Origin of the sequence: Streptantibioticus parmotrematis, assembly GCF_019890615.1 — a bacterium.
GTDB classification, from domain to species: Bacteria; Actinomycetota; Actinomycetes; order Streptomycetales; family Streptomycetaceae; genus Streptantibioticus_D; species Streptantibioticus_D parmotrematis.
Map to the genome: position 1 here is coordinate 1 of NZ_JAINVZ010000008.1, position 56,950 is coordinate 56,950.

51 protein-coding genes, 1 pseudogene and 1 riboswitch are annotated in these 56,950 nt (G+C 72.5%); of the genes and pseudogenes, 33 read left to right on the top strand and 19 right to left on the bottom strand.

The features are described 5' to 3' along the window. The first annotated feature begins 157 nt into the window (after positions 1-157). From clsA to K7472_RS13880, 10 genes are all read left to right on the top strand, one after another. On the top strand, positions 158-766 hold the full coding sequence (gene clsA, locus K7472_RS13835) for a cardiolipin synthase ClsA (protein ID WP_222977675.1): 609 nt from the start codon (positions 158-160) through the stop codon (positions 764-766). A gap of 148 nt (positions 767-914) precedes the next feature. After that, positions 915-3,410, top strand: a complete 2,496-nt coding sequence (locus K7472_RS13840) for a mannose-1-phosphate guanyltransferase (protein ID WP_222977676.1) — start codon at positions 915-917, stop codon at positions 3,408-3,410. A 139-nt stretch (positions 3,411-3,549) separates the two neighbouring features. Then, positions 3,550-4,479: a DUF881 domain-containing protein gene (locus K7472_RS13845; RefSeq protein ID WP_222977678.1), complete on the top strand. Its 930-nt coding sequence runs from the start codon at positions 3,550-3,552 to the stop codon at positions 4,477-4,479. Next, complete coding sequence (locus K7472_RS13850) at positions 4,476-4,808, top strand: small basic family protein (RefSeq protein WP_222977679.1); 333 nt, start codon at positions 4,476-4,478, stop codon at positions 4,806-4,808. Before K7472_RS13845 ends, K7472_RS13850 begins: the two co-directional genes overlap by 4 nt. Positions 4,809-4,815: 7 nt before the next feature. Next, a complete protein-coding gene (locus K7472_RS13855) occupies positions 4,816-5,685 on the top strand; it encodes a DUF881 domain-containing protein (RefSeq protein ID WP_222977680.1) in 870 nt (289 codons plus the stop codon). A gap of 94 nt (positions 5,686-5,779) precedes the next feature. After that, positions 5,780-6,673 (top strand): double zinc ribbon and FHA domain-containing protein, encoded by an 894-nt coding sequence (locus tag K7472_RS32640; RefSeq protein ID WP_372457964.1) that lies wholly within the window; start codon positions 5,780-5,782, stop codon positions 6,671-6,673. 30 nt (positions 6,674-6,703) lie between these two features. Next, the gene (gene ftsR, locus K7472_RS13865) at positions 6,704-7,438 is read left to right on the top strand and encodes a transcriptional regulator FtsR (protein WP_222977683.1); all 735 of its coding nucleotides are present in this window, start codon (positions 6,704-6,706) and stop codon (positions 7,436-7,438) included. A gap of 113 nt (positions 7,439-7,551) precedes the next feature. Next, positions 7,552-8,025, top strand: a complete 474-nt coding sequence (locus K7472_RS13870) for a bifunctional nuclease family protein (RefSeq protein WP_109445602.1) — start codon at positions 7,552-7,554, stop codon at positions 8,023-8,025. 308 nt (positions 8,026-8,333) lie between these two features. Next, positions 8,334-8,882: a MerR family transcriptional regulator gene (locus K7472_RS13875; RefSeq protein WP_252395600.1), complete on the top strand. Its 549-nt coding sequence runs from the start codon at positions 8,334-8,336 to the stop codon at positions 8,880-8,882. 85 nt (positions 8,883-8,967) lie between these two features. Continuing rightward, the gene (locus K7472_RS13880; protein ID WP_222977687.1) at positions 8,968-10,398 is read left to right on the top strand and encodes a DNA polymerase IV; all 1,431 of its coding nucleotides are present in this window, start codon (positions 8,968-8,970) and stop codon (positions 10,396-10,398) included. A 28-nt stretch (positions 10,399-10,426) separates the two neighbouring features. Here K7472_RS13880 and K7472_RS13885 read toward each other — a convergent pair whose 3' ends face one another. Beyond that, entirely contained in the window at positions 10,427-10,822 is a 396-nt protein-coding gene (locus K7472_RS13885) for a PRC-barrel domain-containing protein (protein ID WP_222977690.1), read from the bottom strand. A 159-nt stretch (positions 10,823-10,981) separates the two neighbouring features. Next, positions 10,982-11,118, top strand: a riboswitch (glycine riboswitch). A 189-nt stretch (positions 11,119-11,307) separates the two neighbouring features. On the opposite strand from K7472_RS13885, the gene gcvP reads away from it, so the two are divergent. Continuing rightward, entirely contained in the window at positions 11,308-14,193 is a 2,886-nt protein-coding gene (gene gcvP / locus K7472_RS13890; protein WP_222977692.1) for an aminomethyl-transferring glycine dehydrogenase, read from the top strand. Between the two features lie 90 nt (positions 14,194-14,283). On the opposite strand, the gene K7472_RS13895 is transcribed toward gcvP, so the two are convergent. Next, on the bottom strand, positions 14,284-14,490 hold the full coding sequence (locus tag K7472_RS13895) for a DUF5999 family protein (RefSeq protein WP_222977694.1): 207 nt from the start codon (positions 14,488-14,490) through the stop codon (positions 14,284-14,286). A gap of 294 nt (positions 14,491-14,784) precedes the next feature. After that, positions 14,785-15,369 (bottom strand): hypothetical protein, encoded by a 585-nt coding sequence (locus tag K7472_RS13900; RefSeq protein ID WP_222977696.1) that lies wholly within the window; start codon positions 15,367-15,369, stop codon positions 14,785-14,787. 580 nt (positions 15,370-15,949) lie between these two features. On the opposite strand from K7472_RS13900, the gene K7472_RS13905 reads away from it, so the two are divergent. After that, on the top strand, positions 15,950-17,446 hold the full coding sequence (locus tag K7472_RS13905; protein ID WP_222977698.1) for a glutamate-cysteine ligase family protein: 1,497 nt from the start codon (positions 15,950-15,952) through the stop codon (positions 17,444-17,446). A gap of 202 nt (positions 17,447-17,648) precedes the next feature. Further along, positions 17,649-18,416, top strand: coding sequence for a CPBP family intramembrane glutamic endopeptidase (locus tag K7472_RS13910; protein WP_222977700.1), 768 nt, complete (start codon positions 17,649-17,651; stop codon positions 18,414-18,416). A gap of 30 nt (positions 18,417-18,446) precedes the next feature. On the opposite strand, the gene K7472_RS13915 is transcribed toward K7472_RS13910, so the two are convergent. Then, the gene (locus tag K7472_RS13915; RefSeq protein ID WP_222977701.1) at positions 18,447-19,298 is read right to left on the bottom strand and encodes a PhzF family phenazine biosynthesis protein; all 852 of its coding nucleotides are present in this window, start codon (positions 19,296-19,298) and stop codon (positions 18,447-18,449) included. A 252-nt stretch (positions 19,299-19,550) separates the two neighbouring features. Between K7472_RS13915 and K7472_RS13920 the strand changes: the two genes are divergently transcribed. The 4 genes from K7472_RS13920 (at position 19,551) to K7472_RS13935 (ending at position 23,416) form a co-directional block, all read left to right on the top strand. Then, a complete protein-coding gene (locus K7472_RS13920) occupies positions 19,551-20,201 on the top strand; it encodes a PadR family transcriptional regulator (RefSeq protein WP_222977702.1) in 651 nt (216 codons plus the stop codon). A gap of 181 nt (positions 20,202-20,382) precedes the next feature. Then, on the top strand, positions 20,383-21,072 hold the full coding sequence (locus K7472_RS13925) for a pyridoxine/pyridoxamine 5'-phosphate oxidase (protein WP_308013905.1): 690 nt from the start codon (positions 20,383-20,385) through the stop codon (positions 21,070-21,072). 124 nt (positions 21,073-21,196) lie between these two features. After that, positions 21,197-22,291 carry an EamA family transporter gene (locus tag K7472_RS13930; protein ID WP_222977703.1) on the top strand — a complete coding sequence of 365 codons (1,095 nt, stop codon included), beginning with the start codon at positions 21,197-21,199 and terminating at the stop codon, positions 22,289-22,291. Positions 22,292-22,459: 168 nt separating this feature from the next. Then, entirely contained in the window at positions 22,460-23,416 is a 957-nt protein-coding gene (locus K7472_RS13935; protein ID WP_308013906.1) for a DMT family transporter, read from the top strand. A 61-nt stretch (positions 23,417-23,477) separates the two neighbouring features. On the opposite strand, the gene K7472_RS13940 is transcribed toward K7472_RS13935, so the two are convergent. Continuing rightward, positions 23,478-24,125 (bottom strand): FMN-binding negative transcriptional regulator, encoded by a 648-nt coding sequence (locus K7472_RS13940; RefSeq protein ID WP_222977704.1) that lies wholly within the window; start codon positions 24,123-24,125, stop codon positions 23,478-23,480. 27 nt (positions 24,126-24,152) lie between these two features. After that, positions 24,153-24,842, bottom strand: a complete 690-nt coding sequence (locus K7472_RS13945; protein ID WP_222977710.1) for a pyridoxamine 5'-phosphate oxidase family protein — start codon at positions 24,840-24,842, stop codon at positions 24,153-24,155. A gap of 49 nt (positions 24,843-24,891) precedes the next feature. Between K7472_RS13945 and K7472_RS13950 the strand changes: the two genes are divergently transcribed. Further along, positions 24,892-26,223, top strand: a complete 1,332-nt coding sequence (locus tag K7472_RS13950) for an aminotransferase class I/II-fold pyridoxal phosphate-dependent enzyme (protein ID WP_222977712.1) — start codon at positions 24,892-24,894, stop codon at positions 26,221-26,223. An 18-nt stretch (positions 26,224-26,241) separates the two neighbouring features. Here the strand turns inward: K7472_RS13950 and K7472_RS13955 are convergent, their stop codons facing one another. Next, positions 26,242-27,300: a DMT family transporter gene (locus K7472_RS13955; RefSeq protein WP_222977715.1), complete on the bottom strand. Its 1,059-nt coding sequence runs from the start codon at positions 27,298-27,300 to the stop codon at positions 26,242-26,244. 73 nt (positions 27,301-27,373) lie between these two features. On the opposite strand from K7472_RS13955, the gene K7472_RS13960 reads away from it, so the two are divergent. Beyond that, entirely contained in the window at positions 27,374-28,288 is a 915-nt protein-coding gene (locus K7472_RS13960) for a LysR family transcriptional regulator (RefSeq protein ID WP_222977717.1), read from the top strand. Between the two features lie 64 nt (positions 28,289-28,352). Here the strand turns inward: K7472_RS13960 and K7472_RS13965 are convergent, their stop codons facing one another. Continuing rightward, on the bottom strand, positions 28,353-28,850 hold the full coding sequence (locus K7472_RS13965) for a Rieske (2Fe-2S) protein (protein WP_222977719.1): 498 nt from the start codon (positions 28,848-28,850) through the stop codon (positions 28,353-28,355). 189 nt (positions 28,851-29,039) lie between these two features. Here K7472_RS13965 and K7472_RS13970 point away from each other — a divergent pair, with 189 nt between their 5' ends. The 6 genes from K7472_RS13970 to K7472_RS13995 all read left to right on the top strand — a co-directional run bounded on the left by K7472_RS13970 (position 29,040) and on the right by K7472_RS13995 (position 33,531). After that, entirely contained in the window at positions 29,040-29,906 is an 867-nt protein-coding gene (locus K7472_RS13970; protein WP_222977721.1) for a HipA family kinase, read from the top strand. Continuing rightward, the gene (locus tag K7472_RS13975; RefSeq protein ID WP_222977726.1) at positions 29,903-30,286 is read left to right on the top strand and encodes a DUF3037 domain-containing protein; all 384 of its coding nucleotides are present in this window, start codon (positions 29,903-29,905) and stop codon (positions 30,284-30,286) included. Before K7472_RS13970 ends, K7472_RS13975 begins: the two co-directional genes overlap by 4 nt. Positions 30,287-30,402: 116 nt before the next feature. Further along, positions 30,403-31,179 (top strand): 3-oxoacyl-ACP reductase FabG, encoded by a 777-nt coding sequence (gene fabG / locus K7472_RS13980; protein WP_222977727.1) that lies wholly within the window; start codon positions 30,403-30,405, stop codon positions 31,177-31,179. 27 nt (positions 31,180-31,206) lie between these two features. Continuing rightward, positions 31,207-31,962 (top strand): SDR family oxidoreductase, encoded by a 756-nt coding sequence (locus K7472_RS13985; protein WP_222977728.1) that lies wholly within the window; start codon positions 31,207-31,209, stop codon positions 31,960-31,962. 145 nt (positions 31,963-32,107) lie between these two features. Continuing rightward, on the top strand, positions 32,108-32,779 hold the full coding sequence (locus K7472_RS13990; RefSeq protein ID WP_222978026.1) for a uracil-DNA glycosylase: 672 nt from the start codon (positions 32,108-32,110) through the stop codon (positions 32,777-32,779). A 218-nt stretch (positions 32,780-32,997) separates the two neighbouring features. Then, entirely contained in the window at positions 32,998-33,531 is a 534-nt protein-coding gene (locus K7472_RS13995) for a hypothetical protein (protein WP_222977729.1), read from the top strand. A gap of 23 nt (positions 33,532-33,554) precedes the next feature. Here the strand turns inward: K7472_RS13995 and K7472_RS14000 are convergent, their stop codons facing one another. Both K7472_RS14000 and K7472_RS14005 read right to left on the bottom strand, forming a co-directional pair. After that, positions 33,555-34,091 (bottom strand): hypothetical protein, encoded by a 537-nt coding sequence (locus K7472_RS14000; RefSeq protein ID WP_222977731.1) that lies wholly within the window; start codon positions 34,089-34,091, stop codon positions 33,555-33,557. A 102-nt stretch (positions 34,092-34,193) separates the two neighbouring features. Next, a complete protein-coding gene (locus K7472_RS14005; RefSeq protein WP_222977733.1) occupies positions 34,194-34,706 on the bottom strand; it encodes a DinB family protein in 513 nt (170 codons plus the stop codon). A gap of 175 nt (positions 34,707-34,881) precedes the next feature. Between K7472_RS14005 and K7472_RS14010 the strand changes: the two genes are divergently transcribed. After that, the gene (locus K7472_RS14010) at positions 34,882-35,781 is read left to right on the top strand and encodes a Gfo/Idh/MocA family protein (RefSeq protein ID WP_222978028.1); all 900 of its coding nucleotides are present in this window, start codon (positions 34,882-34,884) and stop codon (positions 35,779-35,781) included. Between the two features lie 25 nt (positions 35,782-35,806). Here K7472_RS14010 and lnt read toward each other — a convergent pair whose 3' ends face one another. The 6 genes from lnt to K7472_RS14040 form a co-directional block, all read right to left on the bottom strand. Further along, positions 35,807-37,351 carry an apolipoprotein N-acyltransferase gene (lnt, locus tag K7472_RS14015; RefSeq protein WP_222978027.1) on the bottom strand — a complete coding sequence of 515 codons (1,545 nt, stop codon included), beginning with the start codon at positions 37,349-37,351 and terminating at the stop codon, positions 35,807-35,809. A gap of 249 nt (positions 37,352-37,600) precedes the next feature. Continuing rightward, positions 37,601-38,290, bottom strand: a complete 690-nt coding sequence (locus K7472_RS14020) for an HAD family hydrolase (RefSeq protein ID WP_222977736.1) — start codon at positions 38,288-38,290, stop codon at positions 37,601-37,603. Next, positions 38,287-39,396: an ABC transporter ATP-binding protein gene (locus K7472_RS14025; RefSeq protein WP_222977739.1), complete on the bottom strand. Its 1,110-nt coding sequence runs from the start codon at positions 39,394-39,396 to the stop codon at positions 38,287-38,289. Before K7472_RS14025 ends, K7472_RS14020 begins: the two co-directional genes overlap by 4 nt. Further along, positions 39,393-40,265, bottom strand: coding sequence for an ABC transporter permease (locus tag K7472_RS14030; RefSeq protein WP_222977741.1), 873 nt, complete (start codon positions 40,263-40,265; stop codon positions 39,393-39,395). The genes K7472_RS14025 and K7472_RS14030 overlap by 4 nt, the downstream gene beginning before the upstream one ends. Further along, positions 40,253-41,113, bottom strand: coding sequence for an ABC transporter permease (locus K7472_RS14035; RefSeq protein WP_222977743.1), 861 nt, complete (start codon positions 41,111-41,113; stop codon positions 40,253-40,255). Before K7472_RS14035 ends, K7472_RS14030 begins: the two co-directional genes overlap by 13 nt. After that, positions 41,113-42,261 carry an ABC transporter substrate-binding protein gene (locus K7472_RS14040; RefSeq protein WP_222977745.1) on the bottom strand — a complete coding sequence of 383 codons (1,149 nt, stop codon included), beginning with the start codon at positions 42,259-42,261 and terminating at the stop codon, positions 41,113-41,115. The genes K7472_RS14035 and K7472_RS14040 overlap by 1 nt, the downstream gene beginning before the upstream one ends. A gap of 250 nt (positions 42,262-42,511) precedes the next feature. Between K7472_RS14040 and K7472_RS14045 the strand changes: the two genes are divergently transcribed. Next, complete coding sequence (locus K7472_RS14045; protein ID WP_308013907.1) at positions 42,512-43,261, top strand: GntR family transcriptional regulator; 750 nt, start codon at positions 42,512-42,514, stop codon at positions 43,259-43,261. Positions 43,262-43,582: 321 nt separating this feature from the next. Here the strand turns inward: K7472_RS14045 and K7472_RS14050 are convergent, their stop codons facing one another. Continuing rightward, complete coding sequence (locus K7472_RS14050; RefSeq protein WP_222977749.1) at positions 43,583-44,368, bottom strand: VOC family protein; 786 nt, start codon at positions 44,366-44,368, stop codon at positions 43,583-43,585. Between the two features lie 154 nt (positions 44,369-44,522). On the opposite strand from K7472_RS14050, the gene K7472_RS14055 reads away from it, so the two are divergent. Next, on the top strand, positions 44,523-45,389 hold the full coding sequence (locus tag K7472_RS14055) for an Fpg/Nei family DNA glycosylase (RefSeq protein ID WP_222977751.1): 867 nt from the start codon (positions 44,523-44,525) through the stop codon (positions 45,387-45,389). 290 nt (positions 45,390-45,679) lie between these two features. Further along, complete coding sequence (locus K7472_RS14060) at positions 45,680-47,737, top strand: phosphocholine-specific phospholipase C (protein WP_222977754.1); 2,058 nt, start codon at positions 45,680-45,682, stop codon at positions 47,735-47,737. A 27-nt stretch (positions 47,738-47,764) separates the two neighbouring features. On the opposite strand, the gene K7472_RS14065 is transcribed toward K7472_RS14060, so the two are convergent. Further along, positions 47,765-48,346 carry an Rv1733c family protein gene (locus K7472_RS14065; protein WP_252395587.1) on the bottom strand — a complete coding sequence of 194 codons (582 nt, stop codon included), beginning with the start codon at positions 48,344-48,346 and terminating at the stop codon, positions 47,765-47,767. A gap of 313 nt (positions 48,347-48,659) precedes the next feature. Here K7472_RS14065 and K7472_RS14070 point away from each other — a divergent pair, with 313 nt between their 5' ends. From K7472_RS14070 to K7472_RS32650, 4 genes and pseudogenes are all read left to right on the top strand, one after another. Then, complete coding sequence (locus K7472_RS14070) at positions 48,660-49,715, top strand: zinc-dependent alcohol dehydrogenase family protein (RefSeq protein ID WP_222977756.1); 1,056 nt, start codon at positions 48,660-48,662, stop codon at positions 49,713-49,715. 321 nt (positions 49,716-50,036) lie between these two features. Then, positions 50,037-53,123, top strand: coding sequence for a SpoIIE family protein phosphatase (locus K7472_RS14075; RefSeq protein WP_222977759.1), 3,087 nt, complete (start codon positions 50,037-50,039; stop codon positions 53,121-53,123). A gap of 144 nt (positions 53,124-53,267) precedes the next feature. Continuing rightward, positions 53,268-54,680: pseudogene (locus tag K7472_RS32645) on the top strand (alkaline phosphatase family protein); the annotation flags it as partial. A gap of 351 nt (positions 54,681-55,031) precedes the next feature. Then, positions 55,032-55,784, top strand: coding sequence for a cytochrome D1 domain-containing protein (locus tag K7472_RS32650; RefSeq protein ID WP_308013921.1), 753 nt, complete (start codon positions 55,032-55,034; stop codon positions 55,782-55,784). 105 nt (positions 55,785-55,889) lie between these two features. Here the strand turns inward: K7472_RS32650 and K7472_RS14085 are convergent, their stop codons facing one another. Beyond that, on the bottom strand, positions 55,890-56,882 hold the full coding sequence (locus K7472_RS14085; protein ID WP_308013908.1) for a C1 family peptidase: 993 nt from the start codon (positions 56,880-56,882) through the stop codon (positions 55,890-55,892). Between the last annotated feature and the right edge of the window lie 68 nt (positions 56,883-56,950).

Here is a 56,950-nt window from a genome sequence, read left to right on the forward strand (position 1 = left end):
AATTATTCAGCCGCTGGCTGGTGTGCAGGGTCAACCTGCCACCAGCCAGCGGCTTTTTGCGTTATGGCGGGGCCCCTGCGCACAGGGGCCCGGTTGGCCCCGGTAGGGTCATGGAGCATCGTTCGGCAGGGACTGAGGGCTACAGGAGGCACGGCGGGTGGAGGTCCAGGAAACACGGGTGCAGACGGACCGGGTCCTCACCATCCCCAACATCCTGAGCATGGCCCGGCTCGTCGGTGTGCCGGTCTTCCTGTGGCTGATCCTGCGTCCCGAGTTCGGTGGGCCCCGGAGCGACGGATGGGCGTTGCTGATCCTGGCGTTCAGCGGTGTCAGTGACTACCTGGACGGCAAGCTCGCGCGTCGCTGGAACCAGATCAGCAGTCTCGGCCGGGTGCTCGACCCGGCCGCCGACCGGCTCTACATCATCTCGACGCTGGTGGGTCTGACCTGGCGGGAGATCCTGCCGTGGTGGCTGACCGGTGCGCTGGTGGCGCGAGAGCTGATGCTCGGGGTGATGGTGCTCGTGCTGCGCCGGCACGGGTACGGGCCGCCGCAGGTGAACTTCCTGGGCAAGGCGGCGACGTTCAACCTCATGTACGCGTTCCCCCTGCTCCTTCTGAGCGTGGGCAGCGGGTGGCTGCACACCACCGCTGCTATTTTCGGATGGGCGTTCGCCGGATGGGGTACGACCCTCTACTGGTGGGCAGGGATCCTTTACGTGGTCCAGGTCCGCCGACTTGTCCGGGCGGACGCCACGGTCGGCTGAACCCGATGCCTCGGCGTACTCCCGAGGTCACCGGTGCCCGCGGCGCCCCAGGCGAGATCGTTGCGCGAGACAGGCGCGAGGTCGGTGGGTCATCCTGGTGGGGTGAGGTCGGCAAGAACGCCGTCTCTTCGAGGAGGACGCTTCCGACATGAAGGCCGTCGTGATGGCCGGCGGCGAGGGCACGCGCCTTCGCCCGATGACCTCGAGCATGCCCAAGCCGCTCCTGCCGGTGGCCAACCGGCCGATCATGGAGCACGTGCTGCGGCTGCTCAAGCGGCATGGTCTCACCGAGACCGTGGTGACCGTCCAGTTTCTCGCTTCGCTCGTCAAAAACTACTTCGGCGACGGCGAGGAACTGGGGATGGACCTCACCTACGCCCACGAGGAGAAGCCACTCGGCACCGCGGGGAGTGTAAAGAACGCGGAGGAAGCGCTCAAGGACGACTCGTTCCTGGTCATTTCCGGTGACGCCCTGACCGATTTCGACCTGACCGATCTCGTGCGCTTCCACCGGGAAAAGGGCGCGCTGGTCACGGTCTGCCTGACCCGGGTGCCGAACCCGCTGGAGTTCGGCATCACGATCGTGGACGAGGAAGGCAAGGTCGAGCGCTTCCTGGAGAAGCCGACCTGGGGCCAGGTCTTCTCCGACACCGTGAACACCGGCATCTACGTGATGGAGCCCGAGGTCTTCGACTACGTCGAGGCCGACACCTCCGTCGACTGGTCCGGTGACGTCTTCCCGCAGCTGATGAAGGAGGGCAAGCCCGTCTACGGCTATATCGCCGAGGGCTACTGGGAGGACGTGGGCACGCACGAGAGCTACGTGAAGGCCCAGGCCGACGTGCTCGAAGGCCATGTCGACGTCGACATCGACGGGTTCGAGATCTCGCCGGGCGTCTGGGTCGCCGAAGGTGCCGAGGTGCACCCCGACTCCGTGCTGCGCGGTCCGCTCTACATCGGCGACTACGCCAAGGTCGAGGCGGGCGCGGAGGTGCGCGAGCACTCGGTCGTCGGCTCCAACGTCGTCGTGAAGTCCGGCGCCTTCCTCCACAAGGCGGTCGTGCACGACAACGTCTACATCGGTCCGCAGACCAACCTGCGCGGCTGCGTCATCGGCCGCAACACCGACGTCATGCGCGCCGCACGCGTGGACGACGGCGCGGTCATCGGTGACGAGTGCCTGATCGGCGAGGAGTCGATCATCGCCGGCAACGTGCGGGTCTACCCCTTCAAGACCATCGAGGCCGGCGCCTTCGTCAACACCTCGGTCATCTGGGAGTCGCGCGGCCAGGCGCATCTGTTCGGCGCCCGGGGCGTGTCCGGCATCCTCAACGTGGAGATCACCCCGGAGCTGGCCGTCCGCCTGGCGGGCGCGTACGCGACCACGTTGAAGAAGGGCGCCACGGTCACGACCGCGCGTGACCACTCCCGTGGTGCGCGGGCGCTGAAACGTGCCGTCATCTCCGCGCTCCAGGCCAGCGCCATCGACGTGCGCGACCTGGAGAACGTGCCGATGCCGGTGGCCCGGCAGATGACCGCGCGCGGCAGCGCGGGCGGTGTGATGATCAGAACCACGCCCGGTGTCCCGGACTCCGTGGACATCATGTTCTTCGACGAGCGCGGCGCCGACCTCTCGCAGGGCGGGCAGCGCAAGCTGGACCGGGTCTTCGCCCGCCAGGAGTACCGCAGGGCGTTCCCCGGCGAGATCGGCGACCTGACCTTCCCCTCCAGCGTCTTCGACTCCTACGCGGGCGCCCTGTTGCGCACCGTCGACACCACCGGGGTCCGCGAGTCGGGGCTGAAGGTCGTGGTGGACGCGGCCCACGGCAGCGCGGGCATCGTGCTGCCGACGCTGCTCGGCCGCCTCGGGGTGGAGGCGCTGACCATCAACCCCGGCCTGGACGAGGCACGGCCGACCGAGACCGCGGACGAGCGGCGTTCCGGCCTGGTGCGGCTCGGCGAGATCGTGGCGTCGGCCCGCGCCGCGTTCGGGGTGCGCTTCGACCCGGTCGGTGAACGCATCTCGCTGGTCGACGAGCGCGGCCGGATCGTGGAGGACGACCGGGCGCTGCTGGTCATGCTGGACCTGGTCGCCGCCGAACGGCGCAGTGGCCGGGTGGCGCTGCCGGTGACCACGACGCGTATCGCCGAGCAGGTGGCCGCGTACCACGGCACGCAGGTGGAGTGGACGACGACCTCGCCGGACGACCTGACCCGGGTCTGCCGCGCGGAGTCGACCATGTTCGGAGGCGACGGCCGGGGCGGTCTGATCGTGCCGGAGTTCAGCAGCGTCTTCGACGGCGCGGCGGCCTTCGTACGGCTGGTCGGCCTGGTGGCCCGTACCCAGCTCACCCTGAGCCAGATCGACGCCCGCATCCCGCGCGCCCACGTCCTCAAGCGGGACCTGGCGACGCCGTGGGCGGTCAAGGGCATGGTCATGCGGCGGGTGGTCGAGGCGGCGGGCGACCGATCGGTCGACACCACCGACGGCGTGCGGGTGGTGGAGGCGGACGGGCGCTGGGTGATGGTGCTGCCCGACCCGGCCGAGGCCGTCACCCGGCTGTGGGCGGAAGGGCCCGACGACGCCTCCGCGCAGGCCCTGCTGGACGAGTGGTCGCAGGTGGTGGACAGCGCGGGCCGCTGACCCGCGAGCCAGGACCGGCCGGTACGAAGGCGCCCGTGTGACGCGGTGCGGCACCGTACCGGCCGGTGCGCGACCGGGCCCCGCGTGAACGGCGCGTCCCGCGGGGTCCGTTCGAGATGGGGCCGCTCCACGTGCGACGATGTGCGGCATGCCGCAGCAGCCCCGGGACCGGTCCGCCACGACGCCACCGCGCCGTGACGCCTCCATGTCGCTGCTGACCAACATCATGGAGCACAGCCTCGACGACGGGTACGCCGAGGCGACCGCCCGCCGGGGCGAGACCGGCCGTTCGCGCCTGCCGCGTACGACGAAGGCCAAGGCGGGGTTCGCGCTGGGCCTGGTCCTCGTCGCCCTGGTCGTGACGTTGGGCGCCGCGCAGGCGCAGTTTGCCGCGCCGACGCTGGCCAAGGAGCGCCAGGAGCTGATCGACCGCATCAACGCCGAGACCAAGGGCGCCGACCAGACGCAGCACGACGTCAACACGCTGCGCCGGCAGGTCGAGGCGCAGCAGCGCAAGGCGTTGCCGAAGGGCGACGTCGCGCAGGCGGACCTCGCGGCACTGCTCGCGGGCGCGACGGCGGTCACCGGGCCGGGGGTGCAACTCGTCGTCGACGACGCCCCGCAGGCGACCGCCGGCACCGGCGCCAACCCCCGGAACAATGACGACTTCTCCGACACCGGCCGCGTACGGGACCGGGACATGCAGCGCATCGTCAACGGCCTGTGGTCGGCCGGCGCGGAGGCGATCTCCGTCAACGGGCAGCGCCTGACCCAGCTGTCGGCGATCCGCGACGCCGGTCAGGCGATACTGGTCAACGACCGGCCGCTGGTGCCGCCGTACACCGTGCTGGCGATCGGCGACGGCAAGCAGCTGCAGTCGTCGTTCGAGAACAGCGCGGGCGGGGTGTACCTCCAGGTGCTCCAGGACAACTACGGTGTCCGCGCGACCATTTCGGTACGAAACGGTCTGCGGCTGCCCGCGGCGGCGAGCCTGGCGCTGCGCGAGGCGACGCCGGTCCCCAGCGGCTCCGCGTCGAGTACAGCCGAGACAAGGAAGGGCAACAAGTGATCGCCGTAGTGGGCCTCGTCGTCGGGGTGGTGGTCGGGCTCGTGCTCCGGCCGGTCGTGCCGTCGGCGGTCGAGCCCTATCTGCCGATCGCCGTGGTCGCGGCACTCGACGCCGTGTTCGGCGGCATCCGCGCCATGCTCGACGGCATCTTCGACGACAAGGTCTTCGTCGTCTCCTTCCTGTCCAACGTGGTCGTCGCCGCGCTGATCGTCTTCCTCGGCGACAAGCTCGGCGTCGGCGCCCAACTGTCCACCGGCGTCGTCGTGGTGCTCGGCATCCGCATCTTCTCCAACGCGGCCGCCATCCGGCGCCACGTGTTCCGGGCGTGAGGGCGGCATGAGCGACGAGGAGACCCCGCGCGGCGGTGAGGACCGGCCGCCCCGCCGACCGCTGCCCCCGGAGGAGCGCGGCGCACCGGGACACGAGGGCAGTGCGGCCGAAGGGAAGGCGGAGACCGGGCGGACCGCCCGGGACGACCACTCCGACCGCTCCACCGGGCGTCAGCGGCTCGCCCGCAGCCTGTGGCCGCCGCGCCTGACCCGCGCCCAATTCATCGTCGCGGTCCTGCTGTTCGCGCTCGGCCTGGGACTCGCCATCCAGGTGCGCACCACGAGCGACAACGGGGTGCTGCGCGGCGCCCGCCAGGAGGACCTCGTCCGCATCCTGTCGGAACTGGACGCCAGGACTCAGCGTCTCCAGGACGAGAAGCGCGATCTGGACAACCAGGCCACCGAACTGCGGACCAGCTCCGACCAGGCCGCGGAGGCACGCCGACAGACCGAGCGGAAGTCCCAGGAACTGGGCGTGCTGGCCGGTACGGTGGCGGCGCAGGGCCCCGGGATCACGCTCACGATCCGTGGCGGCACCGTCGCCTCCGACGACCTCCTCGACACGCTGGAGGAGCTGAGGGCCGCCGGTGCCGAGGCGATCCAGATCAACGACGTGCGGGCGGTGGCGTCCACGTACTTCACCGACGCGAGCGGCGGCGGGGTGCAGATCGACGGTCACAAGGTCTCGCAGCCGTACGTCTTCAAGGTCATCGGCAACCCGCCGGACCTCGAACCGGCGTTGAACATCCCCGGGGGTGTGGTGCAGACCATGCAGAAGGAGCAGGCCACGGTATCCGTTGTAGCGTCGCAGAAGATCATCGTGGACGCCTTGCGATCCGCGAAACAGCCTGACTACGCTCGGTCGTCGGGCCAGTGAGGCGGGAGAGCATGGAGTGGACCGGGAACGGGGATGACCGTGCGGGGGGTCGGCGCACCGAAGGGGCGGTGCGTGGTGGAAACTCTGTAGTGACCTGGTTCGTTGTCCGTATGACCGGCGCGGCCGGTCTGTGTTGCGAGGGTTCGTCCTGCCCCACGGGCGGGTCTGTTTCTTTCAAGGGGAATCGCCCGTGAAGTTGTTTGGAAGGTTGTTCGGCAAGAGCGCGCGGCAGCAGGCGGGGGAGCCCGCTACGGCGCGTCACCGGTTGCCGCGCGAGGGGGAGGAGCCGGACGCGGGTCGCCCGCTCTTCCGGGACGAGACGGTTGCTCCGGGCGGTGAGTTTCCGGGCGGCCCCGGCGTGGCGCCCGTTGACCCGGCCTCGGCGGGCCGCATAGGTTTCCAGGACCCGTCGACGGCGGCGGGCGGGCCCGGGCAGGAGGCGCAGTCCATGACGGACTTGCCGGTGTGCAGCAGGTGCGGCCACCAGAACGCGCAGGCCAGCCGCTTCTGCTCGCACTGCGGTGCGCCGCTGCGAGGTGGCGTTCAGCCCGAGCGGGCCTCGGAGACCACCTCCACGATCTCCATCTCGGGCCTGGAGGCGTACGACGCGGAGGCCACCGGGCAGACGGCGATGCCCTCGCTGTCCCCCGAGGCACAGGCCGCGGTGGACGCGCTGCCGTTCGGCTCGGCGCTGCTGGTCGTCCGTCGTGGTCCCAACTCCGGAAGCCGCTTCCTGCTGGACTCCGAGTTGACCACCGCCGGCCGTCACCCGCAGAGCGACATCTTCCTCGACGACGTGACGGTCTCCCGGCGGCACGTGGAGTTCCGGCGCACGCCCGAGGGCGGCTTCACCGTCGCCGACGTCGGCAGCCTCAACGGCACGTACGTCAACCGTGAGCGCATCGACTCGGTGGCCCTGGCCAACGGGGACGAGGTGCAGATCGGCAAGTACCGGCTGGTCTTCTACACCAACCAGCGGGGCCTCTGACCGCGTCGGGGCCCCCGCGAGGGAAGGTTCATGCTTCGCACACCGTCTGGCGGCGCCGCTCCCGGCGCCGCCGCCGCGGAGGGGCGGCTGATGAGCATCGGGGCGGTGCTCGGCCTGTTGCGTGACGAGTTCCCCGAGGTCACGATCTCCAAGATCCGCTTTCTCGAGGCGGAGGGCCTGGTGGAGCCGCAGCGCACCCCTTCCGGATACCGGAAGTTCACCCTGCGGGACGTGGAGCGGCTCGCCCAGGTGCTGCGGATGCAGCGGGACCACTATCTGCCGCTGAAGGTCATCCGCGAGCACCTGGACGCCTTCGACGCGGGTGAGCAGGTCGCGCTGCCCGCCCAGGCCGCCCCTGCCGAACTGCTGGACCCCGCGGCCCCCCAGCCCGGTCCGCCCGTGCGGGTGGACCGCGCGGAGCTGCTGGCCCGCACCGGCGCCGACGAGCGCGAACTGGCCCAGTGGGAGTCGTACGGCCTGATCGAGGCGCATCCCGAGGGCGGCTATGACGCCGAGACGGTGAACATCGCCAAGCTCGTGCGGGACCTCGGCGCGTTCGGTCTCGAGGCGCGCCATCTGCGGGCCGTGAAGGCCGCGGCCGATCGGGACGCGGGCCTGGTCGAACAGGTCGTGGCCCCGCTGCGGCGCCACCGCAACCCGCAGACCAGGGCACATGCCGAGGCGACCGCCCGGGAGCTGGCCGCGCTGACGGTGCGGCTGCACGGCGCCCTGGTGCACTCGGCGCTCGGCCTGCGGCAGATCTGAGCGCCCGGACAGGGCCGAACGGGGCCCTCCGGGAGCCGCAGGACGGTCGCGGTGTCCGGTGGACGGAATGCCCGACTACCCAAAGTCTCCGGTAACGGCCTAGGGTTGCTGGTGTGAATGAGCTCGACGTCGTGGGTGTCCGGGTGGAAATGCCCTCCAACCAGCCGATCGTGCTTCTGCGTGAAGTGGGAGGCGACCGGTACCTCCCGATCTGGATCGGACCGGGGGAGGCGACCGCGATCGCCTTCGCCCAGCAGGGCATGACTCCCGCGCGCCCGCTGACCCATGACCTCTTCAAGGACGTCCTCGAGGCGGTCGGCCAGCAGCTGACCGAGGTGCGCATCACCGACCTGCGCGAGGGCGTCTTCTACGCGGAGCTGGTGTTCGCCAGCGGCGTCGAGGTCAGCGCCCGCCCCTCGGACGCCATAGCGCTGGCGCTGCGCACCGGCACGCCCATCTTCGGCAGCGAGGGCGTGCTCGACGACGCGGGGATCGCCATCCCTGACGAGCAGGAGGACGAGGTGGAGAAGTTCCGCGAGTTCCTCGACCAGATCTCGCCCGAGGACTTCGGCACCAGCAACCAGTAGGCCCGCCGTGGGGCGCTTCATGGCGGCAGGTGACGCGAAAAGCCGGCTATTCCCCCTGTCGGGTCACGAGAAACCACCCTGCGGGTGGAAATCACCCGGCGTGCCGAGTGTGGCGATCGTTGACGCACTCCGAGTGACTGCCTACCGTCGAGTGGGAGAGTCCTGAACGGGTCACGCTCTGTCGCACCGGACACCGGTGGCGGGCGGAGCGGCACCCGTGTGTTCCGGGACGCGAAGGGACGGAGGTCGGCGTGAGAAGCACCGGCGACGGTACGGCCGTGGGCGAGGGGTTCCCGGCCCGCGGGGCGCTGGCCCGCACTTCTCACCAGGCCGCGGCGGAAGGCGCCGCCGCGCCCGCCGCGGACCTCGTCGGCTACCGGGGCCCCACGGCGTGCGCCGCGGCCGGCATCACCTACCGGCAGCTGGACTACTGGGCCCGCACCGGCCTGGTCGAGCCCAGCGTCCGCCCGGCCTACGGTTCGGGCACCCAGCGGCTCTACAGCTTCCGGGACGTCGTCGTCCTCAAGATCGTCAAGCGGCTCCTGGACACCGGCGTCGCGTTGCAGAACATCCGCACGGCCGTACGTCATCTGAGCACCTCGGAGGCGGAGGACGTGGCGCGCATGACGCTGATGTGCGACGGGGCCACGGTGTACGAGTGCACCTCACCGGACGAGGTCGTGCGGCTCCTGCAGGGCGGCCAGGGCGTGTTCGGCATCGCGGTCGGCGTGGTCTGGCGGGACGTCGAGGCGGACCTGGCGCAGCTGCACGGCGAGCGGGTCGACACCGGCGAGACCCTGATCGGCCACAACCCGGCGGACGAACTGGCGAGGCGCCGGGGCAACCGCGCGGTCTGACCCGCACGCTTCCCGGAGCCCGCCCGATCCGCCGTCCCGGCCCGCCGGGACGCCGTTGTCAGACCCATGGGGCAGCATCGGTGCCGTGAGGAGTGCGCCGACCGTCCTGCATCTCGACATGGACGCCTTCTACGCCTCGGTGGAGCAGGCGTCGAAGCCGAGCCTGCGCGGAAAGGCCGTGATCGTCGGCGGACTCGGCCCGCGCGGCGTGGTCGCCACGGCGTCGTACGAGGCCCGGGTGCACGGGGTCCACTCCGCGATGGCGATGGCGCACGCCCGCAGACTCTGCCCCCACGCGGCGTACCTCATCCCCCGGTTCGCGCTGTACCGCCGGGTGAGCGACACCGTGATGGGGTTGCTGCACGAGTTGTCGCCGCTGGTCGAGCCGCTCAGTCTGGACGAGGCGTTCGTCGACCTGGAAGCGGGGGAGTGCGGCGAGCGGCTGCGGGCCGCCGCACCGGAAGCGATGGCCGCCGCCGTGCGGGAGACCGGGGAGCGGCTGCGCGCCGACATCGCCGCGGCGACCGGCCTGACCGCGTCGGTGGGCATCGCGGGCTCCAAGCTGCTGGCCAAGATCGGTTCCGAGGCCGCCAAGCCCGACGGTCTGGTCGTCATCGAGCCCGGCACCGAGCGCGCCTTCCTCGGGCCCAAGCCGGTCCGCACGCTGTGGGGCGTCGGCCCGGCCACCGCCGACCACCTGCGGCGCGCCGGGATCACCACGGTCGCCGAAGTGGCCGAGGCGGGCGAGGCGGAGCTGGTGCGGCTGCTGGGCCGGGCGCACGGCGCGTCGCTGTACGCGATGGCGATCGGGCACGACGACCGGCCGGTGGTGGCCGAGCGGGACGTGAAGTCGATCTCCGTGGAGGACACCTTCGACGTGGACCTGACCGATCGTGCCCGGGTGCGCGCCGAGGTCGCCCGGCTCGCCGACCGCTGCGTGAAGCGGCTGCGCGAGGCGGGCCGGTCGGGGCGCACGGTGGTCCTCAAGGTCAGGCACTACGACTTCACCACGCTCACCCGCTCCGAGACCCTGCGGGCACCCACCGACGACCCGGTGGTGGTCAGGGAGACCGCGGACCGGCTGATCGAGGCCATCGACACCACCGGCGGCGTGCGGCTGCTGGGGGTCGGCGTGGCGGGGCTGGCGGACTTCACCCAGGAGGACCTGTTCGCGCAGGCCAGCCAGGCGAGCCAAGCCATTCAGGCCGGTCTGACCGGCCAGCCCGATCGGGTCGGCAGCGACGCGCGGCCGGAGACGCGGGGCGCGGCGCCGGAGGAGCGGCGGGCCGACACGGCGCTCGCGTCCGCCCCCGTGCCGGAGACCCCCGCGCACCGCTGGCGTCCCGGCCAGGACGTGACCCACGAGGAATACGGGCCCGGGTGGGTGCAGGGGAGCGGGGTGGGCCGGGTGACGGTGCGGTTCGAGGTGCCGGGCGGTGTGCCGGGCCGGGTGCGCACCTTCCCGGTGGACGACCCGCGGCTGAGCCCCTCGGACCCGTTGCCGCTGGTGTCCTGAACGGGGCCCCGCGGGCTCGGCACCGCCGCTACTCCTCGCGGCCGTTGTCGCCCGCGAGGTGGCCGAAGTCCTTCGGCTCGGGGCGCGGGGACCCCTCCTCCGCCTCGGGCGGCGGTACCTGGAGTCCGTAGTGGTGGTAGAGCTGGAGTTCCTGTTCGGGGGAGAGGTGGCGGCCGACGCCGAAGTCGGGGGCGTCCTTGACCAGGGCCTTGTCGAACGGGACCCGCAGGACGTCGTCGCGCAGTTCGCTGGGCTCCAGCGGCACGAAGGCGTCACGTCCGAAGAATCCGGTGCGCACTGCCGCCCATTCGGGTGTACCGGTGGCGTCGTCCAGGTAGACCTCGTCCACGGTGCCGATCTTCACACCGTTGCGGTCGAAGGCCTTGCGGCCTATCAGGCTCCGCGGATCCACATCGGTCTGCACGGTCCCTCCACGTGGTCGCCGGCGGGGCTAACGTATTCACCAAATGCCACATTCCGGGGTGTGTCGAATCGGGACGCCGACGCCGAAGGTGACGCCGCTCTCTGTCCTTCTCCGTCCCTCCGCCACGGACACCCGCGCTGGTAGGCTGAGAGCGGCTGCTGACCCCATGCGGGAGAGTCCTGGCGGCGTCGCCCCGAACCCCGTTGTTCCACCGCGGGACGGGGATCGGCATCGTCGGGCGCCGAAGGAGCAAACCCTCCCCGGAATCTCTCAGGCATCCGTACCGCATGGACGAGGTCACTCTGAAAAGCAGGGCGGGCTCCGACCGGCGTGTGACTCGGCCGGGACCCCTCCTCACCGACGGTGAAAGCCGCACCGCCCCGGCGGGACGGCGAAGCTCTCAGGTTGATGACAGAGGGGGAGGCCGATCGGGCACCCGAGCCGAGGTGCCCCTCGTAGGTCGTACGACCAGGAGGCCTCCGCAGATGACCGCCAACCGCATTCCCCTCGCCGAGCTGGAGCGCGGCACGCCCTTCGAGCAGCGTCACATCGGCCCGGACGCCGAGGCGCAGGCCAAGATGCTCGCGCAGGTCGGCTACGGCTCGCTGGACGAGCTGACCGCCGCCGCCGTGCCCGAGGCGATCAAGTCCGCCGCCGCGCTGGGCCTGCCCGAGGCGCGCACCGAGGCCGAGGTGCTGGCCGAGCTGCGCTCCCTGGCCGACCGCAACCAGGTGCTGCACCCCATGATCGGCCTGGGCTACTACGGCACCTTCACCCCGCCGGTCATCCTGCGCAACGTCATGGAGAACCCGGCCTGGTACACCGCGTACACGCCCTACCAGCCGGAGATCTCGCAGGGCCGCCTGGAGGCGCTGCTCAACTTCCAGACCGTCGTCGCCGACCTCACCGGGCTGCCCACCTCGGGCGCCTCGCTGCTGGACGAGGGCACCGCCGCCGCCGAGGCGATGGCGCTGTCCCGCCGGGTCGGCAAGGTCAAGCAGGGCGTCTTCCTGGTCGACGCCGAAACGTTCCCCCAGACGGTCGCCGTCCTTCAGACCCGCGCCGAGCCCACCGGCGTCGAGGTCGTCGTCGCCGACCTGTCCGACGGCATCCCCGCCGAGATCGCCGAACGCGGCGTCTTCGGCGTGCTCCTCCAGTACCCCGGCGCCTCCGGTGTCGTACGCGACCCGCGCCCGGTCATCGAGCGCGCCCACGAGCTCGGCGCGGTCGTCACCGTCGCCGCCGACCTGCTGGCGCTGACCGTGCTCACCTCGCCCGGCGAGCTGGGCGCCGACATCGCGGTCGGCACCACGCAGCGCTTCGGCGTGCCCATGGGCTTCGGCGGACCGCACGCGGGCTTCATGGCGGTGCGCGAGGCGTACGCCCGCAGTCTGCCCGGCCGCCTGGTCGGCGTCTCCGTCGACGCGGACGGCGACAAGGCCTACCGCCTGGCCCTCCAGACCCGCGAGCAGCACATCCGCCGCGAGAAGGCCACCAGCAACATCTGCACCGCGCAGGTCCTGCTCGCGGTGATGGCCGGCATGTACGCGGTCTACCACGGTCCCGACGGGCTGGCCGCCATCGCCCGCCGCACCCACCGCTACGCCGCCGTGCTCGCCGCGGGCCTGCGCGCCGGGGGCGTCGAGGTCGCGCACGACGCGTTCTTCGACACCGTCACCGCCCGCGTCCCGGGCCGGGCCGCCGAGGTGGTCGCCGCCGCCCGCGCCGCCGACGTCAACCTGCGGCTGACCGATGCGGACACCGTCGGCATCGCCTGCGACGAGACCACCGGCCGGGCCCAACTGGCCGCCGTCTGGGAGGCGTTCGGGGTCACCGCCGACATCGAGGCGCTGGACGCGCGAGAGGACGACGCGCTGCCCGCCGCCCTCGCCCGCCGTGTGGACTACCTGACGCACCCGGTCTTCCACCAGCACCGCTCCGAGACCGCGATGCTGCGCTACCTGCGCCGCCTCGCCGACCGGGACTACGCGCTCGACCGCGGCATGATCCCGCTGGGCTCGTGCACGATGAAGCTGAACGCGACCACCGAGATGGAGCCGGTCACCTGGCCGGAGTTCGCCGCGCTGCACCCGTTCGCGCCCGTCGAGCAGGCCGAGGGCTACCTGACGCTCATCCACGAGCTGGAGGAGCGACTGGCCGAGATCACCGGCTACGCCAAGGTCAGCATCCAGCCGAACGCCGGATCGCAGGGCGAGCTGGCCGGACTGCTCGCGGTGCGCGCCTACCACCGCGCCAACGGCGACACCCAGCGCACCATCTGCCTCATCCCGTCCTCCGCGCACGGCACCAACGCGGCCAGCGCCGTGATGGCCGGCATGAAGGTCGTCGTCGTCAAGACCGGCGAGGACGGCGAGGTCGACGCCGACGACCTGCGCGCCAAGATCGAGCAGTACCGCGACGAGCTGGCCGTGCTGATGGTCACCTACCCCTCGACGCACGGCGTCTTCGAGGAGCACATCGCCGACATCTGCGCCCAGGTGCACGAGGCCGGCGGCCAGGTCTACGTGGACGGCGCCAACCTCAACGCACTGGTGGGCGTGGCCCGCCCGGGCGAGTTCGGCGGCGACGTCTCCCACCTGAACCTGCACAAGACCTTCTGCATCCCGCACGGCGGCGGCGGCCCCGGCGTCGGCCCGGTCGCGGTGCGCGCCCACCTCGCGCCCTACCTGCCCAACCACCCGCTCCAGCCGAGCGCGGGCCCGGCCACCGGCGTCGGCCCGATCTCGGCGGCGCCGTGGGGCTCGGCCGGCATCCTGCCGATCTCCTGGGCGTACACCCGGCTGATGGGCGCCGAGGGCCTCAAGCGCGCCACCCAGGTCGCGGTGCTCGGCGCCAACTACGTCGCCAAGCGCCTCGCGCCGTACTTCCCGGTGCTCTACACCGGCCCCGGCGGCCTCGTCGCGCACGAGTGCATCATCGACCTGCGCCCGCTCACCAAGTCGACCGGCGTGACCGTGGACGACGTGGCCAAGCGGCTCATCGACTACGGCTTCCACGCGCCGACGATGTCGTTCCCGGTGGCCGGCACGCTGATGATCGAGCCGACCGAGAGCGAGGACCTGGCCGAACTCGACCGGTTCTGCGAGACGATGATCGCGATCCGCGCGGAGATCGACCGCGTCGGCTCGGGCGAGTGGCCGCAGGACGACAACCCGCTGCGCAACGCCCCGCACACGGCGGCGACCGTGACGGGCGAGTGGGACCACCCGTACACCCGTGACGAGGCGGTCTTCCCGGCCGGGGTGGCGAAGGCCGACAAGTACTGGCCGCCGGTGCGCCGCATCGACGGCGCCTTCGGCGACCGCAACCTGGTCTGCTCCTGCCCGCCGCTGGACGAGTACGAGGGCTGAGCCCGCCTGCCCGGCGCGTGCCGCCGGGACAACGCACGGGGCCGGTGCGACGATCACGTCGTCGCACCGGCCCCGCGGTGTGTCCGTCCGTTACGCCGCCGTCGCGACCCGGCCCGCGCGCGAGGCGCGGTGCGGGGCGATGATCCGGCCGTCGGGCAGCAGTTCGCCGGTGTCCTCGAAGAGCAGGACGCCGTTGCACAGCAGGCTCCAGCCCTGCTCGGGGTGGTGCGCCACGATGTGGGCGGCCTCCCGGTCGGCGGAGTCTGCGGACGGGCACTGCGGCTGGTGCTGGCACATGGACGTTGTCTTTCGCTGCGGTTGTGGTGTGCTGCGGCTGGACCGGTCGGATTCCGGATGCATGCCGTCCCCCGTTTCAGTCGGTCGGCTCCAGTGTTGCCCCATGAGCGCCCGGCCCGCAGGGATTTCGGGCCGCCCGTTCTCATTCGTTGATGACGCGTCACCCGCCCGGCCGGTTGCCGCGGCAGGGAGCGCACCGGCGGGGCCCGGAAGCACGTCGTACGACGCGGAGCGCCTCCCCGCGCCGGGCGGCACGGGGAGGCGCTCCGTGATGCGGGACGGCTCCCGGGGTCGCTAGACGGCCGTCTCCAGGGCCGGGGCCGGGGCGAGCCGGTGGGTCAGCAGCGGCACCAGATCGGCCATCCGGTGCGGCCGGTGCGGTGCGATCCCCGGCGGCGCCGGGGCGAGCGGGATCAGCACGTCCGCGGCGGCCGGCTGGGCCTGCTCGCCGTCGCCGAGGTCGCCGTGCAGCCACAGGCAGAGCATGTAGAGCCCCGGCACCGACAGCAGCCTGGGCTGGTAGGGCGAGGGCAGCGCGTCCGCCTGGCGCAGCGCGTGCACCGTGGAGGCGAGGAACGGGCCCCCGCAGAAGTGCGAGAACGCCCAGCCGTCCGGGGTGATGGTGGTCTCGGCCGCGGCCACCACGACGTCACCGCACCGGATCAGGAAGCGCCACCCGGTCAGCCTGGCCTTCGGCAGCCCGGCACCGGTCGCCACCGGGTCCAACACATGCAGCGCCAGCGGCTGTTCCGGGACCAGCGGGCCCGCTGCGGCGCTCAGCGAGGGGAAGCGGGCGGCGTGGACGGCCGTCGGGGAACCGAGCGCCGCCGCGACGCTGCGGACAGCGGGTGCGGGGGCCGAGGGGAGATGCAGCGGCATGGTGTGGTCGCCTCTCGTGGAGACAGGGGTGATGGCTGGCGAAGGTGCGGACGGCGCTGTCAGCGGTGGAACCGGAAGTGCGAGCGGTCGGGGAAGCGACGCGGCGGGCGCGGGACATCCCCTGAGGCAGAGGTGACCGGATTCAGCGGTGGCATGCGGATCCCTTCCCGTTGCTGGGGGTGCGCGGGGGCGCAGCCGGCGGGTCGCGAACTCTCTGCCTGTGCGCGAAGTTTATACGAACGGTGAACGCTCGTTGATTCGGCTACCGGCCCGCGACGGTGCGGGCAAGCGGGTAATGAGTCTACTTCGGAGGGTTATTCGTCCGCATTCCGAAGCATCTTCGCCGTTCTGGCCTGGGCGAATGGCGCCGCGGCGGATGGCGCGTTCCCGTCGGTGCATTCCTTTGGCCCACGCGTGCGGCGGTACTCAGCGTTCCGTATGCCCACGGAATGTGCCAGGCGTGCCACCTCTTCGAGCCTATCGCCGACCGGGGTGCTCCGCAGGAGTTATGGATCGTTTGGGCTGGGCATCATCGGTGCACGGCCCAACCGGCGCACGGCCCGTACGAGGAGGACGCTTCGTGGGAGAAAAGGTCGTGGCCAGCGGGTTCGACCTGTCCGATCGGCAGCGCTACCGCAGAAAGCTGCAACAGTGTCTGGCCGCGCTGGAGAGGTTGCTGGCCGAGAAACGGTTCGACCGGCCCCGCAACCTGATGGGCCTGGAGATCGAATTGAATCTCGCGGATTCCGACGGCCTGCCCCGCATGATGAACGAAGAGGTGCTGGAGCGCATCGCGAGCCGCGATTTCCAAACCGAACTGGCCCAGTTCAACATCGAGGTCAACATCGCCCCGCACCGCCTGTCCGGCCGGGTGCTGGACCAGCTGGCGGAGGAGCTGCGGACCGGACTCGCATATGCCGATCGCAAAGCCGCGGAAGTCGACGCGTGCATTGTCATGATCGGAATTCTGCCGACGCTGGGCGCCCAGGACCTGGTGGAGGCGAACCTCTCCCGCGCCGACCGCTACACCCTCCTCAACGACCGCATCCTCGCCGCCCGCGGGGAGGACCTGACCCTGGACATCGACGGCGTGGAGCGACTGACCTCCACCTCCGCGTCCATCGCGCCGGAGGCCGCGGCCACCTCGATGCAGATGCACCTCCAGGTGACCCCGGCGCGCTTCGCCGCGGTGTGGAACGCGGCCCAGGCGGCGGTCGGCCCGCAGATCGCGCTGGGCGCCAACTCCCCCTTCCTGTTCGGCCTGGAGCTGTGGCGCGAGACCCGGCCGGTGCTCTTCCAGCAGGCCACCGACACCCGCCCGCAGGAGCTCAAGGCGCAAGGAGTGCGCCCGCTGACCTGGTTCGGCGAGCGCTGGATCTCCGGGGCGTACGACCTGTTCGAGGAGAACGTGCGCTACTTCCCCTCGTTGCTGCCGATCTGCGACGACGAGGATCCGTTGCGGGTGCTGGACGAGGGCGGCGTGCCGGCGCTGAAGGAACTGCAACTGCACAACGGCACGATCTACCGCTGGAACCGCCCGGTCTACGCGGTCGTGGACGGCGTTCCGCACCTTCGGGTGGAGAACCGCGTGATGCCCGCGGGGCCCACGGTCACCGACGTCGTGGCCAACGCCGCGTTCTACTACGGGCTCATCCGCGCGCTGGCCGAGGCGCCGCGGCCGGTGTGGACCCGGCTGCCGTTCTCCGCCGCCGCGGCCAACTTCGAGGCCGCCTGCCGCCACGGCATCGAGGCCGAACTGCGCTGGCCGGGCCCTGGCCGCGGCGGGCCGGTGACCGTGCCCGCGGTGCGGCTGGTCCGCGACGAACTGCTGCCGCTGGCCGCGAGCGGACTGGACGCCTGGGGCGTCGCCCCCTCCGACCGTGACCGTTACCTCGGCGTCATCGAGGAGCGCTGCCGCCGCCGGGTCAACGGCGCGTCCTGGCAGGTCGACGCCTACCACCGAGGTCTGGACCGGGGCCTGGACCGGGGCAAGGCGCTGGCGGCGATGACCAAGCGGTACTCCGAGCTGATGCGGTCGGGCGAACCGGTGCACAGCTGGCCGGCGGGCCTGCCGTAGCCCGTCCGCGCACACGCCGCCCGGTCCAGGCCGACCCCGCGCGGGCACCCGTGCGTCGGCGTCGCGGCCCACAGCGGCGCGGTCTACGGTGTGCGGTCTACGGGATCACACACCGGGAGGCGGCGTGCGCGGACGAGACGGCGGGACGGTGGACGGCACCCGGGAGGGGGCCGGGGGCGTTGGAGGTGCTGTGAGTTCCTCCATGCCCGGGACATCCCCGCTCGACCGGCGCACGCTGCGCGCCGAGACCCTGATCGTCCTCGCCCTCTCCCTCGGCGCCAACGCGGTCAGCGCGCTGATCAGCTTCATCGGCTCGGTGACCAAGCCCGGAGCGCTGAAGAACCAGGCGGCCACCCTCGTCGGCTCCCAGGCGCCGGGACGGCCGTGGCTGGATCTGGCCTGGCAGCTGTTCGACGTGGCCGTCGCGCTGGTCCCGGTGGCACTGGTGGCCCACCTGCTGACCCGCGAGGGCGTCGGACTGCGCGCGATCGGCTTCGACCTGCGGCGTCCCCGCTTCGACCTCACCCGGGGCGCCGTGATCGCCGCGGGCATCGGCGGCACCGGCCTCGCCCTCTACCTGGGCGCCCGCGCCGCCGGGTTCAACCTCACCGTGGTGCCCGAGTCGCTGCCCGCGGTGTGGTGGCGGATTCCGGTCCTGATCCTGGCGGCCGTGCAGAACGCGGTCCTGGAAGAGGTCATCGTCCTCGGCTATCTGCTGCGCAGGCTCGACCAGTTGGGGTGGGGAACGGGCGCGACGCTGGCGGCCAGCGCGCTGCTGCGCGGCTCCTACCACCTCTACCAAGGCCTCGGCGGCTTCGTCGGGAACATGGCGATGGGCGTGATCTTCGTCCTGCTCTACCGTCGCTGGGGCCGCGTCGGGCCGATGGCCGCCGCGCACGCGCTCATCGACACGGTGGCCTTCGTCGGCTACGCGCTGCTGGCCGGAAAGGTCGGCTGGCTGCCCACCTGAGTCCGGCTCTCGCGCCACAGCCGCGCGGCGTCACTCCAGCGGCGCGACCAGTTCCGCCTCGATGACGGTGACGGCGTGCCCGGTGAGCAGCACGCGGTCGCCGCGCAGGGCGGTGCGCACCCGGCCGGTGCGCGCGGAGACCTGGAGGCCGACCAGGTCCGTGCCGCCGAGCCGCTCGGACCAGAAGGGGCTGAGCGCGGTGTGGGCGCTGCCGGTCACCGGGTCCTCGGGGATGCCGACGGCCGGACCGAAGAACCGCGACACGAAGGCATGACCGCCCGAGGGGTCCTCGGCCGCCGCCGTCACGATGACACCCCGGTGGCCGAGCCGGGCCAGCGCCGCCAGGTCGGGCGCGAGGGCGCGGACGGTGCGTTCGTCGGCCACCTCGGCCAGCAGGTCGCCGACGTGCGGCCCGGTGTCGTACGCGGACCGCACCGGCGCGCCGAGTGCCTGCGCCAGGCCTTCGGGAACCTCGACCCGGGTCAGCGGCGCGGTGGGGAAGTCCAGCGTGATCGCGTCGCCGTCGGCCCGCGCGGTCAGCACGCCGCTGCGGGTGGCGAACGAGATCGTGCCCCGGGCCACGCCGGTCGTCAGCAGGACGTGCGCGGTCGCGAGCGTGGCGTGGCCGCACATGTCGACCTCGGTCGCCGGGGTGAACCAGCGCAGCGCCCAGTCGGCGCCCGCCTCCTGCCGCGCGTCGCCGTGCAGGCGGTGGACGAAGGCGGTCTCCGAGAGGTTGACCTCGGCGGCGAGGCGCAGCATGTGGTGCTCGGCGGGAAAGCCGGGGCCGCCCTCGCCGCCGCCGTCGTCCAGGACGACGACGGCGGCCGGGTTCCCGGCGAACGGGCGGTCGGTGAAGGCGTCGACGATGCGGATCCTCATGCCCGCGACGGTAGCGGGTGGCGGCGGCGGGCCCACTGCCGTACCCCGCTCGATCTGAGAGGCGCGCGGGACGTTCGCGCTGGTCCCGGGGGTGAACGGCCCGGGGCTTGCCAGACGACTGTTACCGATATATCGTTGAGGCATCGCGATCGGTCAGAGATCGATCCGGTGCCGCGCGGCGGATCATGTCGCCGGGCGGTGGACGACCGAGAGACGACGACACCCGGGACGACCGGGAGGAAGGAGCGCGTCATGCGTTCCCACGGATACGAAGAGGACTTCGGCGGACGAGAGCGGCGCGGTGGCCACCACGGCGGCGGCCGCCGGGGCGGTTCCGAGCGAGGCGACTACGAGCAGCGGCGGGCGGCCTTCGGCCCGTTCGGTCCGCCCTTCGGCGGGCCCTGGGGCGGCGGCGGTCCGTTCGGCCCCGGACGGGGACGGGGCGGCCCGCGCGGCCGGGCGCGGCGCGGTGACGTGCGCGCGTCGATCCTCGCGCTGCTGAAGGACCGGCCGATGCACGGCTACGAGATGATCCAGGAGATCGCCGAGCGCAGCGGCGGCGCGTGGAAGCCGAGCCCCGGCTCGGTCTACCCGACGCTGCAACTGCTGGAGGACGAGGGCCTGATCGCCAGCGCCAGCGAGGGCGGCAAGAAGCTGTTCACGCTGACCGAGGCGGGCCGCACCGAGGCCGAGGCGGGCTCGGACGCCCCCTGGGAGGAGGCCGGCCGTGGCATCGACTGGGAGGCGATGCAGGAGATCAAGCAGGCAGGCTTCGGCCTGGTGGAGGCCTTCCGCCAGGTCTGGGCCACCGGCAGCCCGGCGCAGCGCGAGAAGGCGATGACCGTGGTCAACGAGGCCCGCAAGAAGCTCTACCTGATCCTCGCCGACGAGGACGAGAGCTGATCCCGCGATGACGGGGGCGGCGGCCGCCGTCCGGCACTGACCGGACGGCGGCCCGCCGTACCCGAGGACGACCGGCGGCGCCCCCGGATCCGGCCCTCAGGGGGCGCCGCCGGTCCACTCACCTCACGTGGCGTCGTCCGCGCGCCCGGAGGCCGGGCGGTGTGCCAGGATCACCGCGTACGTGACGCCGAACGCGAGGGGCCGCACCGTGGTCGACGACCTCATGGCCAGGCTGCGCCGCGCGCCCGCGCTCGCCGGGCCGCTGCCGCGCTTCGATCCCGCGGCGGCGGGGGAGCGGCCCGGGCCGGTGTTCGCCGACTGGCTCGGCCGCGCGCTGGACGACGAGGTGCCCGAGCCGCAGGTGATGACGCTCAGCACCGCCGACGCCGCGGGACGGCCCTCGGCGCGGGTGCTGGTGCTGCGGGGGTTCGATCCGGCCGAGTGCTCTTTCGACTTCGCCACCGACGCCGCCAGCCGCAAGGGCGGTGAACTGGCCGTCAATCCGTACGCCGCGCTGACCTGGTACTGGCCCTCGCACGGCCGCCAGATCCGCGCCGCGGGCCCGGTGACCGCCCTGGACCGGCAGCACGCCCGGGACGACTTCCTCGGCCGCGGCGAAGCCTCGCGTGTCGCGGGCTTCACCGGGACCATGAGCGCGCCGCTGGCCGGGGCCAAGGCGTACGACGAGGGGCGGGCGAGGGCGCGGGAGGTGCTGGCCGCCACGCCGGACGCGGTCCCGGAGGGCCACACCGTCCACCGGCTGCGGCCGGACGAGGTGGAGTTCTTCCAGGGCAGCGGCGACCGCTTCCACCGCAGGCTGCGCTACGTACGCGACGGCGACGGGTGGCGGCGCGGGGAGTTGTGGCCCTGAGCCGACCCGCGTGTGCGCGGGATGCCGGCCGCCGGGGCCGACCCGGTGCCGGTGGCGATCGCAGGCGTTCCGTGACAGGGGCTAACGGGGTGACGGTCCTGTTGCCGGCTGACATGATGACCCGATGGACAGCACTTCGGGGACCTCGGGCATACCGGGGAGGAGAGCCGCACTCGTACCGGCACTGATCTCGGCGCTCGCCTTCGGCGGGTCCGGTGTGGCCGCCAAACCGCTGATCCAGGCGGGCATGGACCCCCTGCACGTGGTGTGGCTGCGGGTGGCCGGGGCCGCGCTGGTGATGCTGCCGGTCGCGGTGCGCCACCGTGGTGTGCTGCGCCGCCGTCCCGGACTGCTCGTGGGATTCGGCCTGTTGGCGGTGGCCGGTGTGCAGGCCTGCTACTTCGCGGCGATCTCGCGCATCCCGGTGGGCGTGGCGCTGCTCGTGGAGTACCTGGCGCCCGCGCTGGTGCTCGGCTGGGTGCGGTTCGTCCAGCGCAAGGCGGTCAGCAGGTCGGCGGCGATCGGCGTGGTGCTGGCCGTGGTCGGACTGGCCGGGGTCGTCGAGGTGTGGGACGGCCTGAGCTTCGACCCCGTCGGGCTGCTGCTCGCGGTGGGCGCCGCCTGCTGCCAGGTCGGGTACTTCGTGCTGTCCGCGCACGGCAGCGAGGGCGAGGACGCGGCCGATCCACTCGCCGTGATCGCCTACGGACTGCTGATCGGCGCGGTCGTGCTGACCGCCGTGGCCCGGCCGTGGGGGATGCGCTGGCACGTGCTGACGCATCACGTGGCGATGGGCGGCGATCAGGTGCCCGCCTGGCTGCTGCTGGCGTGGATCGTGCTGATCGCCACGGTGCTGGCGTACCTCACCGGTGTGGTGTCGGTGCGGCGGCTGTCACCGCAGGTAGCGGGCGTCGTCGCCTGCCTGGAGGCGGTCGTGGCGACCGTGCTGGCCTGGGTGCTGCTCGGCGAGCGCTTCTCCGCACCGCAGATGGCGGGCGGCGCGCTCGTCCTGATCGGCGCGTTCATCGCCCAGACGGCGACGCCGGGGGCCGCCACCGACCCGGTGGTCGAGGCCCTTCCGCACGGCAACGCCGCCGGGGAGGCCGCAGACGAGGCGATCGGGGAGTCCGCAGAAGCCGCCGCGGAGGCCGCGGACGAAGCCGCCGGCGAGGGCGTCACAGGTGGCGGGCGGTTGCCCGACCGCGCCCGCACCTCCTAGGCTCACCGACATGCACCGAAGCGTTCTCCAGGCCGTTCTGCCGCCTCCCGCCGCCTGACGCGGCGGCGAGGCTCACGGAAGATGACGCCCGGCGAGTAGCCGGGCGGGTCGTCGCTGTCCGCACACGGGATCACGCGACCACCTCACTCCTTCCGTTGGAGAACACCCGTGTCCACGCACTCCACCCTGCCCATCGGGCGGGGACTGCTCTACGTCGCGTTCGCCGCGACCGCCTGGGGGACCGCCGGTGCGGCGGCGTCCCTGCTCTACCGCCACAGCGGCATCGGCCCGATCGCGCTGTCCTTCTGGCGTTACGTCGGCGGCCTCGCGCTGCTGCTGCCGGTCCACGCCCACCGGCGCCGCACCAGGCCGTCGGCCCCGCGCCGCCGTCGTCCGGCCCGCGACATCCTGATCACCGGCGTCGGCCTGACGGTCTTCCAGAGCGCCTACTTCGCCGGGGTGCAGGCCACCGGCCTCGCCGTCGGCACCGTCGTCACCATGGGCGCGAGCCCCGTCCTGGTCGCCCTCGGCGGGCGGCTGCTGACGGGGGAGCGGCTGGGCCGCGCCGGAACGGTGTGCGTGCTCGGCGCGCTCACCGGGCTGATGGTGCTGGTCCTCGGCGGCGAGGGCGGCGGCCGTGGCGCCGTCCGGCCCGAGGGCGTCGCCCTCGCCCTGCTGTCGGCCGCCGCGTACGCCTGCATCACGCTCTACTCGCGCCGCCGCGGCCAGGACGCGGCGGGCGGCGACCCGCTGGAGACGACCTTGTGGTCGTTCGGGATCGGAGCCGTCTGCCTGCTGCCGATCGCGTTGTGGCAGGGCGTGTGGCGCGACGTCCACGACGTGGGCCGGACGCTGGAGCTGCTGGGCTACCTGACGACGGTGCCCACCGCGCTCGCCTACGCGTTGTTCTTCGCCGGGCTGACGGTCGTGCGGGCCTCGACCGTGTCGGTGGTCTCGTTGATAGAGCCGGTGGCGGCCGCCGCGATCGCGGTCGCGCTGCTCGGTGAGCGGCTGACCCTCCCGATGGCGCTGGGCATGGCGATCCTGGTGGGCGCGGTCACCACACTCGCGGTCGCGGAGACGCGGATCGCGGTGGGCGCGCGCAGGGCGGCGGCGTCCGCGTAAGGCTGGAGCGGGCCGGGCCGTGTGCGCTTCGCGGCACACACGGCCCGGCGCCCGGCGCTCGTCAGGCGTCCGCGTCCGACGCGGTGAGCCTGCGCAGTTGGTGGGCGCGGGCCTCGGCGTCGCGCGGCCCGCCGCGTCCGGCAAGCCGCTCGGCGTCGGACAGCTGCATGGAACGCGGCTTGTTGCCGCCGTACTTGAACTTGGCCCGTACCTCCACGACATCGAGCAGCACGCCCCGGATGCCCGGCAGCATGCGGCCGAACGGCTCCTGGCCGGGCGCCACCGGCGCGTAGTCGCCCTCGGGCTGGAAGTGCGCCAACTGGCGGTGCAGCAGCTCCGCCTTGGCCTGCGGGTCGTCCACGACGTGTGCCACGCAACGGAGCTGGACCGCCGCGTAGAAGCTCGTCGGCGTGCCGTGCTCGGGCGGGACGCCGTCCGGCGCGTGCCAGGGGCCGGGGACGAAGACGTAGTCGTCCACGACGCTCAGCGTGACGTCGGGATTCGCCTCCAGCGCCGCCCAGACCGGGTTGGGCCGGGCGAGATGGGTGACCGCCTCGCGGCGCTCGTGGTCGTAGACGAAGTGCAGCGGCAGGACGTGTGGCGGCTCACCGGGCAGTCCGTTGACGGCCAGCTGCCCGAAGTCGTGGACGGCGAGCCAGTCCTGCCACTCGCCCTCCTCCAGCGCGGCGTCCCAGGGGTGGATCAGCATGGTGCGTTCCGTTCAGGTGGTCGGGCCTCAGCGCTTGCCGAGGTAGCCGGGCACCGCGATCGCGGGGTCGAGGTCGTCGGCGGGGACCGGGTCGCCGTAGGAGTGCCGCACCGGCAGCACGCCGCTCCAGTACGGCAGCGCGACGTCCTCGGGCTCGTCGCCGGGGCCGCCGGTGCGGGCCTTCGCCGAGACCTCCTCCAGGTCGAGGCGGATCACCGCGGTCGCGGCGAGCTCCCTGGCGTTGGCGCGCCGCGAGTCGTCGGCCCGGCCGGGGACGACGTGCTCGACGATGGCGTCCAGCGCGAGGGCCCGCTCGTCGGGGTCGGTGACCTGGTGCGCCGTGCCGTGCACCACCACCGAGCGGTAGTTGACCGAGTGGTGGAACGCGGACCTGGCCAGCACCAGCCCGTCGACCAGCGTCACCGTCAGGCACACCGGCAGCCCCTCGTCCGCCCCGGCGCCGCGCAGCGGACGGGAGCCGGTCGAGCCGTGCACGTAGAGCCGCTCACCGACCCGGCCGTACAGCGTGGGGAGCACGACGGGGGCGCCGTCGCGGACGAACCCGAGGTGGCACATGTAGCTCTCGTCGAGGATGGAGTGCACCAACTCGCGGTCCCACGAAGCCCGTTCCCGCGAACGGGTCGGGACCGTGCGGTCGGTCGCCGGGTAGGCGCCGGTCGAGCCGGAGGCGGCCGGGTCCTGGGTGACCTGGGACATGCGTGTTCTCCTCAACCTCGTCACTTTGAACTAGTGCATAATGTCTTTTGTGCTAGGAGAGTATCGGATCACTGGTCGGCGCGCTACGGAGATCGCGGCCGACATCGAACGGGCGGTCGGCGCGGGCGCGCTGCACCCCGGCGACACGCTGCCGCCGCTGCGGGAACTCGCCGCGCGGCTCGCCGTCAACGCCAACACGGTGGCCGCCGCCTACCGGCTGCTGCGGGACCGGGGCGTCATCGAGACGGCGGGACGGCGCGGCAGCCGGGTGCGGGCAAGGCCCGCCACGACCGCGCGCGACGAGCCGCGCGTCCCGGTGCCGCCCGGCGCGCGCGACCTGACCACCGGCAACCCCGATGCCGCGCTGCTGCCACCGCTCGGCGACGCGCTCGCCGCCGCCGCCCGACGCCATGCCACCGACCCCGCGCTCTACGGCGGCTCGGCGGAACTGCCCGAGCTGCGCGAGCTGGCCCGCGCCGCCTTCGACGCGGACGGCGTGCCCGACGGGCCGATCGCGGTCACCTCCGGATCGCTGGACGCCATCGAGCGCGCGCTCGTCGCGCACCTGCGCCCCGGGGACGCGGTGGCCGTCGAGGACCCGGGCTGGGGCAGCGTCTTCGACATCGTGCCCGCGCTCGGCATGCGCGCCGTCCCGGTCCGGGTGGACGACGACGGCCCGCTGCCGCAGGACGTGCGCCGGGCGCTCGGGCAGGGCGCGCGGGCGCTGGTCGTCACCGACCGCGGGCAGAACCCGACCGGCGCGCTGATCGGCGCGGAGCGTGCCCGGGAGCTGCGGGAGGTGCTGGCCGCCCACCCCGAGGTGCTGGTCATCGACGACGACCACGTGCACGGCCTGGTCGACGAGCCGCTGCACCCGCTGGCGGGCAGCACGCCGCACTGGATGCTGGTGCGCTCCACCGCCAAGGCGTACGGGCCCGACCTGCGCCTCGCGGTGCTCACCGGAGACCCGCTCACCGTCGACCGCATCCGTGGGCGGCACCGCCTCGGGCCCGGCTGGGTCAGCCACCTCCTCCAGCACGCCGTGGTCCACCTGTGGCGCACCGGCGCGGTCGACCCGAAGGCGGTGGCGGCCGCCTACGCCGAGCGACGTGACGCGCTGGGGGCGGCGTTGCGGGAGCGCGGGGTCGAGGCCTTCGGGCGCAGCGGGATGAACGTGTGGGTCCCGGTGCCGGACGAGACGGCCGCGGTCACCGGGCTGCTGCACGGCGGCTGGGCGGTGGCGCCCGGCGCCCGGTTCCGGCTGGCGTCCGCCCCCGGCGTCAGGATCACCGTCTCACCGCTGGGCCCCGCCGACATCGTCCCGCTCGCGGACGCCGTCGCGAGCGCGGCGCGGCCGGTGGCGGCGGGACGTTACGGCTGAGGGCCGGGCGCCGGGGCGTTACGGCTGAGGGTCGGGCGTGGGGGTGGCGGGGTGCTGTGGCCGACGGCGCCGGGCGCGGGTCTGGGTGAGCGCCGCGCCGATGAGGATCACCACGGCGCCGACCGGCTCGTTCCAGGTCAGCCGCTCGTGCAGCAGCAGGGCGCCGGCCGCGGTCGCGATGACCGGGATCAGGTACGTGACCATCGTGGCGATCGTCGGACCGGCCTCCTGGACCAGGCCGTACTGGGTGAGGAAGGCGAAGCCGGTGCCCAGCGCGCCCAGGGCCACCACCGACAGCACCGAGGTGACCGGGAACGCGTGCGGCATGGAGGTGAACAGCGGTGTGACGACGGCGAGTTGGACGGTGCCGGCGAGCAGCTGCCCGGTCGACAGCGACAGGCTGGAGCCGCCGGCGTCGGCGAGGGTGCGGCGCACGTAGATCCAGCCGACCGCGTAGCTGAGCCCCGCGGTCAGGGCCAGTCCGGTGCCGACCGGGTCCTGGCCGGAGAACCCCTGCCACACGCCCAGCACGGTCAGCACCCCGGCGAAGCCGATCGCCACCCCGGCGAACCGCCGCCGGGTCGGCCGGTCCTCGGAGAGCGCCACCAGCGACAGCACCATGCTGAACAGCGGGGTCGTCGCGTTGCAGATCCCGGCCACGGTGGACGGGATGGTCAGCTCGGAGTACGCGAACAGCGAGAAGGGCAGCGCGTTCAGCAGGAACGCGGCGACCGTCAGCCGCGCCCACACCCGCGCGCCGCGCGGCAGGCCCTCCCGCCGGAACAGCAGCACCGCGCCGAGCACCGCCGTGCCGAACACCATCCGGCCCAGGGTGACCTGGAGCGGGGCGAACGCCTCGGTGCCGACCTTGATGAACAGGAAGCTGAAGCCCCAGATGAGCGAGAGCGCGGCGAAGCGGATCCGCCAGTCGATCTTCCGGCGGCGCGGGGCGGGTACGGCGGGGGACGGCGCCAGAGAGGCGGGCGCGGGTGCCGGGGCGGAGGCGGGTGCGGTCGCCGCGGCGGAGGGGACGGGATCGGCCGGGGCCGGGGCGGCAGGGTGGGCTGGGGCGGTCATGGCCTCAGCGTGACGCCCCTAACCTCTTAGAACAAGCGAGTTTTCGTTGCAGCGACAGCGTAGTATCCCTTACATGTTGAACCTGGACCGCCTGCGCATCCTGCATGCCATCGACGCCCACGGCTCGGTCAGCGCCGCGGCGGACATCCTCCACGTCACCACGTCCGCGATCTCGCAGCAGATGGGAAAGCTGGAGCGGGAGACCGGACAGCAGCTGCTGGTGAAGAACGGGCGCGGAGTGCGGCTGACCGACGCCGGGCGCCTGCTGTCCGGTCACGCCGAACGCATCCTGTCGATGGTCGAGTTGGCGCACGCCGAGCTGGAGGCGCACCGTGGCGCGGCGGTCGGCACGCTCACCATCGGCGCCTTCCCGACCGCCGCCCGCGGCCTGCTGCCCGGCGCGCTCGCCTCGTTGCGCCGCGACCACCCCCAACTGCGCGCGTACCTCCAGGAGATGGAGCCGGGCGAGGCGATCCCCCGGGTGATGCGGGGGGACGTCGACCTGGCCGTCGTCCTCGACTGGTACAACAAGCCGCTTCCGCTGCCGGACGGGCTCGCCAAGGCGCCACTGCTGGACGACCGGGTGGACGTGGTGGTGCCGGTGGGACACCCGGTGGCCGGGCGGGAGTGGGTCGACCTGGAGGAACTGGCGGACGACGACTGGATCGCCTGGCCGCAGGGGCAGTTCTGCTGTGAATGGCTGCTGTTCACCCTCCGTGGGAAAGGTGTCGAGCCCCGGGTGTCCCACGCGGCGGACGAACACCCCACGCAGATGGCGCTCGTCGAGGCCGGGCTCGGGGTGGCGGTCAGCCCCCGGCTGGGGCGCGGCCCGGTGCCCGACGGGGTGCGCGTCGTGCCGGTGCGCGACACCATGCACCGCCACGTGTACGCGGCCTGGCGCACCGACGCCGACCGCAGGCCGTCCATCCGCGCGGCGGTACGGGCACTGGGACGCGCGGGGGAGGGGATGATCGCCTCGGCGACGTGATGTGGCGTCGATCTCCCTTACGGCAATGCGACGTGACCGCTGTGACGCTGAAAATGAGTGGGCGTCAGCCCAGCTTCACCGCGCCGTTCGCCACGGTGATGTGTGCGGCCGGCAGCGGCTGGCTCGCGGGCCCGTTGGCCACGCTGCCGTCGGCGATGTGGAACTTGCTGCCATGGCAAGGGCAGTTGATCGTGCCGTCCTTGACCTCGGAGACGGTGCACTGCTGATGGGTGCAGACGGCGGAGAAGCCCTTGAACTGCCCGGCCGTGGGCTGGGTCACCACGACCCGCTGGTCGGCGAAGACCTTTCCGCCGCCCTCCGGGATGTCGGAGGTCTTCGCCAGCGTGGCGCCGGACGCGCCGCCGCCCGTCCCGGACGACCCGCCGGACGTGCCGCCCGAGGAACCCTGGGACGTGCCGCCGGATGCGGACGTCGAGCTGCCGGCGCTGCTGCCCTTCGATCCGCCGCAGGCGGCCAGTACGGCGGCGAGGCCGGTCGCTCCCGCCGCCGCGACCATGGTGCGACGGGTCGTGGTGACCGGTGTGCCGGGGGTCTGCTCCATGTGCGACGTCCTTCCACGAAGGGAGCCGGGCGGCGTGGGGGGTTCGCCGCCCGGCGGCGTGGTGGGTAACACGCCGCCCCTACATACGCGGCCTGCCCCCGGTGTGTTCAACGTCGCGTGGGATCCGCCGCGCCGCACCCGTGGGAAACGCGGTGCGCGACCCGGCCGCACCCCAAGTAGCCTGGGCGGATGCTTCCTGAAGTGATCGTGACCCGCTACGTGACGCCGTTGCGCGAAGGCGGATCGGTCCCCGGGCTCGTCGAGGCCGACGACCTGGGCACGTACGTCGCGAAGTTCACCGGTGCCGCGCAGGGCCGCAAGGCGCTGATCGCCGAGATCGTCTGCGGCGAACTCGCCCGCCGCCTGGACCTGCGCGTCCCCGACCTCGTACGCCTCCAGTTCGACCCGGTGATCGCCCTCGGCGAGCCGGACGCGGAGGTGCAGGACCTCCTCAAGGCCAGCGGCGGCCTCAACCTCGGCATGGACTTCCTGCCGGGCTCGGTCGGCTTCGACCCGCTGGCGTTCGGCGTCGAGGCGGCCGAGGCGGGCCGGATCATCTGGTTCGACGCGCTGACCAACAACGTGGACCGCTCCTGGCGCAACCCCAACATGCTGGTCTGGCACCGCGAGTTGTGGCTGATCGACCACGGCGCCGCGCTGATCTGGCACCACAACTGGCCCGGCGCGCGCGGGTCCGCCCCGCGACCCTACGACGCCACCGACCACGCGCTGTCCCGCTTCGTCACGCCCACCGCAGTGGTGGACGCCGCCGCCGAGCTGGCACCGCGCGTCACCCGGGAACTGCTGGCGGAGGTCGTCGCGCTGGTCCCCGACGAGTGGTTGCTGGAGGAGCCTGGCTTCGACGGGCCCGACGACGTGCGCGGCGCCTACGTGGACGTGCTCGCCGACCGCGCCGCCACCGTCCACGAACGCGTCACGCTCTCCGCCCCGCCCCGCGAGGCCGCCGCGCCCCCGGAGTGGCTGAAGGTCTGGGTGACGGGCAAGGCCGCGGAGGCGAAGGGCGCCGAGGGCGCGGTGGACGGGGGCGCGCGATGAGCCGTGGGGACGTCTTCGAGTACGCGGTGGTGCGCGTCGTGCCCCGGGTGGAGCGCGGCGAGATGATCAACGCGGGCGTACTGGTCTACTGCCGCGCCCGGTCCTACGTGGCCGCCCGCATCCACCTCGACGAGGCGAGGCTGCGCTGTCTGGACCCGGCCGCCGACGTCGAGGCGGTGCGGGCCGCGCTGCGCGCCGTGGAGTGCGTGTGCGCCGGTGGGGAGACGGCCGGGCAGGCGGCGGGGGACGACCCGGGCCGGCGCTTCCGCTGGCTGACCGCGCCGCGCAGCACGGTCGTCCAGCCCGGCCCGATCCACACCGGCCTGACCGCGGATCCGGCCGCCGAGACCGAAAGGCTGCTGGACCTGCTCGTGCGGTGAGCCACATCGGGCGCGGGGACGTTGACACTGGGTCACTACGCTCCTACGGTTTCGCATGCTGGACGTACTAAGCGGTCGCTCATAGGGTCGACCGCATCCGAGGGCGAGGAGAGCAGATGTCCACCACCGAGCAGCCCACCCCCGAGCAGCGGGTCGCCATCGTCACCGGCGCCGCGCGCGGCATCGGTGCCGCCACCGCGCTCCGGCTCGCCGCCGAGGGCCGCGCGGTCGCCGTGCTCGACCTCGACGAGGCGGCCTGCAAGGACACCGTCGAGAAGATCACCGCGGCCGGCGGCCGGGCCCTCGCGGTCGGCGCGGACGTCTCGGACGAGGAGCAGGTGGCCGCCGCCGTCGAGCGGGTCGCCGCCGAACTCGGCGCGCCGACCATCCTGGTCAACAACGCGGGCGTGCTCCGCGACAACCTGCTGTTCAAGATGTCCGCCCCGGACTGGGACACCGTGATGAACGTGCACCTGCGCGGCGCGTTCCTGATGGCGCGGGCGGTCCAGAAGCACATGGTCGACGCCAAGTTCGGCCGCATCGTCAACCTCTCGTCCAGCTCCGCGCTCGGCAACCGCGGCCAGGCCAACTACTCGACCGCCAAGGCGGGTCTGCAGGGCCTGACCAAGACGCTCGCCATCGAACTGGGCAAGTTCGGCGTCACCGCCAACGCGGTCGCCCCCGGCTTCATCGTCACCGACATGACGGCCGCCACCGCCGCCCGCGTCAAGATGGACTTCGAGGAGTTCCAGGCCGCCGCCGCCACCCAGATCCCGGTCCAGCGGGTCGGGCAGCCCGAGGACATCGCCAACGCCATCGCCTTCTTCACCGGCGACCAGGCCGGATTCGTCTCCGGCCAGGTGCTGTACGTGGCCGGTGGCCCGCTCAACTGACGCCGCAGCGACCGAAAGGCCCCACCCATGACCACCCCCGACAGCGGTCGCGTCGCGATCGTCACCGGCGCCAGCCGCGGCATCGGCTTCGGCATAGCGCAGGCACTGGTCGCCCGCGGCGACCGGGTCTGCATCACCGGCCGCAACGAGGACGCGCTCAAGGAGGCCGTCGACCGCCTCGGCCCCGACCGGGCCATCGGCGTCCCCGGCAAGGCCCACCACGAGGCCCACCAGGCCGAGGCCGTCGAACGCACCATGGAGGCGTTCGGCCGGGTCGACTTCCTCGCCAACAACGCGGGCACCAACCCGGTCTTCGGCCCGATCGCCGAACTCGACCTGAACGTCGCCCGCAAGGTCTTCGAGACCAACGTCATCTCCGCGCTCGGCTTCGCCCAGCAGACCTACCGGGCCTGGCAGAAGGAGAACGGCGGCGCCATCGTCAACATCGCGTCCATCGCCGGGCTCGCCCCCTCGCCCTTCATCGGCGCGTACGGCATCAGCAAGGCCGCGATGGTCAACCTCACCCTCCAGCTCGCCTCCGAGTTCGCGCCCGGCGTACGCGTCAACGCCATCGCCCCGGCCGTGGTGAAGACCAGGTTCGCCGCCGCGCTCTACGAGGGCCGTGAGGAGGAGGCGGCGGCCGGATACCCGCTGAAGCGGCTCGGCGTGCCCGAGGACATCGGCGGCGCCGCCGCGTTCCTGCTGTCCGAGCAGGCGGGCTGGATCACCGGGCAGACGCTGGTGGTCGACGGCGGCCTGTTCCTGCACGCCGGGGTCGCCTGACCCCGGACTCCGCGTCACGGACGCACGCCGAGGGGCGCGGTGCCGACCGGCGCCGCGCCCCCTTCGTCCGCCGACTGTCAGTGGGTGCCGGTACGTTCTGGGGTGAACGACGGATCGCGTACCGGAGGTTGTCGACGTGCCCAACATGCTGCCCGCGTCCTGGCAGGCCGTGCTCGGCGAGGAACTGGAGAAGCCCTACTTCCAGGAGCTGACCGAGTTCGTGGAGAAGGAGCGCGTCGAGCACAAGGTCTTCCCGCCCCGCGAGGAGGTCTTCGCCGCGCTGGAGGCCACCCCGTACGACCGGGTGAAGGTGCTCGTCCTCGGCCAGGACCCGTACCACGGCGAGGGCCAGGCGCACGGCATGTGCTTCTCGGTGCGGCCCGGCGTGCGCACGCCCCCGTCGCTGCGCAACGTCTTCAAGGAGATGAACGCCGAGTTCGGCTACCCCGTGCCGGACAACGGCTATCTGATGCCGTGGGCCCGGCAGGGCGTGCTGCTGCTCAACGCGGTGCTGACGGTGCGTGAGGGCGAGGCCAACTCGCACAAGGGCAAGGGCTGGGAGAAGTTCACCGACGCGGTGATCAGGGCGGTCGCCGACCGGCCCGACCCGGCGGTGTTCGTGCTGTGGGGCAACTACGCCAAGAAGAAGCTGCCGCTGATCGACACCGAGCGGCACGCCGTGATCCAGGGCGCCCACCCCTCGCCGCTGTCCGCCAAGCTCTTCCTCGGCAGCCGCCCGTTCACCCGGATCAACGAGGCGATCGCGGCCCAGGGCCACGAGCCGGTCGACTGGCGCCTCCCGGACCTGAACGCGTGAGGCGGCGCGGGTGCCCGCCGCGCGCCCGGGCGGCGGGCACCCGCACCGGACCGCCCCTGCGACCAGGGAAGGCCCCCGGACCGGACCGCCTCCGGTCGGCGATCCGGCGTACATCGCGGGATCGCCGACCGGGGTTTGCCGGACCCTGCGGTTACTGTCGGAGGCGGACACCGGGTCAGGGGCCGACGGGCCACCGCGCGATCAGGGAGGCTGCTGTCATGACGGGGACGCAAGAGCCGGGCGGGCGGGCCCGCGCGGGGCACGGCGAGGACCCGATGACCACCCGCATCGGCCAGGTGATCATGCTGGCGCACGCCGGGGACCGGGAGGAGGCCCGGGACCGCTTCGCCGCGCTCTGGCAGGAGCTGGGCGAACACGGATCCCCGCTGCACCGCTGCACCCTCGCGCACTACATGGCCGACACCCAGGACGATCCGGAGGACGAGCTCGACTGGGACCTGCGGGCCCTGCGCGCCGCCGACGCCGTCGAACAGGACCGGGTGACCTGGGGCGAGGAGGAGCTGTCGATACGCGGTTTCTACCCTTCGCTGCACCTGAACCTGGCCGCCGACTACCACCGGCTCGACGAGCCCGGCTTGGCCCGCGCCCACCTGGACCGGGCGGTGGCCTGCGCGGACGCACTGGGCGACGACGCCTACGGCGACGGCATCAGGGCGGCCATCTCCCGGCTCGACCTACGCCTCGCGGTGACCGGCGGTGGCTCCGGCGCGGAGCCGGATCACCTGCCGTAGGCCTTCACCTGCCGCGTAGACCTTCACCCGCCGTAAGTCTGGTGGCAGATGCGGGCCGCCGGGCTGTCCGGCGCCCAGTGGCCGTACGCCTCGCCCAGCGCGCAGACGTCGGCGCCGCCCGCGGGGGCACGCGGCGCGACGCGTTCGCCGCCGCCTCCGCTGTGATGACGCCTGCCGCGCGACCGCTGGTGGCGGGCGTCCGCCGGGGCCCGGTGCCACTCCTCGCGGGCGGGTGCTCCGGCGGCCGGCTGTGCCGCCGGAGCCGGGGGCGCCACGACGCCCCCGCGCTCGCCGGGAGCGTCCGGTGACCCACCGGAGCGCGAGCGGTCCGCGGCCGCGGGCGCGGACGCCGCTACCGAGGGACCGCCGAGGCCGGTCGTGGTCACCGTCTCGCGGGCCGGTTGCTGCTCCAGCATGGGCATGGACGACGGCAGAGGCGGCATCGCGGGCGGACGGGAACGGGAGGAGGACGAAGCCGGCGCATGGGAGACGCTCACGCACCCGGTCAGAACCGAGGCGGAGGCCGCCGCCAGCACCGCCATCGTGGGGAGTCGGCGCACCTCAGTAACTCTGCCGCATAAAGCGCTTGTTGGACATTCCCCGCAAGGGTGATCTTTGGTGTGATGAGGTGTACGCATGCGGGATGCGGGGTGCGGTTCGGCTCATTCCCCCGTCGCGCCGTCGATGCGCTCGCGGATCAGGTCGGCGTGGCCGTTGTGCCGGGCGTACTCCTCGATCATGTGGAGGTAGACCCAGCGCAGCGACACCGGTGTGCCGTCGCGGCTCAGGCCCGTGTCGTCGAGCGAGCGGGCGGCGGCCACTTCGCGGGCCCGTTCGATCTCCGTACGCCAGACCGCGAACGTCTCCTCGGGATCGGTGTCCTCGCCGACGCGCAGGTCCGCGTCGAGATCGTCCTCGGTGTAGTACAGCGGCGGGATGCCCTGCGCGCCCAGCCTGCGCCGGAACCAGGCCCGTTCCACGTCCGTCAGGTGCCGCACCAGCCCGAGCAGCGTCAGCCCGGACGGCGGCGTGGAGGCGGTGCGCAGCTGGTCCGCCGACAGGCCCTCGCACTTGACGGCCAGGGTGGCCCGGTGGAAGTCCAGCCAGGCTTCCAGCATGGTGCGTTCGCCGGCGACGGTGGGCGGGTCGGTGCGGTGGAGGTGCGGGGTCGTCATGGCGGCCATCATCGGGGCGCGGGCCGCCGCCCGCCAGAGGATTTCCCACGGGTGTCCGAACCGGCGCCGCCCGGCCGGCGCGCACCGCGCCGTTCCGCCCGCCGTATGCTGACCTGGGCATACGAGGACATCGGCACGCAGGGGAGAGCGCTCAGTGGCATCCGGGAACGGGACGTTGAGGATCGGGGTCATCGGGCTCGGGGACATCGCGCGGAAGGCGTACCTGCCGGTGCTCACCGCGCAGCCCGGGATCGAACTGCACCTGCACACCCGCACCCGCGGCACGCTCGACAGCGTCGGCGACGCCCACCGCGTCCCGCACCGGCACACCAGCCTCGACGAACTCCTCGCCCAGGACCTCGACGCCGCCTTCGTGCACGCGCCGACCGAGACGCACCCCGAGATCGCCGAACGGCTGATCGAGGCGGGGGTCGCCGCGTACGTCGACAAGCCGCTCTCGTACCACGTCGAGGAGGCGGAGCGGCTCGTCGGCCTGGCGCGGCGGCGCGGGGTGAGCCTGATGACCGGCTTCAACCGGCGCCACGCGCCCGGGTACGCGCAGTGCCTGGACCACCCGCGCGACCTGATCGTGCTCCAGAAGAACCGCGTCGGGCAGGCCGAGCAGGCCCGCACGTTCGTCTACGACGACTTCATCCACGTCGTCGACACGCTGCGCTTCCTCGCGCCGGGGACCGTCGACCGCGTGGAGGTGACCGGCAGGTCGCGCGGCGGTCTGCTGGAGCACGTCGTGCTCCAGCTGTCCGGCGAGGGCTTCACCGCCATCGGCATCATGAACCGGATGAGCGGCTCCACCGAGGAGGTCCTCGAGGTGATGGGCGCGGACACCAAGCGGCAGGTGCTCAACCTCGCCGACATCGTGGACCACAAGGGGCAGCCGACGCTCCGCAGGCGCGGTGACTGGGTGCCGGTCGCCCGGCAGCGCGGCATCGAGCAGATCACCCTGGCCTTCCTCGACGCCGTGCGCTCCGGCGAGGTGATCGACGCCGGGGACGCCCTGGCCACCCACGAGTTGTGCGAGCGGATCGTCAACGAGGTGGAACGGCAAGCGGGTTGAGGTCCGGTGAGCGTGGGGCCGCGCCTCAACTCTCCCTGACCGTCGTCCCGTTGCTCCGCCGTCCGCGCATCCGCAGCGCGCCCTCGTAGACCGCGCCCACCACCAGCGATCCCACCGCCAGCTCCGGCACCCAGGCGCCGAGCCGGTCGTAGGGGCTGCGGCCGCCGGACAGCGGAACGGTGTACAGGTGCTCGCCGCTGGTGTTCGTGCCCATGCGGGGGCCGACCTGCTTGCCGCTCGCGTCGAACACCGCGCTCTCACCGGTGAGGGTGGCGTGCACCATCGGCCGCCAGGTCTCGGCCGCCCGCAGCGCCGCGAGCGAGGCGTGCTGGGCCGGTGCCCAGGTGTGCTGGAACGTCGAGGTCGACGACTGCGCCACCAGGACCTGGGCGCCCATGTCGGCCAGGTGGCGGGTCATGTCGGGGAAGGCGGTCTCGAAGCAGATCAGCGGGCCGATCCGCACCTTGCCGACGTTCATCAGCACCTGATGCGTGCCGCGGTGCCGGTTGACGGCGGCGGCCTTGCCGACCTTCGTGGCCCAGCCCAGCACCGAGCGGAACGGGATGTACTCGCCGAACGGCACCAGCCGCATCTTGTCGTACGTCGGCCCGGTCGGGCCGTTCGGGCCGATCAGCACCGACGTCTTGTAGATGCCCTTGCCGTCCGCCCGCTGGGCGTCCACGTTGACCAGCACGTCCGCGCCCACCTGCCGGGAGAGCGCGGCCAGCCGCGCGGTCAGGTCCGGCCGGGCCGACAGGTCGAAGCCGACACTGCTCTCGCCCCACACCACCAGGTCGGGACGGCGTCCGGCGAGCTGGGCGGTCAGCTGCGCGCTGCGGTCGAAGCGGTCCATCGGGCCGTTGATGACGCCGGGCTGGACCACCGCGACCCGCACGCTCCCGGTGCGCGGCGGCGTCGGCACCCAGAACCACGCGGCCGTCACCCCGACCGCGACCAGCGCCAGCGCCCCGGCCGCCAGCAGCCGGGCGGCGCGTGAGAAGACCAGCTCGGCCACCGCGGTGTTGACCGCCACCACCAGGAAGCTCAGCAGCCACACCCCGCCCACCGAGGCCAGCCGCAGCGCGGGCGGCACCTCCCACTGGCTGGCCCCCAGCAGTCCCCAGGGGCCGCCGAGGTACTGCCAGGAGCGCACCAGCTCCGCCATCAGCCAGCCGGACGGCACCAGCACCAGCGCGGCGAGCAGCGCGCCGCGCCCGGGGGAGCCGCCCAGCAGCCGCCACACCAGCCAGCCCCACGGCGCCCACAGCAGGCCCAGCAACGCGGCCAGCACCACGATGAACACGTTCAGGCTCGGCAGCAGCCAGTGGTGCACGGCGAACAGGAACCCGAAGCCGCCCAGCCAGCCGTCCAGCACCGCGCGCCGAGCGGTCGGTGCCGACCGGATCAGCAGCAGCAACGGCACCAGCGCGAAGTACGCGAACCACCACAGGTCGGGCGTGGGAAAGGTCAGGAAGGGCAGCGCGCCGCTGACGGCGGCGACCAGCCCGCGCCACCACGGCGAGGCCAGGGACATCCGCCGGTGGCCGGAGGGCCGGACCGGCGGCCGCATGCCCTGCCTGCGCCGCACCGACGGCGACCAGGTCCGGGGACGGGTCAGCTTCACAAGAGTGGACACCTCAGCAGCCTCCCCGGGTCACAGGGGTGGCAACCAGATCCGCCGGCCGGACCGCCCCAACGCCGGACCTCTCCAGTCTTCGCCTCCGGCGGCGCGGACGGAAGGGCCGCAGGGCACCGGCGGACAGCTCGCCGGGCCCCACGGCACCTTCAGGTCGCGGCGACCGGGGGCCGCCGCGGCGTCTCAGACCGCCGGGGCCCCGACCAGGGAACGCAGCAGCCCCGGCCCGGCCTGTTCCAGGCTGGTCAGCACGGTACGGCCCGGCGCCTCCTCGATCGGCACCAGCGAGGGCACCACCAGCACCGGGCACCCGGCCGCCTGCGCGGAGGCGACCCCGGTCGGGGTGTCCTCCACCGCGACGCAGCGGCGCGGGTCCGCCCCGAGCAGCCGCGCCGCCGCCAGGTAGGGGTCCGGCGCGGGCTTGCTGCGCGGCGTGTCGTCCGCGGACACCGACAGCGCGAACCGCCCGGGCCCGAGGACGTCCAGCACCAGGTCCACCACGCGCCGCGGCGAGGCGGAGACCAACGCGGTGGTGACCCCCTCGGCGCCCAGCGCGTCCAGCAACCGGACCGCGCCCGGCCGGGGGCGCACCTCGCGGGCCACCAGCTCGGCGAAGCGCCCGTCCAACTCGCTTTCCAGATCGGCGAGTTCACGATCCGTTCCGGTCACCGCGGCCAGGTGCCGGGCGCTGTGCGCCACCGGCTGGCCGAGGACCTCGGGCACGTCCGCGTCGCCCAGTTCGTGGCCGAGGCGGGCGGCGGTCTCCGCGACCGCCTGCCACCACACGCCCTCGGTGTCCACCAGGGTGCCGTCCATGTCGAACAGCACCGCCTGCAGGCCCCCCGCCCCCGGGCCGACCGCTTCCCGCGTCATCCGGCGAGTCCGCCTTCCGCGCCCTGCCCGGAAACGCTCCCGGCGAGCGCCGCCGAGGCGGAACCGGCACCGCCCGCGACCGGGTCCACCAGGACCGGGCGCTCCGGCAGCCGCACGGTGGCCGCCGCACCGGCGGCCAGGCCGCCCGCCCGGTGGCTGGAGACGTCGACCTTGACGGACGTGCCGTCCGGCAGCGCGACCGTCACCCGGGTCACGGCGCCGTGGAAGGCGGCGGCCATGATCCGCGCCGCGCCGTGCTCGTCGGCGTGGACCTCGACGGCCTCCGGCCGCACCAGTACGTCCACCGTTCCGGTCGCGTGCGCGCCGCCGCGTACCGGCAGACGCTGCCCCAGCACCTGAACCGTGCCGTCCGCGGCCACCCGGCCCGGCAGCCGGTTCATCGTGCCGACGAACTCGGCGACGAAGGCGGTCGCCGGACTGTCGTACAGCTCGGCGGGGGAGGCGCACTGCTCCAGCCGTCCGTCGCGCATCACGGCGACCCGGTCGGCGGTGGACAGCGCCTCCTCCTGGTCGTGCGTGACGAACACGGTGGTGATCCGCAACTCCTGCTGGAGCCTTCGGATCTCCTCGCGCAGCGTCACCCGGACCTTGGCGTCCAGCGCGGACAGCGGCTCGTCCAGCAGCAGCACCTTCGGCCGCATCGCCAGCGCGCGGGCGAGCGCCACCCGCTGCTGCTGCCCGCCGGACATCTGGTGCGGGTAGCGGTCCGCGTGCTGCGGCAGGCCGACCAGCGACAGCAACTCCGCGGCGCGCTTGCGGCGTTCGGCCGCGCCCACCTTGCGCATGCGCAGGCCGAACGCCACGTTCTCCGCGGCCGACAGGTGCGGGAAGAGGCTGTAGGACTGGAAGACCATGCCCGCGTCCCTGCGGTGCGCCGGAATGCCGCTGATGTCCTCGCCGTCCACCAGGATCTGTCCGGAGTCCGGGTGCTCGAATCCCGCGAGCATCCGCAGGGCGGTGGTCTTGCCGCAGCCGGACGGCCCCAGCAGGGCCAGCAACTCGCCCTGGTGTGCGGTCAGGTCCAGGCCGTCCAGCGCCTTGGTGGCGCCGAACGCCTTGTGCAGCGAACGGAATTCGACGGTCATGCCGACTCCTGCGGAATGAGCGCCGGGGCGACCGAAACGGCGCTCCGGCGGGAAGTACGGGAACGGGCGCGGCCCGCGAAGGCGAGCACCAGCAGCAGCGCCCAGGTGATCAGCAGGCTCAACACCGAGACGGCGACCGACAGTTGGGCCTGCTCGCCACCGATGGCGACGATCCACACCGCGAAGGTGCGAAAGCCCAGCAGGTTGCCCATCGTGTACTCGCCCAGCACCAGCGCGAGGGTGAGGAACGCCGCGTTCAGCAGCGCACCGCGCAGGTTGGGCAGCACCGCCTGGAACACCGCGCGCCACCGGCTCGCGCCGCAGCTGCGCGCCGCCTCCATCAGGGTGCGCACGTTCACCGCGCGCATCCCCGCGTCCAGTGCGCGGTACGCCAGCGGCAGCGCCATCACCGAGTAGCCGAGCACCAGCACCACCGGGAAGCCGGGGTTCTGCACCGCCACGAACGTCTCGAACAGCGGGGTGCGCGACAGGTACTGCGGCCCCCACTGCAGGACGTCGCTGTACCCGGCGACCAGCGCCACCGAGGGGATGACCAGCGGCAGCGAGCACACGATCTCCAGCACCGGCCGCAGCTTCGGCGCGGACAGCCGCACCGCGAGCACGGCCGGCACCAGCAGCCCGAGCACCACCACGATGGTCGCCGCCGCCAGCTCCAGGCTGAGCAGCAGGCTCTGGCCGAACCCGGAGGCGCTCAGGATCCCGGTGTACGCGGACAGCGAGAAGCCCTGCCCCGGCACGTTGACGGTGAACAGGATCGAGGCGGCCATCGGCACCAGGAAGTACAGACCGGCCAGCACGCCCACCACCCCCCGCCACCAGCGGGGGGAGCGGGAGGTCAGTCGAGCCATCGGGCGCTCCTTCGCTGCAACGGGATGTAGACGGCCATCACCAGTCCGGCGACCACCACCATGTCCAGGCTCAGGGCGAGCGCGACGTTGCCCTGCCCCACCAGCACGTTGCCCGACAGCGCGTTGGCGATCTGCAACGTGACCAGCGGCACGGAGGCGCCGACCATCGCGGCGGCGGTCGCGTACGCCGCGAACGCGCTGCCGAACAGCAGCACGTAGCCGCCGAGCAGCGACGGGGCGAGCACCGGAAGCGCCACGTGCAGCCAGTACTTCAGGGTGGTCGCGCCGTTGTTCTGCGCGGCCTCCCGCCACCCGGCCCGCAGCCCCTCCAGCGCCGGCGCGATGGTCAGCACCATCAGCGGCAGCAGGAAGTACAGGTAGACCAGCACCAGGCCCCAGAAGCTGTACAGACTCCAGCCGTGGTCGGCGAGGCCCAGGTGGGTGGTGAGCACACCGGCGTTGCCGAGGGTGGCGACGAAGGCGAACGCCAGCGGGACGCCGCCGAAGTTGGCCAGCACGCCCGAGGCGGACATCACCGCGTCGCGCAGGCCCTGCCGTCGCGAGGTCACCACGGCCTGCGCCAGCGGCACACCGAGGACGGTGGCGATCAGGGCCGAGAGGGCCGACAGCTTCACGCTGCCGAGCAGCGCCGTCAGGTAGGCGCCGTGCACCGAGTCGGTGAGGTTGCTCAGCGTCGCGTGGACGCCGCCCGGCGCGTTGGCACTCGTGGTGAACGCGCCGGTCAGGATGGCCACGGCGGGCAGCCCGAAGGCCACCGCCATGAACAGCAGCAGCGGGACGGCGGCCAGGAAGCCGCCGCCCGACCGCGTGGTGAGCTTGGGAGTCATCACGAAACGGCCTGCGCCCACTTCTCGGTGACGACCTGCTTGGCCTTGTTCTGCTGGTCCGTGCTCGGGAACGCCGGGGAGCCGCTGACCGGCGGGAGCTTGCCCGCGGACTGGACGTTGAGGGAGCCGTTCTCCTGCATGGCGTCCATCAGCGCCGGGCGGGCGTAGCCGGCGAGGAAGAGGTTCTGGCCCTGGGCGCTGTAGAGGTACTCCTCCCACAGCCGCGCGGCGGCCGGGTGCGGCGCGTCCGCGTTGATGGCCTGCGAGTAGTACTGCGCGTAGGTGCCGTCCGTCGGGATGTTGACCTGCCAGTCGACGCCCTTGCCCTTGAACTGGTCGGCGTAACCGGCGTTGAGGTAGTCCCAGTCGACCGTGATCGGGGTCTCGCCCTTCTGGATGGTCGCCGGGGTCGCCTGCACCGGGTTGAAGTTGCCCGCCTTCTTCAGCTTGGCGAAGAAGTCGATGCCCGGCTGGATGTTGTCGAACGAGCCGCCGTTGGCCAGCGCCGCCGCGTACACCGCGCCGAAGGCCGCACCCGCCTTCGTCGGGTCGCCGTTGAGCGCCACGTCGTTCTTGTACTCCGGCTTGAGCAGGTCGGAGAAGTTCTTCGGGCAGTCCTTGATGCGCTTGGCGTCGCAGCCGATGGAGATGTAGCCGCCGTAGTCGTTGTACCAGTCGCCGTTCGCGTCCTTCTGCACGGCCGGGATGGAGCCGAACTGCGCGACCTCGTACGGCGCGAACAGGCCCTGCTGGGCGCCGCTGATGGCGAAGGAGCTGCCCAGGTCCACCACGTCCGGGGCTCTGTTCTGGCCCTTTCTGCTGGTGATCGCGTTGATCTCGTCCTGGCTCGATCCCTCGGGGTTCTCGTCCTGGACCTTGATGCCGTACTTCTTGGTGAACCCGTCGATGACCGCACCGTAGTTGGCCCAGTCGCGGGGCAGCGCGATGGCGTTGAGCGTGCCCTCCTTCTTGGCCGCGGCGATCAGCGCGTTCATGCCGCCGAACTCGGCGGCGGAGGTGGCGTTCGCGGCGCTCTTGCCGTTCGCCGACGTGCTCGTGGTGGGCGCGGCGCCGCAGGCGCTGAGCGTGAGCGCCGAGACGGCGAGGATGCCGGCGACGCCTATGACCCGGGGACGGGACACGATCACGGGGGATCTCCTGGGGGTGGTGAGGAGCTGAGGGTGATTCCCAAGGTTGGCTGTACAACTCCAACTTCGGCTGGTGACAAGTACGGACGACGTGGGTGACGAATAGGTGAACGATGGGCCGAGAAACGACAACGGAGGCGGGAACAAGGCCGATCGCCCGGATTTTGCTTCCCCGTCGATGCCCTACGCTCGCGTTCGCGCTGATAGGAGTACGCATTACGGACACCGCAGACGGCTGACAGGAGCGAACGTGGCGGACGCACGGCAGGCCATGTACCGGCAGGTGGCTGCCGACCTCAGGCACGCCATCACGGACGGTGCCTACGGGTCGGGCGGCAGGCTGCCGGCCGAGAGCGCGCTCGCCGAGGCGTACGGGGTCTCCCGCGGCACCATCCGCCAGGCGCTGTCGGTCCTGCGCGCCGACGGCCTGGTCACCTCCCGGCGCGGCACCCGCCGGGTGGTCCTGGGCACCGCCCGGGTGCCCACCTTTCGCGAGTCGCTGAGCTTCACCCGCTGGGCGCGCTCGATCGGCGAGGAGCCCGGCGGGCGGGTGGTCGACATCGCGCGCGTCCCGGCCGACGAGGTCGAACGCGAGCAACTGCGCCTGGAGGCGGGCGACCACGTCTACCGGGTGCTGCGGGTGCGCACGTTGTCCGCGGTCCCGGTGATGGTCGAACGCACCGTCTACCCCGAGCGGGTCGGCGAGATCGTGGCGGCCTGCGACCCGGCGGCCGTCTCGCACACGGTGCCGATGGAGGAGCGCGGGGTGGTGATCACCGACGCCCACCACACCATCGACGTGACCGGCGCCGACGAGGACGACTCCCGGCTGCTCGGCTGCCGGGTCGGCGACGCGCTGCTACGGGAGCGCCGACGCAGCACGGACCCGGCCGGGTCCCCGGTGGAGTGGGCCGAGGACCGCTATCTGCCGGGCACCATCGCCTTCGCCGTGCACAACTCGGCCGCTGCCAGCTCGCTTTCGCGGCGCCCCGCCCTCTGACCCACGGCGTCCGCCGCCCGGCCTCATGGGGTCCGCCACCCGGCGGCGGTCACGGAGCGTCACGGAAAGTTGTCTGGCCAACCGGCCCGCCGTCGGGCTCGGCCGGGACGTCCGCCGGTGCGGCGCGGGGGCCGGCCCACTCGTCGGCGCGGCGCCGACGCCGGACCAACCTGCCACGGACGACGGTGAGTTGACCGAACCTTGGTGTCGAAGCCCCTTGACGCCCGCCATTGGTCCAGGCCAATTTATGGGTGTCGCCTGTGCCGGGGCGGTGTGCGTCGCCACCCGCCCCGGCATGGGTCCCTTTCAGGGCCGGGCCCGTCAGGCGGACGGCGGCGTGGCGATGACCGCGAAGACGGCGCCCTGCGGGTCGGTCACCACGGCCATCCGGCCGGCCATCATGTCGAACGGCGGTTGCAGCACCGTGCCGCCCGCCCGCACCAGCGCGTCCACCGTGGAGTCGGTGTCGTCCACCGAGAAGTAGGTCAGCCAGTGCGGCGGCGTGCCCGCCGGTACCGCCTCGCCCAGCGCCTGCATGCCGCCCACCGAGCGCCCGCCCACGTTGAGCGCGAAGTACCCGGGCGCGTCCTTGAACGGGGCGGCCGTGACACCCAGCGCGTTGGGCAGGAACGCGGCGGCCGCGGCGGTGTCGGTGGTGTTCAGCTCGTTCCACACCACCGTGCTCGGCTCGTTGACGACTCCGGCGCCTATGAAGCCCAGCTGCTGCCAGATGCCGACGACCGCGCCGGTGGGATCGCTGATGACCGCCATCTTGCCGATCCCGGTCATCTCGTGCGGCCCGGTCAGTACCGTGCCGCCGTTGTCGGTGACCGCGCGCACCGTCGCGTCGGCGTCCTCGGTGGCCAGGTAGGTGGTCCACACGGTGGGCGGCGCGGGCATGTCGTCCATGGGCTGCGCCTTGCCGATACCGGCCACCGGCTTGTCGTGCAGGGTGCACACCGAATAGCCGCCCATCTCCGGCGATCCCACCTCCCCCGCCCAGCCGAACAGGTCCCGGTAGAAGTCCAGCGCGGCCTGCTGATCGGGCACCATCAGGTCCACCCAGCAGGGTGTTCCGGGGGCGTAAGGGGCTGTGACCTCGGGCATGACTCGCCTCCATGGCGAAGGTCCGCCGCGCATCCGCGGGCGGACGGGCGTGGTCGGCTACCGCCTCCCACCCTCCCGGACCCGGCCCGTCCCCGCCACTCGGGAGGCGGCCGCGGCGCGGGCGGCCGACGGGCCGCTGCGGCACACTGGTCGCATGCCGGAACTCCCGGAGGTCGAGAGCCTGAGCGCGTTCCTCGCGGAACGGCTGACCGGGCACGCCGTGGCGAAGGTGCTGCCTGTCGCCTTCCACGTGCTCAAGACCTACGACCCGCCGCCGACCGCGCTCGAAGGGCTGACCGTCACCGGGGTGACCCGGCACGGCAAGTTCGTCGACATCGACGTCGACGGGATCCATCTGGTCTTCCACCTCGCCCGGGCCGGCTGGCTGCGCTGGCACGACACCGTTCCCGAGGCCCCACCGCGCCCGGGCAAGGGGCCGCTGGCGCTGCGGGTGCGGCTCGCCGACCCGCCGGGAGGCGGCTTCGACCTGACCGAGGCCGGCACCCAGAAGCGGCTCGCCGTCTACTGCGTCACCGACCCCGAGCAGGTTTCCGGCATCGCCCGGCTCGGCCCCGACCCGCTCGGCCCGGAATTCACCCGGGACGCCTTCGCGGCGCTGCTGTCCGGTGAACGCCGCCAGATCAAGGGCGTGCTGCGCGACCAGAGCGTCATCGCGGGCGTCGGCAACGCCTACTCCGACGAGGTGCTGCACGTCGCGCGGATGTCACCGTTCAAACTCGCCGCCTCGCTGAGCGAAGCCGAGGTGACCGAGCTGTACGAGGCACTGGGCACCACGTTGCGCGACGCGGTCGAGCGCTCCCGCGGGGTCGCCGCGGCGGGGCTCAAGGCGGAGAAGCGGACCGGGATGCGGGTGCACGGCCGTACCGGCCTGCCGTGCCCGGTCTGCGGTGACACCGTGCGCGAGGTGTCGTACCGCGACTCGTCGCTCCAGTACTGCCCGACCTGCCAGACCGGCGGCAAGCCACTGGCGGACCGCCGCATGTCGCGCCTGCTGAAGTAGTCACGCGCCGCGCCAACTCCCGTCTCTGGTAAGGAGATCGGGGCTTCGCCCTGCCCGGAAGTCGGGCCTCCGTGTGCGTCGTGGACCTCGCGCACCGAACCTTCACCGCGGTCGCACATCGTCCGGTTCACCACATGGGTAAGGGTCGTTCGGTTCCCGGTCGCCCGTTGTTCGCCGCCCGCAGGTGTGGAGTTGGCCTGCGGGCGAAACCCTGCCCTCGTTTGTCGCGCCGACCGGGCGCCACCCCCACTCATCTGGGCATTCCGCCCGAATCAGAAGGAACTGATCGCATGTCAGGTATAAGCCGGAGAGGTTTCGTGGCGCTGTCCGCGGGCGCCGCCGCCGGAACCGTCATGGCCTCCGCGGGCCGTGCCGCCGCCGCGCAGCCCGCGGTCGCGGCCGCCGCGAACACCACGGGCACGATCAAGGACGTCCGGCACGTCGTGGTCCTCATGCAGGAGAACCGCAGCTTCGACCACTACTTCGGGTCGCTGAAGGGAGTGCGCGGCTTCGGCGACCGGGCCACCATCACGCTCTCCGGCGGCGCCTCGGTCTTCAACCAGCCCAACGGCTCGGGACGGCAGTACCCCTGGCAGCTCAGCGCCAACAACTCGGTCGTCGTCTCGCCGGAGACCCTCGCCCAGTGCGACGGCTCGCTCGACCACGGCTGGGCCACCCAGCACTCGGCGTGGAACGGCGGCAAGATGGACGACTGGATCTCCGCCAAGGGATCCAACCGCACGATGGGATTCCTCAACCGCAGCGACATCCCGTTCCACTACGCGCTCGCCGACGCCTACACCGTCTGCGACGCGTACCACTGCTCGATCATCAGCGCCACCGGCCCCAACCGCACCTACCTGTGGGGCGGCATGATCGACCCGGGCGGCACCGCGGGCGGCCCGGCCTACGACGGCGGCGACGAGTCCGGGCTGACCTGGCAGACCTACGCCGAGGCGCTGCAGAACGCAGGAGTGAGCTGGAAGGTCTACCAGAACGCCTCGGACAACTTCGGCGACAACGGCCTGGCGTACTTCACCCAGTTCGCCAACGCCAAGTCCGGCAACCCGCTGTACGACCGCGGCATGGCGTCGGTGCCCGCCACCACCGGCTCGACCCCGGACGACATCGCCGCCGCCATCAAGGCCGACGCGCTCGCCGGCACCCTGCCGCAGGTCTCCTGGGTCGTGGCCAACCAGGCGTTCTCCGAGCACCCCGACGCGCCCCCCGGTGACGGCGCGCACTTCGTCAACCTGGTGCTCCAGGCGCTCGCCGCCGACGCGGACACCTTCAATTCCACCGTGGTCTTCCTGAACTACGACGAGAACGACGGCTTCTTCGACCACGTGCCGCCGCCCGTCCCGCCGTCCGGCACCGCCGACGAGTCCTACGACAGCCAGCCGATCGGCCTGGGCTTCCGAGTGCCGATGGTGGTCATCTCGCCGTGGAGCCGCGGCGGCTGGGTCGACTCCCAGGTCTCCGACCACACCTCGGTCATCCAGTTCATCGAGAAGTGGACCGCCGCGATCGGCACCCCGGCGGTGTGCAACAGCATCAGCGCCTGGCGCCGCAAGGTCTGCTCCGACCTGACCGGCGCGTTCGACTTCACCTCGCCCGTCAACGGGTTGCCCTCGCTGCCGTCCACCAGCACGGTGATCGGCCAGTCGCTGTGCAACGTCATGGTCAACCCGTCGCCCACCACCAACGCGCTGCCCACGCAGGAGCCCGGCACCAAGCCCGCCCGCGCCCTGCCGTACCAACCCAACGGCCACGTGGACCGACTCGAGTTCGACAGCGGTGGCAAGACGCTGATCTGGATCGACATGGCCAACCAGGGCGCACCGGCGACCAAGGCGGCCCACTTCGCGATCTACGCCAACGCCTACCGCAGCGGCGGCCCCTGGCAGTACACGGTGGACGCGGGCGGCACCGCCAGCGACTTCTTCAACATCGGCACGGGCTACGGCAACGGCGCCTACGACCTGACGCTCGTCGGGCCCAACCGCTTCCTGCGGCGCTTCGCCGGCAACTCCACCACGCCCGGCAGCAACGTCGAGGTCACCCCGACCTACGCCAACGCGCCCAACACCGGCAAGCAGGCGCTGTGGCTCGCGATGGCGAACACCGGCTCCACCACGGCCACGTTCACCGTCACCTCGGCCAACTACCGCTCCGACGGCCCCTGGACGTACAAGGTCCCGGCGGGCGAGACGGTGTCCGACTACTTCAACGCGGTCGCGTACACAGGCGGCTGGTACGACTTCACCGTGACCGTCGACATCGACCCGGCCTGGTCGAGGCGGCTCACCGGCCACATCGAGACCGGCTCGGCCAGCGTCACCGGCTGACGTGTGAGACGTCGGGAGCGCGAGTGGTCAGGCGCGGTGACCGCTGCTCCACTGCGGGCCCACCTTGGCCCACTCGCGCTCCCACTGCGACGCCCTGTGGCGGTCCAGCTGCGCCCGTACCGAGCGCTGACCGGCCAGCGTCAGCAGGCAGAAGCCGCCCGCCGCGCCCGCACCGATCAGGTCGGCCTGCACGGCGGTCTGCGAAGGGCTCAGCGGAGCGTCGGTGAGGCGGCCGTGGGCGTCGAGCCAGACCGGGGTGGTGGTCCCGGACCTGGCGCCGGGCGTGACCGGCACGCTCCCGGTGTGCCCGGACCCGTCCGGACCGGTCCACCGGGCGGGGGCCTGCACCACGGCCGTGTTGGTGCCGCTGTCGCTGCCGGTCGACACCGCGGAGGGCGCGTTCGCGACGAGGACGGCGGAAGCCGCGTGGCGGCCTGCGTTCTGCGCGTCCAGGGACGCCCGCATGCTGTCGGACGCCGCCCATCCGGCCATCGGCGCACCGAGGACCATCACGACGCCCACCGCCAGGCCGACCCAGGCTTCCATCACATCGGAGCGGCGCCTGAGCGGGTTGCGTCGCCACCGCCACATCCTCACGGTCGCGCACATCGTCACATCTCCGCTTTCATTATGGCCCCGTTGGGCGAAACGGCCCACAGGAAGGGCATGAGGTCTCACAGGAAGGGCGTGAGACCCCGCGAGAAGGGCGTGAGGTCCCACAGGCGGACCGGGCTGTCGCCGGGAAGAATGGGACGCCCGCCAGGGGAACGCGTGAAGGCGGCCCGGGGGCACGCGCCGCGGGACGCCCGTCACGTCACGGAACGCGTCCGCGCGACCCCGGTGCGGGGCCATCGGAAGGCGAGGGCGATCGGAAGGCGGGGCGATCGGAAGGCGGGGCGATCGGAAGGCGAGGCGAGCGCTCATGACGCAGGCCGCGAAGGTGAACGGCCGGCTTCCCGGCACGCTGCGCGGCTGGGCGGTGGACCGCCCGGGCCCGATCGCGCGGGCGGCGCCCGGCGCGGGGCCGCTGGTCCGGGTGGAGCGGCCGATGCCGGTGCCGGGTCCCGGGCAGGTGCTGGTGGAGACGGAGGCGTGCGGCGTCTGCCGCACCGATCTGCATCTGGCGGAGGGCGACCTGCCGCCGCACCGCGAGGCGACGATCCCAGGGCACGAGATCGTCGGCCGGGTGGTCGCGGCGGGACCGGGTGCCACGCGGTTCGCTCTCGGGGAGCGGATCGGCGTGGCCTGGCTGCGCGGCACCTGCGGGGTCTGCCGCTACTGCCGGGCGGGCCGGGAGAACCTCTGCCCGTCCTCCGTCTACACCGGCTGGGACGCGGACGGCGGCTTCGCCGATCACGCCGTCGTGCCCGAGGACTACGCGTACCGCCTGCCGGGCGACGCGGACCCCGCCCACCTGGCCCCACTGCTGTGCGCCGGGATCATCGGCTACCGGGCCTTGCGGCGCAGCGCGCTCCCGCGCGGCGGACGACTCGGGATCTACGGCTTCGGCGCCTCCGCCCATCTGGCGGCGCAGGTCGCCCTGGCCGAGGGTGCCACCGTGCACGTACTGACCCGGTCCGCCGAGGCCCGCGCCCTCGCCCTGGAACTCGGCGCGGCGTCCGCCGCGGGCGCCTACGACCGGCCGCCTGAGCCACTGGACTCGGCGATCCTGTTCGCGCCGGTCGGCGACCTGGTCCCGGTCGCCCTGGAGGCGCTGGACCGCTCGGGCACGCTGGCGGTCGCCGGCATCCACCTGAGCGACATCCCCGCGCTCGACTACCGGCGCCACCTGTTCCAGGAGCGCGACCTGCGCAGCGTCACGTCCAACACCCGGACCGACGGCGAGGAGTTCCTGGCCCTGGCCGCCCGCATCGGCCTGCGCGTCACGGTCACCCCGTACCCCCTGAACGAGGCAGACCAGGCCCTCACCGACCTGTCGGCCGACCACGTCAACGGCGCGGCCGTCCTGATCCCGTGACCCGGGCGGTCCCGCGCGTGCGGGCCGACGGTGTCCTGCCGCCCGGCCGTCCCGCTCGGGCGGAGCCGGAGGGACACCGGTCCCGGTTTGTAACAGCTTTTGTGGAACAGCTCCGGCATCGGCGCCACTGATCGCGCGGCAACCGTGTGATCAAGGCTGTCTCTTGCGCCGTTCCGGTCGACGCAGGGGCGGATAGGCAGCATGCTGACTTCGTCCATCTGCGCTCGCCGTACGTCAGGTGTCGTTGCACCCTGGAGATGCGGGTGGTGGGCATGGTTACGGGTTGGAGCGGGACGACGACGTCTGGGTGGTTTCCTGGTCATGCACCGATACGAGTCGGACCCCGCCGAGGAATCCCGGCCGGGCCGGGGGGCGGCGGGGGCCGGGGCCGTGCGGCCCGAGGGGCATCGACTGGTGCGGCTGGCCACCGTCCTGCTGGACGGCGAGGGACGCATCCTGCACTGGAGCGACGACGCCTGCGCCCTGCTCGGCTACTCCGCCGAGGAGGCACTCGGCAACTTCGTCGGCGGCCTGCTGCTCGGTGACGACCGGCGCCCCGAGGCGCTGGAACTGCTCGACCAGGTCATCGCCGGGGACCCCTGGAGCGGCACCTTCCCCATCCGGCACCGCGACGGGCACCTCGTCGACCTGGAGTTCCGCACCTACCCCATCGCCGCCCCCGGCGACCTGCGCTTCGTGCTGGTCACCTCCTCCGAGGTGCGCGCGCTGCGCCAGGTCGAGGAGGACCTCGCCGTCCTCAACGGCTTCTTCGACCAGTCGCCCATCGGCCTCGCGGTCTACGACGAGGAACTGCGCTTCGTCCGCATCAACCCGGCCCTCGCCCACATCAACGGCATCGACGAGAACCAGCACCTCGGCCGGCGGCTCACCTCCGTCCTGCCCGGTATCAACGCCGAGGAGATCGAGGCCGTCATGCGCCAGGTGCTGGCCACCGGCGAGTCGGTCGTCGACGCCCGCTCGCACGGCCGCACCCCCGGCGCCCCGGAGGAGGACCGCGCCTGGTCGGCGTCGTACTTCCGGCTGGAGGCGCCGTCGGGCAAGGTGCTGGGCGTCAGCTCCTCGGTCATCGACGTCACCCAGCGCTTCCGCGCCGAGGAGCAGGCCGCCAGAGCCCAGGAACGGCTGTCGCTGCTGGCCGAGGCGGGCGCCCGGATCGGCACCACGCTGGACCTGCGCACCACCGTGCGCGAGCTGGCCGACGCGATGGTGCCCAGGCTCGCCGACGTGTGCGGGGTGCACGTGCTGGAGCGCCTGGTCAGCGGCCAGGACCCGAAGCCGGACGACCCCGAGAGCGTGCTGGTGCGCAGGCTCGCGCTGAGGTCCGCGCACCCCGACTTCCCCGCCGACGACCTGCCCATCGAGGCGGTCTACCGCATCCCGCCCGACTCGCCGTACGCGCGGGCCATGGCGACCCGCCGCACCGTGACCGTCCCCGGGTCCGAGCTGCCGCTGCTGACCCACACCGGGGGCGAGCGGGTGCGTTCCTACATGAACGGCAGCTCGCAGCCGCTGCGCGTCACCCCGATCGTGGCGCGCTCCACCGTGCTGGGCGTCGTCGTCTACTCGCGCTACATGGACCGCAACCCCTTCGACGACCAGGACAGCACGTTCGGCGAGGAGTTGGTGGCCCGGGCCGCGGTCTCCATCGACAACGCGCGGCTGTACCTGCGCGAGCACGCCAACCTGATGGAGCGTCAGGCAGCGTTGCGGGAGGCCAACGCGGCACGTGAGCAGCTCGCGTTGATCAACGAGGCCACCAGCCGGATCGGCAGCACCCTCGACGTGCAGCGCACCGCCGAGGAACTGATCGAGGTCGTCGTGCCGAGGTTCGCCGACTTCGCCACCGTCGACCTGCTGGAGTCGGTGATGCGCGGCGACGAGCCGTACGCGCTCAACTCCGACGAGCCGGTGACACTGCGTGCGGTGGCGATAGGGGGTGACGTGCCGGAGCTGGCGGGTGCCGTGGACTCGGTCGGGGAGAGCTCCCGCTACGACGGCGCGCGGATCTACGCCAAGTCCCTGCGCAGCGGTGAGCCGATCCTGGTGCCGGAGGTGGACGAGGAAGCCCTCGCCATGATCGTCAGCTCGCAGGACCGGGTGGAGCCGGGGCTGACCGCGGGCATCCACTCCTACCTCATGGTGCCGGTGCTGGCGCGCGGCGCGGTGCTGGGCGGCGCGGAGTTCATCCGCATCCGCGGCTCCGAGCCCTACACCACCGCCGACGTGGCGATCGCGGAGGAACTGGTCGCCAGGGCGGCGGTGTGCATCGACAACGCCCGGCTCTACGGCCGCGAGCGCGGCACCGCGCTGACCCTGCAACGCAGCCTGCTGCCGCAGGAGATCCACCACACCCTGGGCATGGAGATCGCCTACCGCTACCTGCCCAGCAGTGTGGTGAGCGAGGTCGGCGGCGACTGGTTCGACGTGGTGCCGCTGTCCTGCGGCCGGGTCGCCCTGGTGGTCGGCGACGTCATGGGGCACGGTGTGCAGGCGGCTGCCACCATGGGCCAACTACGTACCGTGGCACGGACGTTGGCAACCTTGGAGATGCTGCCCGACCAGGTGCTCAGCAGACTGGACGAGACCGCGTCGGGCCTGGGGGAGGGGCAGTTCGCCACGTGTGTCTGCGCGGTCTACGACCCCGTCGACCGCAGTTGCACCATCGCCTGCGCGGGCCACCTGCCGCCGGTGGTGGTGGGAGCGGACGGCAGCACCCGGCCGGTGGACCTGCCGCCCGGGGTGCCGCTGGGCGTGGGGGGAGTGCCGTTCGAGAGCGTGGAGATCACCGTGCCGGAGGGCGGCATGCTCGCGCTCTACACCGACGGCCTGATCGAGCGGCGCGGCCAGGACATCGACGAGGGCCTGGAACTGCTGTGCCGGACCCTGTCGGACCGCGGGCGCGGCCTGGAGGAGACCTGCGACGCGGTGCTGGACGCGCTGGTCACCGACGGCGCCGAGGACGACATCGCCGTGATCATGGCACAGGTCCTGCCGGTCCCGGAGAACAAGATCGCCACCCTGCCGCTCACCGGTGACGTCACCCTCGCAGGCCAGGCCCGCCGCTTCACCCGCGGCACGCTGGAGGGATGGGGCCTGCTGTCACTCGCCGACATCGCCGAACTGCTGGTGAGCGAACTGGTCACCAACGCGTTGCGCCACGCGGGACCCCCTCGCCAGCTGCGGCTGTTCCGGGACCGCACGCTCACCGTCGAGGTGGCGGACGCGGGGCGCCAGATCCCCACGCTGCGGCCGATCGACGAGGACCTGGAGAGCGGGCGCGGGATGTACCTGGTGAACGAACTGGCGCACCGCTGGGGGAGCCGGACGACCCGGCACGGCAAGGTCGTCTGGTTCGAACTGGAACTGCCCCTCGGCATGGCTCCCTGAGCGGACCGTCAGGCCACCACCCCGAACAAGTCACCCTGGCCGGTTTCTGAAACACCGTCATGCCACGTCATGCCCTCTTGTGCGGACGGGGTCATGTGGTGTGTGCTGGCCCGCGTTCGGCGATCTTCGGCGCAGGGGTGATCAATGGCAGGGATGTCCCGTCGACGGCTGCTCGGTTCGGCACTGGGGATCGGCGGGGCCACCGCCGCCGCCTCCCTCCTGCCGCCCAATCTCCAGCAGGCGATGGCCGAATCGGCACGCCACCCGGGTGGCTCGCTCGACGAGATCGAGCACGTGGTGATCCTCATGCAGGAGAACCGTTCCTTCGACCACTACTTCGGCACGATGCCCGGAGTCCGCGGCTTCGACGACCCGAACGCCACCACCCTGTCCACCGGGCGCTCGGTCTTCTACCAGCCCGACCCGGAGAACCCGGACGGCTACCTGCTCCCGTTCCACCTGGACACCAAGTCCTCCAGCGCGCAGGCCATCCCGTCCACCAGCCACGCCTGGTCCGTGCAGCATTCGGCCTGGAACAACGGCGCGATGGACAACTGGGTGCCCGCGCACCGCAAGGCGGACGGCGAGGCGAACGGCCCGTACACGATGGGCTACTACAAGCGCGACGACATCCCGTTCCACTTCGCGCTCGCCGAGTCCTTCACCCTCTGCGACGCCTACCACTGCTCGATGCTCGGCCCCACCTGGCCCAACCGGCTCTACCACTGGACCGGCACCGTCGACCCGAACGGCCTGGCCGGCGGCCCGGTCATCTCCAACGTCATCCCGAAGCCGTTCCGCTGGACCACCTACCCGGAGCGGCTCGCCAAGGCCGGTGTCTCCTGGCACGTCTACCAGGAGGAGGACGACTACGGCTGCAACCCGCTGGAGTTCTTCCAGTCCTACCAGGACGCCAAGCCGGGCGATCCGCTCTACGAGCACGGCCTGACCATCGGCCCCACCGACCAGTTCGCCCGCGACGCGCTCGCCGGGCGGCTTCCCACGGTCTCGTGGATCATCCCGACCGCCGCGCAGTGCGAGCACCCGGACTACCTTCCGGCCTCCGGCGCCGACTTCGTCGCCCGGCAGCTGGACGCGGTGGCGGCCAACCGTGACCTGTGGCGCAAGACCGTCTTCATCCTCAACTACGACGAGAACGACGGCCTGTTCGACCATGTCGTCCCGCCGACGCCACCGGCCGGAACCGCCGACGAGTTCATCGACGGGGTGCCGATCGGCGCCGGGATCCGGGTGCCGTGCGTGATCGTCTCGCCATGGACGCTGGGCGGCTACGTGTGCAGCGAGCCGTTCGACCACACCTCGGTGCTGCGCTTCCTGGAACGGATCACCGGGGTGCGCGAGACCAACATCAGCGAGTGGCGGCGCCGCACCTTCGGCGACCTGACCTCCGCACTCGGCCTGCCCAGCGGCCGGTCCTTCCCCCAACTGCCGCCCACCAAGGACGGGTTGTGGCAGGCGGAGAAGGAGATCGCGACGCTGCCTCCGGCTCCGGTCCCCGGCGCCGACCAGACGCCTCCGCACCAGGAGGCGCACCGCGGCAAGACCGCGACCGCGCCCACCGCCACGGCGTCCGGCGCGCCCACGATCGGCGCCCGGCCGTACTCCCTGAGCCGTGCGCAGGAGAACGCCACCACGCACCGCGCCGACTTCTCCTCGGAGGCGGGCGGCGCGGGCCCGGCCGGAAGCACCAAGGGCACCGACTTCCCCGGCATCCAGGAGTCCGTGCCGCAGACCGGCCCCACCACCGGCACCCACGCCTACGCCACCGGCCTGGTCAGCTACAGCATCGCGGTCATCGACACCGCCACCCACGCCCTGGCCGCCAGCATCCCGGCCGGCACCAACCCCTCCGGCATCGCGGCGGCCAACGGCACCGGCAAGATCTACGTGGCCAACTCCGGTGCCGGTGACGTCTCCGTGCTCGACACCACCCAGGGCAAGATCGTCTCCAGCGTCACCGTGGGTCTCTACCCGCACGGCGTGGCCTCCTCGCCGGACGGCGGCCACGTCTACGTGGCCAACACCGGCCCCGACACCGGGGCGGGCGGCTCCACCACCCTGTCGGTGATCGACACCGGCACCGACAAGGTCTCCGCGACCTGGCGGACCGGTCTCGCGCCGCACTCCGTCGCGCCCAGCCCCGACGGCCGCATCCTCTACGTCACCTGCTACGACGGGCTGAGCGTGCTGGACGCCGAGTCCGGGCGGACCCGGGCGAGGCTCACGGACCAGGCCGAGGCGAACGGTGTCGCCGTCCACCCGGACGGCAAGCGGGTCCTCGTGGTCAACACCTGGCAGAACGCCCTGTCGGTGATCGACACCCGCACGCTGCGGGTCACCGGGCAGGTGCGCGTCGGCCGCACGCCCTGGCAGGTCGCCATCAGCCCGGACGGCTCACGCGCCTACGTCAGCGGGGCGAACGACGACACAGTGAGCGTGATCGACACCGCGTCGCTGAAGGTCCTCGCCACCGTACGCGTCAACCACGTGCCCACCGGTATCACCGCCACCGCGGACACCGTGTGGGTGTGCACCAACGCGGGAAGCACCGTGGACGCCATCGACACGGCCACCCTCACGGTGGTGGGAAGCGTCCCGCTAGGCCTGTCCACCGCCCCCAGCGGCGTGATCGTCGTCTGAGGCAGCGTCAACTCCCTTGATGAGAAAGGGCCGACGCGGCGCACTCCGCCGCGTCGGCCCTTCCCCCTTCGGCCCGGCCGGTCACCTCAACCGGCGGGGCGGCCCTCAGTCCTGGACCAGCTTGCCGATGGCGTTGGCCTCGTCGACCTGGTTGGCCAGGTAGCTCCACGACAGGTTGATGTAACCGTGGTCGCCCCAGCCGGTGCCCCAGGAGTTCTCCACCCGGACGCCCTTGCTGGTGTAGCCGACGACGGTGATCTCGTGGCCGCCCGCGTAACCGGAGCCGGTGTTCGGGTAGTACGCGTACGACGCGGCCTGCTGCGGGGTGAGCGAGAAGAAGTCGTTGTAGACCGGGATGGATATCGCCACCGGCTCACCGGCCGCCACCGCCGCCTCGACGTCCGCCTTGATGCGGCTGCCGGTGTGCAGCGGGGTGTAGCCCGACAGCTTCCAGCTGGCGGCGTTGGCCCGCTCGGCGGAGGTCGGCAGGTCGGTGTAGTCGTAGTTGCCCTGCCGGTAGTCCGACTGCGCGTCGACGCCCTGCGACATCGCTATCCGCAGGTTGTCCTCCGGGGTGGTGCCCACGTTGCGGCCCTGGACTATCTGCGAGTAGGTGTACATCGGCGCCTGCGGACCGCCGGCGATGCCCTGCTCGTGTTCCAGGACGCTGTACGCGGAGTAGTCCACGGCCCACGCCACGCAGGAGCCGACCTGGCCCTGGTTGCCGGGCGTCGCCGCGTACTTGGCGAGACTGAAACTGGCCGGGACCGCCTGGCTCTTCTTCTTTGCCTTCTTGTCCTTGGACTTGGAGCCGACCGCCTGCGGGGCCAGGCTCTCCACTCTGGGCTCGGCGGCCGACCGCAGCGCCGAGGCGCGGGTGGCGTCCTTGTCGGGGAGGGCGCCGAGCCCGAACGGGTGGTGGGCGGTGGTGGCCGGTCCCGAGGCGGGCGTGCCCGCCGGGGTCTGCCCGGGCCGGACGGTGCTCGCCGACGACACCCCCACGGCCACCACCGCGATCGCGCCGGCCGTGACGAGACCGATGGCCATCCGCGTGCGGCCGTTGACGGTCTTCCACTTGTGCGCGGGACGACGGCTCACTGGGGTTCTCCTTGTGCGTGGGGGAGTCGCCGTCCGCCGGCGCGCGATTTCGGCGCGGGACGGACGGC

Bases quoted from the DNA above. Each gene is read 5' to 3' on its own strand.
- K7472_RS13895 (WP_222977694.1), bottom strand. From the start codon at position 14,490: ATGTGCCAGCACCAGCCGCAGTGCCCGTCCGCAGACTCCGCCGACCGG.
- K7472_RS13910 (WP_222977700.1), top strand. From the start codon at position 17,649: ATGCCCGGGACATCCCCGCTCGACCGGCGCACGCTGCGCGCCGAGACC.
- K7472_RS13960 (WP_222977717.1), top strand. From the start codon at position 27,374: ATGTTGAACCTGGACCGCCTGCGCATCCTGCATGCCATCGACGCCCAC.
- gcvP (WP_222977692.1), top strand. From the start codon at position 11,308: ATGACCGCCAACCGCATTCCCCTCGCCGAGCTGGAGCGCGGCACGCCC.
- K7472_RS13915 (WP_222977701.1), bottom strand. From the start codon at position 19,298: ATGAGGATCCGCATCGTCGACGCCTTCACCGACCGCCCGTTCGCCGGG.
- K7472_RS13940 (WP_222977704.1), bottom strand. From the start codon at position 24,125: ATGCTGATCCACCCCTGGGACGCCGCGCTGGAGGAGGGCGAGTGGCAG.
- K7472_RS13930 (WP_222977703.1), top strand. From the start codon at position 21,197: ATGGACAGCACTTCGGGGACCTCGGGCATACCGGGGAGGAGAGCCGCA.
- K7472_RS13965 (WP_222977719.1), bottom strand. From the start codon at position 28,850: ATGGAGCAGACCCCCGGCACACCGGTCACCACGACCCGTCGCACCATG.
- lnt (WP_222978027.1), bottom strand. From the start codon at position 37,351: ATGCGGCCGCCGGTCCGGCCCTCCGGCCACCGGCGGATGTCCCTGGCC.
- K7472_RS14060 (WP_222977754.1), top strand. From the start codon at position 45,680: ATGTCAGGTATAAGCCGGAGAGGTTTCGTGGCGCTGTCCGCGGGCGCC.
- K7472_RS13920 (WP_222977702.1), top strand. From the start codon at position 19,551: ATGCGTTCCCACGGATACGAAGAGGACTTCGGCGGACGAGAGCGGCGC.
- K7472_RS13855 (WP_222977680.1), top strand. From the start codon at position 4,816: ATGAGCGACGAGGAGACCCCGCGCGGCGGTGAGGACCGGCCGCCCCGC.
- K7472_RS13970 (WP_222977721.1), top strand. From the start codon at position 29,040: ATGCTTCCTGAAGTGATCGTGACCCGCTACGTGACGCCGTTGCGCGAA.
- K7472_RS14035 (WP_222977743.1), bottom strand. From the start codon at position 41,113: ATGACTCCCAAGCTCACCACGCGGTCGGGCGGCGGCTTCCTGGCCGCC.
- K7472_RS13995 (WP_222977729.1), top strand. From the start codon at position 32,998: ATGACGGGGACGCAAGAGCCGGGCGGGCGGGCCCGCGCGGGGCACGGC.
- K7472_RS13900 (WP_222977696.1), bottom strand. From the start codon at position 15,369: ATGCCGCTGCATCTCCCCTCGGCCCCCGCACCCGCTGTCCGCAGCGTC.
- fabG (WP_222977727.1), top strand. From the start codon at position 30,403: ATGTCCACCACCGAGCAGCCCACCCCCGAGCAGCGGGTCGCCATCGTC.
- K7472_RS14075 (WP_222977759.1), top strand. From the start codon at position 50,037: ATGCACCGATACGAGTCGGACCCCGCCGAGGAATCCCGGCCGGGCCGG.
- K7472_RS14020 (WP_222977736.1), bottom strand. From the start codon at position 38,290: ATGACGCGGGAAGCGGTCGGCCCGGGGGCGGGGGGCCTGCAGGCGGTG.
- K7472_RS14025 (WP_222977739.1), bottom strand. From the start codon at position 39,396: ATGACCGTCGAATTCCGTTCGCTGCACAAGGCGTTCGGCGCCACCAAG.
- K7472_RS14065 (WP_252395587.1), bottom strand. From the start codon at position 48,346: ATGTGCGCGACCGTGAGGATGTGGCGGTGGCGACGCAACCCGCTCAGG.
- K7472_RS13955 (WP_222977715.1), bottom strand. From the start codon at position 27,300: ATGACCGCCCCAGCCCACCCTGCCGCCCCGGCCCCGGCCGATCCCGTC.
- K7472_RS14070 (WP_222977756.1), top strand. From the start codon at position 48,660: ATGACGCAGGCCGCGAAGGTGAACGGCCGGCTTCCCGGCACGCTGCGC.
- K7472_RS13845 (WP_222977678.1), top strand. From the start codon at position 3,550: ATGTGCGGCATGCCGCAGCAGCCCCGGGACCGGTCCGCCACGACGCCA.
- ftsR (WP_222977683.1), top strand. From the start codon at position 6,704: ATGCTTCGCACACCGTCTGGCGGCGCCGCTCCCGGCGCCGCCGCCGCG.
- K7472_RS13985 (WP_222977728.1), top strand. From the start codon at position 31,207: ATGACCACCCCCGACAGCGGTCGCGTCGCGATCGTCACCGGCGCCAGC.
- K7472_RS14055 (WP_222977751.1), top strand. From the start codon at position 44,523: ATGCCGGAACTCCCGGAGGTCGAGAGCCTGAGCGCGTTCCTCGCGGAA.
- K7472_RS13840 (WP_222977676.1), top strand. From the start codon at position 915: ATGAAGGCCGTCGTGATGGCCGGCGGCGAGGGCACGCGCCTTCGCCCG.
- K7472_RS14030 (WP_222977741.1), bottom strand. From the start codon at position 40,265: ATGGCTCGACTGACCTCCCGCTCCCCCCGCTGGTGGCGGGGGGTGGTG.
- K7472_RS14005 (WP_222977733.1), bottom strand. From the start codon at position 34,706: ATGACGACCCCGCACCTCCACCGCACCGACCCGCCCACCGTCGCCGGC.
- K7472_RS14050 (WP_222977749.1), bottom strand. From the start codon at position 44,368: ATGCCCGAGGTCACAGCCCCTTACGCCCCCGGAACACCCTGCTGGGTG.
- K7472_RS13945 (WP_222977710.1), bottom strand. From the start codon at position 24,842: ATGTCCCAGGTCACCCAGGACCCGGCCGCCTCCGGCTCGACCGGCGCC.
- K7472_RS13990 (WP_222978026.1), top strand. From the start codon at position 32,108: ATGCTGCCCGCGTCCTGGCAGGCCGTGCTCGGCGAGGAACTGGAGAAG.
- K7472_RS13975 (WP_222977726.1), top strand. From the start codon at position 29,903: ATGAGCCGTGGGGACGTCTTCGAGTACGCGGTGGTGCGCGTCGTGCCC.